Origin of the sequence: Streptococcus infantis (assembly GCF_047464155.1) — a bacterium.
In the GTDB taxonomy this organism is placed as follows: Bacteria; Bacillota; Bacilli; order Lactobacillales; family Streptococcaceae; genus Streptococcus; species Streptococcus infantis_U.
Window position 1 is genome coordinate 285,183 of sequence record NZ_JASHCL010000003.1, and the last position, 55,940, is coordinate 341,122.

Below are 55,940 nucleotides of genomic sequence, written 5' to 3' on the forward strand. Positions count from 1 at the left end.
TGGATATGCCCATTTCCATTGATCCAAATGAGGATGGAATTCAAGAAACAGAAACACATGGTTACTTAGAATTTGATAATGTGACCTTTGCCTATCCGGGAGAAACAGAGAGCCCTGTTTTGCATAATATTTCCTTTACTGCTAAACCGGGAGAAACCATTGCTTTTATCGGTTCGACTGGGTCAGGTAAATCTACTCTGGTTCAGTTAATTCCTCGTTTTTATGATGTTACACTGGGGAAAATTAAGGTAGATGGTGTTGATGTCCGGGATTACCGTCTCAAATCACTCCGCCAGAAAATTGGATTTATTCCACAAAAAGCCTTGCTCTTTACAGGGACTATCGCAGATAATCTCCGTTACGGAAAAGAGGACGCCAGTCATGAGGACTTGCACCAAGCAGCTGATGTAGCCCAAGCCAAAGACTTTATCGAGAGTCGAGAAGAAGGTTTTGCAACTCATCTGGCTGAAGGGGGAAGCAATCTATCAGGTGGACAAAAGCAACGCTTGTCCATTGCCCGCGCAGTCATCAAGGGTCCAGATATCTATATCTTTGATGATTCCTTCTCAGCCTTGGACTACCGTACAGATGCTATCTTGCGCCGTCGTCTCAAGGAAGTGACTCAAGATGCAACAGTATTGATTGTTGCGCAACGTGTTGGAACCATTATGGATGCTGACCAGATTATCGTCCTTGATAAGGGTGAAATTGTTGGTCATGGCCGTCATGAAGAATTGATGGAAACCAATGACATTTATCGAGAAATTGCTGAGTCGCGGTTGAAAAATGCGTCTCTGACAGAAGAATAGGGGGTAAAGGATGAAACAACAATCTAGTCTAGCTCGTCTATGGAGCTATTTGAAAGCCTACCGTTTTTCCGTTTTCTTTGCAGTTTTCTTGAAAATAGTCAGCGTCATTATGAGTGTTATCGAGCCATTCGTATTGGGGCTTGCTATCACTGAGTTAACCAGTAACCTCCTTGCCATGGCAAATGGTGTTGCAGGAGCAGGCATTAATACTAGCTATATTGCAGTAATTCTAGTGATTTATCTCTTGCGTGGTCTTCTCTATGAGTTGGGGTCATATTATTCAAACTACTTTATGACCAATGCGGTTCAGTCCATGATACAGGATTTGCGAAATGAAATGAGCGAAAAAATCAACCGCATCCCTGTGTCCTACTTTGATAAGCACCAGTTTGGAGATTTGTTAGGCCGTTTTACCAGTGACGTTGAAACTGTTTCAAATGCCCTTCAACAATCTTTCTTACAGATAGTCAATGCAGTCTTTACCATTCTTTTTGTTATGGGAATGGTCCTCTATCTAAATATTCAGTTGGCTATCATTGTTATCTTGTCAATTCCGATAACTTATTTTGGGGCTAAAACAATTCTGAATCGTTCACAACCATACTTTAAACAGCAGGCAGCCATTCTAGGAAGTATGAATGGATTTGTACAGGAAAACTTGACAGGTTTCAATGTTCTTAAACTTTTCGGACGCGAAGAAAACTCTCAAGAGAGATTTGAAAAGATTACGGATGAATTGCAACAAGTCGGATTTAAGGCGAGCTTTATTTCAGGATTGATGATGCCTGCCCTTCACATCGTATCTGATTTAACCTACCTGATTGTTGCAGTATTGGGTGGATTGCAGGTTATTGCAGGGCGCTTGACGATTGGTAATATGCAAGCTTTCGTTCAGTATGTGTGGCAAGTTAGCCAGCCGATCCAAAACATTACTCAATTAGCAGGGCAAATGCAAAGTGCTAAGTCTTCGCTTGACCGTGTCTTTGAAGTTTTAGATGAACAGGAAGAAGTCCAAGTTGCGGAAGTGAAAGAGTTGGCGCCGTTGACAGGTCAAGTTAGTTTCAAAAACGTCGATTTCCAATATGTGGAAAACAAACCATTAATTCGCAATTTTAACCTAGATGTTGAACCTGGAGAGATGGTAGCTATCGTTGGCCCTACTGGGGCAGGGAAAACAACCTTGATCAACCTTCTCATGCGTTTTTACGATGTAACAGCTAGTGCCATTTTAGTGGATGGACAAGATATTCGAGACTTGTCTCGTCAGGACTACCGTCGTCAGTTTGGGATGGTCCTACAGGATGCCTGGCTCTATGAAGGCAGTATCAAGGAAAATCTTCGCTTTGGAAATTTGGATGCAACAGATGAAGAAATCGTTGAGGCTGCTAAGGCGGCCAATGTTGACCACTTTATCCGCACCCTTCCTGGTGGCTATAACATGGAAATGAACCAAGAGTCAAGTAATATTTCTCTTGGTCAGAAACAGCTTTTAACCATTGCGCGTGCCCTCTTAGCCAATCCAAAAATTCTAATCCTTGATGAAGCGACATCATCAGTTGACACCCGTTTAGAACTCTTGATTCAAAAAGCTATGAAGCGTTTGATGAAGGGAAGAACAAGCTTTGTCATTGCTCACCGTCTTTCGACAATTCAGGAAGCAGATAAGATTTTGGTACTTAAAGATGGACAGATAATCGAACAGGGAAATCATGAAAGTCTTTTGGCTGCAAAAGGATTCTATTATGACCTTTATCAAAGCCAATTCTCTCGGAAAGATACTGAAAATAACTAAAAAGATATCTGCTCATTTTCTTAAATTATCAGTCTATTGCAACTTTTTTAATATGGGTTAATTTTCTTGCTTTTGTCTACTAGGTGTAGTATACTGAGATAGTAATCAATAAATATGGTTGCAAAAATAATATTATGAGGTGAGAAAAATGGTAGAATTGAAAAAAGATGCATTAAAAGACGTAACAACATTATCTAAGACAGCTCCTGAAACGCTAGTAAAAACGAAAGAAGTCTTGAATCAAGCCGTAGCAGACTTGTATGTAGCGCATATCGCTCTTCATCAAGTACACTGGTACATGCGTGGACGTGGTTTTATGGTATGGCATCCTAAGATGGATGAATATATGGATAGTCTAGATGCTTACCTTGATGAAATCAGCGAACGTTTGATTACACTTGGTGGCAAACCATACTCTACTTTGACAGAATTCCTTCAACACAGTGAAATCGAAGAAGGAGTTGGAGAATTCCGTAACGTAGAAGAAAGTTTGGAACGTGTCCTTGACATTTATCGTTACCTTATCACTCTTTTCCAAAAAGCATTGGATGTAACAGATGAAGAAGGCGATGATGTAACCAATGATATCTTCGTTGGTGCTAAGGCTGACCTTGAAAAAACAGTCTGGATGCTTGCGGCAGAATTAGGACAAGCACCTGGTTTGTAAGATAGTCTATTTTTCTAAAAATCCGTAGAAGTTTTCTACGGATTTTTTCTATTCAGGAGGGCATTCCAAAACAGTCTTTTTTGAAGATTTTTGATAAAATAGAACTATCAATGAAAAGGATGAAAGCATGACAAAGAAAATCGTAGCCATTTGGGCACAAGATGAAAAGGGTGTAATCGGAAAAGATGACCGTCTTCCTTGGCATTTGCCAGCAGAGTTAAAACATTTTAAAGAAACAACCTTGAATCATGCCATCTTAATGGGACGTGTTACCTTTGATGGAATGGGACGACGTTTACTTCCAGGACGTGAAACCCTGATTTTGACGCGTAATCCCGAAGAAACAATCGATGGAGCTCAGGTTTTCCAAAATGTTGAGGATGTTTTAGACTGGTATCATCATCAGGATAAAAATCTATACATCATTGGTGGCAAGCAAATTTTTCAGCTTTTTGAATCCTATCTGGATGAGATCATTGTGACACAAATTCATGCTCAAGTTGAAGGAGATACCTATTTCCCAGAAGAATTTGACTTGACTGTTTTTGAGACCGTTGCAAGCAAATCTTATAGCAAAGATGAGAAAAATGCATTTGATTTTACCATCGAATATAGAAAGAGAAAGGAAGTCTAATGGAGCGTAGTATTTTTGGATTTTTTACAGCTCTTTTGTGTGCTGTCTGTCTTGTAGCTGGAACACACGCTTTTCGTAAAAAGCGCTTTGGACTTGCTACTCTACTTTGGCTAAATGCCTTTACAAACTTGGTGAATAGCATTCATGCTTTTTATATGACCTTATTTTAGATAGAATGAATAATTAGAACGGAAGGGAATCATGCCTACAAATAGGAAAAATGATATGATGGTTTATTGCTCATTTTGTGGCAAAAGCCAAGAAGAAGTTAAAAAAATAATCGCTGGAAACAACGCCTTTATCTGTAATGAATGTGTGGAGTTGGCTCAGGAAATTATTCGTGAGGAGTTAGCAGAGGAAGTATTGGCAGACTTGTCTGAAGTACCAAAACCAATCGAGCTCTTAAACATCTTGAACCACTATGTGATCGGTCAAGATCGTGCTAAACGTGCCTTAGCAGTAGCTGTATATAACCACTACAAACGCATCAATTTCCATGACACTCGTGAAGAGTCAGAAGATGTGGATTTGCAAAAATCAAATATTTTGATGATTGGCCCAACTGGTTCAGGGAAGACTTTCCTTGCTCAAACACTTGCTAGAAGTTTGAATGTACCTTTTGCCATTGCAGATGCAACAGCTCTTACTGAGGCTGGTTATGTTGGTGAGGACGTGGAAAATATTCTCCTCAAACTCTTGCAGGCAGCTGACTTTAACATCGAACGTGCAGAACGTGGAATAATCTATGTAGATGAGATTGACAAAATTGCCAAGAAGAGCGAGAACGTGTCTATCACACGTGATGTTTCTGGTGAAGGGGTACAACAAGCCCTCCTCAAAATTATCGAAGGAACTGTAGCTAGTGTACCACCACAAGGTGGACGCAAACATCCACAACAAGAAATGATTCAAGTGGACACTAAGAATATCCTCTTTATCGTGGGTGGTGCCTTCGATGGCATCGAAGAGATTGTCAAACAGCGTCTTGGTGAAAAAGTTATCGGCTTTGGACAAAACAACAAGGCCATTGACGAAAACAGCTCTTACATGCAAGAAATCATCGCAGAAGATATTCAAAAATTCGGTATTATTCCTGAGTTGATTGGACGTTTGCCTGTCTTTGCAGCCTTGGAGCAGTTGACAGTAGATGACTTAGTTCGCATTTTGAAAGAACCAAGAAATGCCTTGGTCAAACAATACCAGACCTTGCTTTCATATGACGATGTTGAGCTTGAATTTGACGATGAGGCTCTCCAAGAAATTGCAAACAAAGCCATCGAACGTAAAACTGGTGCGCGTGGTCTTCGCTCAATCATTGAAGAAACCATGCTAGACGTTATGTTTGAGGTTCCAAGTCAAGAAAATGTGAAAACTGTTCGTATCACAAAAGAAGCGGTTGACGGAACGGCTAAGCCGATTCTAGAGACAGCCTAGAGGTGACTATGGAAATCAATACACACAATGCTGAGATTTTGCTGAGTGCAGCCAACAAGTCCCACTATCCGCAGGATGAACTTCCTGAGATTGCTCTTGCAGGGCGCTCAAATGTGGGGAAATCAAGCTTTATCAACACCATGCTCAATCGTAAGAATCTGGCTCGTACTTCTGGAAAACCAGGAAAAACACAACTACTCAATTTCTTTAACATTGATGACAAAATGCGTTTTGTGGATGTGCCTGGCTATGGTTATGCCCGTGTTTCCAAAAAGGAACGCGAAAAATGGGGACGTATGATTGAGGAGTACTTGACCACTCGAGAAAATCTTCGGGCAGTTGTTAGTCTCGTTGACCTTCGCCATGATCCGACGGCAGATGATGTGCAGATGTACGAATTTCTTAAATATTACGAAATTCCTGTCATCATTGTGGCGACTAAGGCAGACAAGATTCCGCGTGGTAAATGGAATAAGCACGAATCAGCTATTAAAAAGAAATTAAACTTTGATCCAAGTGATGATTTTATCCTCTTTTCATCCGTAACAAAAGCAGGAATGGACCAAGCTTGGGATGCTATTTTAGGTAAATTGTGAGGAATACATATGGCAAAAACAATTCATACAGACAAAGCTCCAAAGGCAATCGGACCTTACGTTCAAGGAAAAATCGTTGGCAACCTTTTGTTCGCTAGCGGTCAAGTTCCACTATCTCCTGAAACTGGAGAAATCGTAGGAGAAACAATCCAAGAACAGACTGAACAAGTCTTGAAAAATATTGGAGCTATTTTAGCAGAAGCAGGAACAGATTTTGACCATGTTGTTAAAACAACTTGTTTCTTGAGTGATATGAACGACTTTGTACCTTTTAATGAGGTATACCAAACAGCCTTTAACAAGGAATTTCCAGCTCGTTCAGCTGTGGAAGTAGCTCGTCTTCCTCGCGATGTAAAAGTCGAAATTGAAGTCATCGCAGAGATTGGATAAGCTAGTAGAAGTTTGGTTCTTCCAAACTTCTTTTGATATAAGGAGACTATGATGACAAAGAAACAACTTCACCTGGTGATTGTGACAGGGATGAGTGGTGCAGGGAAAACTGTAGCCATTCAGTCCTTTGAAGATTTAGGATATTTTACCATTGATAATATGCCGCCTGCTCTCTTGCCAAAGTTTTTGCAGTTGGTAGAGACCAAGGATGACGACCACAAGTTAGCCCTAGTGGTGGATATGCGAAGCCGCTCTTTCTTCTCAGAGATTCAAGCTGTCTTGGATGAATTGGAAAATCAAGATGATTTAGACTTTAAAATCCTCTTTTTGGATGCGGCTGATAAGGAATTAGTGGCACGTTATAAGGAAACTAGAAGAAGTCACCCTCTTGCAGCAGATGGTCGTATCTTGGATGGAATCAAGTTGGAACGCGAACTCTTGGCACCTTTGAAAAATATGAGTCAAAACGTGGTAGACACGACAGAGTTAACTCCACGTGAACTCCGCAAGACTATTGCAGAACAATTTTCAGACCAAGAACAAACGCAGTCTTTCCGAATCGAGGTGATGTCTTTCGGGTTTAAATACGGCATTCCAATTGATGCTGATTTGGTATTTGATGTTCGCTTTTTGCCAAACCCTTACTATTTGCCAGAACTTCGTAATCAGACAGGTCAAGACCAGGCAGTTTATGACTATGTTATGAACCATGAGGAATCTGAAGATTTCTACCGTCATTTGTTAGCCTTGGTTGAACCAATCCTACCAGGCTATAAAAAAGAAGGCAAATCAGTCTTAACGATTGCGATTGGTTGTACTGGTGGACAACATAGAAGTGTTGCTTTTGCCAAGCGTTTAGCAAATGACCTATCTAAAAGTTGGCCTGTAAATGAAAGTCATCGTGATAAAGACCGAAGAAAGGAAACGGTAAACCGTTCATGAGAAAACCCAAAATTACGGTGATCGGTGGAGGAACCGGAATCCCTGTTATTTTAAATAGTTTACGGGAAAAGGATGTGGAAATTGCAGCTATTGTAACCGTTGCGGATGATGGCGGTTCTTCAGGCGAATTGCGTAAAAATATTCAACAGTTGACACCTCCGGGGGATTTACGTAATGTCCTTGTGGCCTTGTCAGATATGCCAAAATTCTATGAAAAGGTCTTTCAATACCGTTTTTCAGAGGATGCAGGTGCTTTTGCTGGTCATCCATTAGGAAACATTATCATAGCTGGATTATCTGAAATGCAGGGTTCGACCTATAATGCCATGCAATTGCTTAGTAAATTCTTCCATACTACAGGAAAGATTTATCCCTCTAGTGACCATCCTTTGACGCTCCATGCTGTCTTTAAAGATGGATCAGAAGTTGCTGGGGAAAGTCACATTGCAGATCATACAGGTATGATTGACCATGTCTATGTGACAAACACTCTAGATGATGAAAAACCGCAGGCTAGCCGTCGAGTTGTCAATACCATTCTTGAGAGTGATATGATTGTCTTGGGACCAGGCTCCCTCTTTACTTCGATTTTGCCTAATATCGTCATTGAGGAGATTGGCCAGGCTCTTCTGGAAACCAAGGCTGAAATTGCCTATGTCTGCAACATCATGACTCAACGTGGAGAGACAGAACATTTCTCAGATAGTGATCACGTAGCAGTCTTGCATCGTCATTTGGGCCGTCCATTTATCGATACTGTCCTTGTTAATATCGAAAAGGTTCCGAGGGACTATATGGATACCAACCGTTTTGATGAATATTTGGTGCAGGTTGAGCATGATTTTGAAGGTTTGCGCCAGCAAGTCCCACGTGTCATTTCATCCAACTTTCTACGCTTGGAAAATGGGGGTGCCTTCCACGATGGTGATTTAATCGTAGATGAGCTCATGCGGATCATACAGGTGAGAAAATGAGTTTTACAGTAGCAGTAAAAGAAGAAATTTTAAGTCAGCATCACTTGAGTCGTCATGAATTATCAGCTATTATCAAGATGTCTGGTAGTATTGGCTTATCTAGTTCTGGTTTGACCTTGTCCGTCATTACGGAAAATGCTAAGTTGGCTCGTCATCTCTATGAATCTTTCTTGCACTTTTATGGCATCAAGTCTGAGATTCGTCACCACCAGAGAAGTAATCTTCGAAAAAATCGTGTTTATACCGTGTTTACTGATGAGCGGGTTCAAGAACTTTTAGCAGATTTGCGTTTGGCCGATTCTTTCTTTGGTTTGGAGACTGGGATTGATCCAGATATTTTAGGAGATGAGGAAGCTGGACGTGCTTATCTTTGTGGAGCCTTTTTGGCAAATGGGAGTATTCGGGATCCTGAGTCAGGCAAGTATCAGTTAGAAATAAGTTCCGTCTATGTGGACCATGCCCAAGGGATTGCTTCGCTCTTGCAGCAGTTCTTGTTAGATGCCAAGGTTATCGAACGAAAAAAGGGGGCAGTGACCTATCTTCAGCGAGCAGAGGATATTATGGATTTCCTAATTTTAGTGGGAGCCATGGAGGCACGAGATACTTTTGAAGGTGTCAAGATTCTTCGAGAAACTCGGAATGATCTCAATCGTGCTAATAATGCGGAGACAGCAAATATCGCTCGTACGGTTTCAGCGAGTATGAAAATCATCAATAATATCAGTAAAATCATGGATACTGTTGGTCTAGATAGCTTGCCAGTAGATTTGCAGGAAGTAGCGCATTTACGTATCCAACATCCGGACTACTCTATCCAGCAATTGGCAGACAGTTTGACAAATCCACTCACCAAAAGCGGTGTCAATCATAGATTGCGAAAGATAAATAAAATTGCTGATGAATTATAATAATATAAAACAACCCCCTTGAATTGTCAATATTTTCAAGGGGTTTGTTTTTGTTTTAATTTTAAAAGGGGCAACCGAGGGGCAGAATTAAAAAATACTATCTAATTTATCGACCAACTTATCCTCCATGTCTTGGGTTGTGTGAGAATAAATTTCTAAGGTCATCTTAGCGTTTGAGTGGCCAACTCGGTCCATGATCGATTTAATGGGAAGTCCTGATTCTGCTAAAAATGAAATATGGGAGTGTCTGAAAATATGGCTGGTTAGATTTTTGTCTATTCCAGCTTCTTTGCCATATTTTTTTAATATCTGTATAAAGCAAGATATTGTTGTAGGTTGATTCCATCTTTCAAAGCAGAAGATATAATCATCGTTTGACAAAGGCTGGAAACGTTCGCTAAGACGTGCTATTTGTCTCTGAATTGCTTCCATAACAGTCTTAGAAGCTTTGATTGTCCGTATTGAATTTGTAGTCTTTGGAAGTGTTTTGATTTTGTTTACTGAGTCAAAATTACCTGTGATTTCAATTTTGTTATTTTGAAAATCTATATTCTTCAACTGCAAGGCAGTTAACTCTCCATATCGCATGCCTGTCAAAGACAGAACAAGCACCATATCTGCATACTTCTGGTGGTATTCTCGACCATTTAGAACGTTCACTAAGGCTTTTATTTCATCCATGGTAAGGAAATTATTACGCTTTTTTTCTAGTTCTTCCAAAGTCTTTGGCCTTTGAGGAATTGTAGTATAATCCACTTCGTTATTCTCGATATAAGAATATTGAACAGCGTACTTGAAGATACCTCTGAGTCGGTGTCTGACTTTTTTAGCAGCGATATGTCCATTGGTTTCAATCACTTTTTCGATAGCTTCCTGGAGAAAACGTCTGTCTAAATTGGCCAATAAAGTGTCAGATGGTATGACTTCCTTCATCTTCTTATCAATTGACTTGCAATTGTGTTTCGTTGACTCTTTGACTGTTTGTGACCAGGATTTATAGAATAATTTATAAATCTCTTCAAAGGTAATACTCTCTACTTGTTTTTTATTTAGCTTTTGTTTTATCTTTTCTTGCAGAAGTAATGCTGCTTGATTTCGTGCCTGGGGAGTTTTCTTTTCCATCGTGACTGATACTTTTTTTAATTTCTCAGTATATGGATCCTTATACCGTTCAAAAAATTTATATTTGCCGGTTGGTAATTCTTCTATCCACATTTGCTTTTCACCTCATTTCTTGGTAAAATAGACATAGAAAAGAGGGCTTTTTAATGCCTATCTTTCTATACATCTTGCCTCGCGCTCAGAGTCGCCAAACTTTGTGAGCGTGGGGCTTTTTTGTTTACGAATTATGAACGATAACGTCCAAAGCTCCCATGATTCGTTGTGCGTTTTCGACTGCTTCCTTGTATTCTTTCGAAGTGTTTTTTACTGGCTTTCTAATCAAGTCGATAAATATGACCGGTTTATTGAAGTCGTTTGAGGTCACACGGACGGTCATGTTTAGAATTTTAGAGGTTGATTTTCGTTTGGACACGATACCACCTGCAACTGCTCCAATAGGTCCAAACATAGCGCCTGCAACCAAAGCTTGACCAACACCACCCGAAACAACAGTCTGATTATTTACAATCAATTCATACGATACTAAATCCTCGAATGAATACCAATCAGTGTCATTTTTATCTTTTTTAATTAAAGATGGTATCAAAGACAAACCGCCTGTTCCCATTGCAAGGCCGACTTTTACGGCTCCTGCGACCATTCCAGACGAACCTTTTGCTTTGCGAGCTCCATGAATACGATAGGTACGATTATATCTATCAATCTCAAGTGGCCCGACTTTGTCCGTTTTTCTACTTCGTGGGGCAAGAGATGGAGAAGCTGGCTTATCGACTGGCTGAGGTTGTTCAGTCGGGCCTTGGTTAGAGATGGAATAACCGCAATTCGGACAAAATTTATAACCCTCTACTGGGTTGCCACATTCAGGACAGAATTTCATATTTACCTCCAAATATTTTTTTAATGATGTTTTGGACTCTTTATCTAAACCTTATAAATGTCGACGACCTCTCCGATTGTTCGGATATCATCATTCTCTGACAAGTGGATTTCCTCATATCCACTATTTAAACTTTGCAAGTACCAGGATCCATCATAATCTCTTTTAAGTTTCTTGACAAAATTCTTGCCATTTATTTGAAAGATACCGATTGAGTTGATATCCACTTGACTGGTAACTTTTATGAACAATAGATCATTATCTTCGATGAGCGGTTCCATGCTATCGCCTGCCACTTTAGCGATTGTGTCATAGCTTTCTGGCACATCTTCAGCTCTGAGTCTAACTTCCATGTGAAGATTATCTTCCTGGAACGTTCCATGACCTGCTGCAACCAATCCCTCTACATAGTCTATAATGTAGTCATCGGTTCTATACTTTTCTAAGACAGTGATTGCTTTCATGCTGACTTGCTCGTTTAATAGAGCAGTAGCATAGTCGACTACATTTGCTTGTCTATCTTCGTCTAGTTGGTTGAAGATGGTTAGAATTTCAGGTTCAATGTTATTTACTTTTTGAATACCTAGCAAATATTCAGGTGTCATTCCTAAAGCCTTAGCGAAGTCGTCTGTCTTATTAAGAGGGAATTCCCTTGTCCGATTGAAATATCTAGACATTGTAGATTTAGCAATTCCTACCTGCCTAGCTAATTCGCTCATCGACATTCCTTTTTCATCTATTCTGTCCTGGATAAGATTAATTATTTCATTGTTACTCCTCATTTTTTTCGCCCCCCTTTTTCTATAGTTATATTATATCATCGTTCCCAAAAATAAACAACAGAAACACTATAAAAAATTTTTTCAATATTTTTTTAAAAAAAGGGTTGACACTTTGGAACGGAAGTAGTAAAATGAATTTGTTCCAATACGGGAACGATGAAAATAGAAAGGAGGTACGCTATGGAGATCAATTTAAAACGATTGAAAGCTGAGAGAATTGCCAGTGGCATGACTCAGGATGAAGTAGCAGATAAAATGGGATGGAATACACGCACCCCATATGCCAAACGTGAGAACGGGATTGTTTCTATTGGTGCAGATGAGTTAGCAAAACTAACCTTGATTTTTGGTCTGCCAATGGAAAAAATCACAATTTTTTTTGAAGATAACGTTCCCGAAGTGGAACAGAACAACAAAAAGGAGGGCGTATGAACGAATTAGAAAGAACAGCCCTCAATGAAATATTGAGGACTGTGACATATATTGCTGAGAAAGTGGATGAGATTGACTCTAAGGTTTCTTTGAACGATTCACAAGCTCTTGAGCATCAAGGAAATTGAGTTTCATTTCCATGTAGTGAATAACTCCGTGCAAGTAGTTCTTTAGGTCTTTAAAATCTTTATCAGGATTATTTCTATAGTAATGACCTTCATCATTACCGATATAAGCAGATGCTAGTGCAAATGTTTTAAGATCTTCATCCTTGATATATTTTTCAATAACTTGCTTTAATGACATTTTAGTGATTTTTTCTTCATCATCAGGATTCGTAACAATAGAGAAATCTTTAACAAAAAACTCAAGTGCCTTTCGATATCCGATGCCTGCAATGTGGTCTAGTTGTTCATGTTCAGCTTTCAGTGCTTGAACATAGATTTGCTTACCAATTGGAGAAACTATCTCTACATCGTCAGATATAGGTATATCGCTCGGAAGACTAGGAATTACTTTTATATGTTCGATTTCGAATTCTTCGGTGTAGTTATTGATTAAATATCTTGTAGCTATAAACTCCTCTGTCCAGAAGTGCTTACAACCTAAACATCTAAATGTTAATACTAAACTTGTTTTATCTTCTCCAAGATAAAAATAAGAAGAGTTCACAAGATCTGGATTGGTTGGCTTTTTACAATTCGGGCAGCTGTCTTCAACGTTTACAGGCCTAGAAACAGAAGAGTTTATTTTTGCTTGAAATATCATAAGTTTTCTCCAATCATTTTATTTTGATTATACCACATTTGAAAGGTAGTTAGAATTGGAAGATAAAATTATTGAACTTGCTGATTACTTCATCAGCGAAAACACAACATACAGAGAAGCTAAAATAGCGTGTGAGAAGCTATTAAAACAAGTTAGCCATGAGATAGAACTCAGGGCTATGGAAAGTAAGATTCCTAAATAAAAAAGTACCTGACGAGAAGTCGGGCACTTACTAAAATTTTCAATTTAATTATATCACGAAAGGAGCGAATATGGAAGCAATTGAAGTTGTGAGAATAAAAGATGTGATCATCGAAAAGGTTTCGGCCAACGATGAAGAATTAGAACACATCTTTGGATGCACAAAGCGACAAGCAGGAGACATGAGACGAGAGATGAAGAAACTACCTAGCCAACAGAATCATCTCAGAAACGATGGCCAACTTGTCACAATTAAAGGGTTTGACGCATACCTACAATACAGAGGTAGTCGAGAATGGAAAAAAGAAATGGAAACAAGTAAAAAAATGAGGTCAGTTGGATGAAATTACTAGATAAACTTACAAAATGGTTTTTCAACACAACCAAAATCGAAATCAATACTGATTGGCGATTGGTTGCGTTGGACTTAAACCGTGAATTGATTGAAGCACAAGAAGAAAACCAAATACTTTATCAGCGTATCGCTGACTTGGAAAAACTTTTAGAGGTATAGAGAATGACAGAACCGACTTTGGCAAGCCAATTTCTTGGACTTGCAACAACCATGACTTGCTTGTTTGTTACTTTATTATTGATCGCAAATAATGAACAGAAAGCGCGACGAAAAAAAGAACAACAAGAAGAACATGACAGAATGATTATTGAAGTCTACCAGGAAGGTAGAAATCAATTCAACAATATCGCACGTATGAACATTCGCAACTGCGACCGTCAATTCACATATGATACCCAACCGCCTGTTGGTTTATCGAAGAAACAAAAACAAGGAGCATAAAATGGTACGAAATAAATTAACGGATTTAACAAATACGCTCTTTGCTCAATTGGAAACATTGGACGATAGGGATCTTACGTCAGATGAATTGAAGATTGAGCTGCAGCGTTCTAAACAGATGGTCGCTATTTCAGGCCAAATCTTACAAGCAGGACAGCTCGCCCTGGATGCTGAGAAGTTCAAGGATAAGGTAGGTGAAGTCAATGCCCCAATCGCTTTGCTGGAAGGATGAATACACCGAATACATGCATGAGATTTGCCCTGGTCGATTAACTCCAGAAGTAACTAGGCTACTAAATGAGAAATTCGGAACGAACTACACAAAAGCTCAAATAGGCGGTGTTCGTGGACGTCTAGGATTGTTTGTTGGAAATACGGCATTTCGAAATAAATTACTGAATAAGAAGCAGCATGATTATTTTTTAAACAATCAACAAGGCAAGTCGGCCCAGGCAATGGCTGATGAAATGAACGAAAAATTTGGATTGTCGCTAACTAGTAGCCAGATAAGAAGCTATAGAAGAAATAATAATCTTTATAGCGGGTTGACGGGAAGATTTGAGAAAGGTCGAACCCCTCATAATAAGGGCAAGAAATACCCTAATATGCCAAGGAACAGTGGGCAATTTCAAAAAGGTAGCAAGCCGCCGAATTATGTCCCCGTCGGAACAATCAACTATACAACAGATAGCTACCCAAAAGAAAAAATCGGGGAGCCTAATAAATGGGTAATGAAACATCGTAAAGTTTGGGAAGATAATTTTGGGCCAATCCCAGAAGGTCATTCGGTTTGTTTTCTGGACGGAGATAAAACCAACTATGATATCTCTAACCTCATTCTTCTATCGCGAGAGGAACTCATTCGAATGAATCACAACGATTATTTTAGCACGGATCCAGAATTGACCAAGCTAGGAGCAGGTATCACAAAATTAACTAGAAAAATAAAACAACAGGAGTAAAAAATGGTAACAATCAACAAACTGGAAATCGAAAACGTCAAGCGCGTTAAAGCGGTTAAATTAGAACCGTCAGCGACTGGTTTGACAATTGTCGGTGGAAATAACAACCAAGGGAAAACAAGCGTACTAGACGCGATTGCTTGGGCGCTAGGTGGCAATAAGTTTAAACCTAGCCAAGCACAGCGCGAAGGCAGTACAATTCCGCCTAGCTTGAAAATCACGCTATCAAATGGCTTGATTGTGGAGCGCAGCGGTAAGAATAGCACCCTCAAGGTCATCGACCCAAGTGGCAACAAGGCCGGTCAAAACTTGCTGGATAGCTTCGTAGAAGAGTTAGCTATCAATTTACCAAAATTCATGGAGCAGACCAACAAAGAAAAAGCAAAAACTTTACTACAAATCATCGGAGTTGGTCCGCAGTTGGTTGAATTGGAAATGCAGGAAAAGGACAAGTATGACGAACGCCATGCAATTGGTGTGATTGCTGACCAAAAAGAAAAGTTTGCCAAAGAGCAACCATATTACCCCGACGCACCGAAAGAGCTAGTCTCTATCTCTGAACTTATCCAGCAACAACAAGCTATCCTTGCCAAGAATGGCGAGAATGCTCGTAAGCGCCAGAACTTGGTATCTATCCAAAATCAACACGCTTCAGCAACTGCAGAGGTTGAACGATTGGAGCAACTGCTGGCCGATGCCAAAGAAAAAGAAAGTCAGTTGGCTCAAGACTTGGCTATCGCGAATACAGATGCCATGGACCTTATCGATGAATCTACTGAAGAAATCGAAAACAACATCGCAGAGATTGACGAAATCAATCGTAAAGTTCGTGCTAATCTTGACAAAGATAAAGCCGAAGAAGATGCCAAAGGCTATCGCGAGCAATACAAGGAACTTGATAATGTGATTGCAGACATCCGCAAGCAAAAGACGGACTTGCTCACAAATGCAGACTTGCCGTTACCTGGCTTGTCAGTGGATGACGGCGAACTGCTCTACCTCGGCCAACGATGGGATAACATGTCTGGTAGCCAGCAATTACAAGTAGCGACTGCAATCGTGCGTAAATTGAAGCCAGAATGCGGTTTTGTCTTAATTGATAAGCTGGAGCAAATGGATCAGCAGACCTTGCAAGAATTTGGCGCATGGCTTGAACAAGAAGGCTTGCAAGCAATTGCGACTAGAGTATCAACAGGAGATGAATGTAGCATCCTGATTGAAGACGGGTATAGCGTGAAGCCTGTGAAGTTTGAAAGTTCCGCTCAGCAAGGACATCAGCAAGGACACGCTGAAACAGTCGCCCCAACATGGCAAGGTGGATTTTAAAAACTAAAGGAGAACAATCATGAAAAAAACAGAAACTTTTATCGTATTACGTAACAAAAAAACAGGTAACTTTTTATTGAAATACAAAAGCAAAGAACAAACTCTTGCTTATTCAGCAGAATATACAAAAGAATTGAATCATGCTGCTAAAAATGAAGTTGAAGCGACAAAAATACAAATTGAAGATTTTACAAAACTAGCGAATGCATTAAATTGTGAATTGCTCGAAGTGACTGCAACGTATGAACTCAAAACACTTGACGGTGAAGAACCAGAAGAATTGATTGAAGGAACTGAAGCATCGAATGAAGAAGAATTTAAAAGATTCTTAAAAATGTTAGAAACTGGGATGGAGGACTGAACATGCAAATCACTAGAGGAAAACGGGCTCGAGCTCAAAAGGTAGTTATCTACGGGCCAGAAGGAATTGGAAAATCTAGCTTTGCGAGTCAGTTCCCAGATCCCGTCTTTATCGACACGGAAGGCTCAACAGATAACATGGATGTGGCACGACTTGACAAGCCGACAAGCTGGACCATGTTAGTCAATGAGATTGCTTTTATCAAGGCAAACCCAACAGAATGCAAAACACTCGTTGTTGATACGGTTGACTGGGCAGAACAATTGGCAGTAGCTCACGTATGCTCGCAACATGGAAAACAAGGGATTGAAGATTTCGGATGGGGCAAGGGGTATACCTATGTCCAGGAAGAAATAGGGCGTTTCTTAAATGCCTTATCTGATCTAGTTGATATGGGTATCAATGTAGTATTGACTGCACACGCTCAAATCAAGAAGTTTGAACAGCCAGACGAGATGGGTTCTTATGACCGATACGAATTGAAACTTGGCCAAAAGACAGGTTCTAAAACGGCACCACTTGTCAAAGAATGGGCAGACATGGTTCTGTTTGCAAACTACAAAACTTTAGTCATGACGACTGACAACGGTAAAAAGAAAGCCCAGGGCGGTGAACGTGTGATGTATACCAATCATCGACCGGCTTGGGATGCCAAAAATCGTCACGGATTACCAGATGAAATGCCGTTCAACTATGCTGGAATCGCTCATATCTTTGCCGGCCAACAAGTACAAGCGCCACAACCACAAGTTGAGCAACTTCAGACAGTTGCTCCGGAACCTCAGCAAACTACACCACAAGCCCCAGAGCCAATCCAAGAGGAATTGCCTCTCGATATGTCTACGGTTGGTGAAGTGCCTCAAAATGAAGCTCCTGTTGAACAACAAGTGGTTACTGCGCAATATCATGCAAGCTTACCAAAGAGTTTGACTGACCTCATGTCTCAAAATAATGTGACAGAAGAAGAGCTTCAAAAAGTCGCATACATCCGTGGACATTTCCCGCTAGGAACTCCGATTGAAAACTTCCCGCCTGATTATTGGGATATGATTGTAGCACACTGGCAAGCTACTATTGAAGTTATTCAAAATCAGGTTCGAGCAGATCCCGAATTACCCTTTACCATGTAAGTTTTGGGAATTAGAAATTATAGCAAAATACAATAAAAATTTTAGAAATTAGAGGAAAAACAACATGACACAACAACAATTTAACAACTTTGACCGCGAATACGACTGGAACGACACTATCCAAAAAGACGCCGAATTCACATTGCTGCCTGAAGGTCTATACACTTTCACAGTTAAGAGCTACGAGCGTGGACGTCACACACCAAATCCACAGAACCCTGGTAAATTGCCAGCATGTAATAAAGCAACCGTCCACATCCAAATCGTAGCAAATGAAGGCGAAACAGAACTCAAGCATAACTTATTCTTGCATAGCTCAACAGAAGGTATGTTGTCAGCGTTCTTTGGTGCTATTGGCCAAAAACGTAAAGGTGAACCATTGCGTATGGATTGGAATGCAATTGTAGGAAGAACCGGCGTATGTAAAGTAGGAGTTCGTGAGTACAACGGCAACAAGTACAACGAAGTCAAGGGTATGATCTATGCTGAAGATGTGGACTATACAAAAGTGCTAAATCAACAGCCAGGACAAACTACACAAGCAAGCTACCAACAACCGCAGCAGAATTTTGGGCAACCACAGGGACAAGCTGGATATCAAGCTGGTCAATTTTAGGAGGTAAGGGATGCAATTAAGACCTTATCAACAGGAAGCACGGGAAGCTGTTCAAGCTGAATGGGCTAAAGGTCGCAAGCGCACGCTCTTAGTATTACCAACAGGATGTGGAAAGACAATCGTTTTTTCCAAAATCATTGAAGACCAAGTGAAAGAGGGCAAGCGTGTGCTTGTCCTTGCTCATAGGTCAGAACTTTTGGAACAAGCTAGCGACAAGCTCAAGACTGCGACAGGGCTTGGAACAGCCTTAGAAAAAGCCGAGAGCACCTCTATCGGTTCATGGTATCGAGTAGTCGTCGGATCAGTCCAGACCATGCAGAGAGAGAAACGACTTAGTCAATTCCCTCCCGATTGGTTCGATACGATTGTAGTCGACGAAGCCCATCACGCTATTTCAGATGGATATCAGCGTGTTCTTGGATATTTCGAACAATCGAACGTCTTGGGAGTGACTGCAACGCCTGACCGTGGAGATATGAAGAATCTTGGCTCTTACTTCGATAGCTTAGCTTATGAGTATTCACTAGTCCAGGCTATCCAAGAAGGGTACCTATCAAAAATCAAAGCTTTGACAATTCCGCTCAGCTTGGACTTATCAAATGTCAGCATGTCAGCGGGTGATTTCAAGGCGAGTGATGTCGGGACGGCATTGGATCCATACCTGGAACAGATAGCAGACGAAATGGTCAAACAATGTTCAGACCGCAAGACAGTCGTGTTCTTACCTTTGGTAAAGACCTCGCAGAAGTTTCGCGACATCCTAAATGCAAAAGGTTTTCGTGCTGCTGAAGTCAACGGAGAGTCCAAGGATCGTGCAGAGATTCTGGAAGATTTTGAGAAAGACCGCTACAACGTGCTTTGCAATTCGATGTTATTGACGGAAGGTTGGGACTGCCCGTCAGTAGATTGCGTGGTCGTGTTAAGGCCTACTAAGGTACGTGCCTTGTATAGCCAGATGGTAGGGCGTGGTACTCGATTGCATCCAGGGAAAGAAGAACTGCTTTTGCTAGACTTCCTCTGGCACACTGAACGCCACGAACTATGCCGGCCGGCTCACTTGATTTGTGAAACTCCAGAAGTCGCTCAGAAAATGGTTGAGAACATGGGAGAGCAAACTGGTGTCATGCTTGACCTTGAAGATATGGAAGTCAAGGCAACCGAGGACGTCGTCGCACAGCGTGAAGAGGCTTTGGCAAAACAGCTGGAAGAAATGCGCAAGCGTAAACGCAAGCTAGTAGATCCATTGCAATTTGAAATGTCTATCCATGCTGAAGACTTATCGAACTATGTGCCTAACTTTGGATGGGAGATGGCGCCTGCTAGTGATAAGCAAATTAAAGCGCTTGAGAAGTACGGCATACTTCCTGATGAAATCGGCAACGCTGGAAAGGCTGCTTTATATTTAGACAGATTGCACAAGCGACAAGCAGAAGGTTTGACCACACCAAAGCAGATTCGATTCTTGGAAGGTCGTGGCTTCAAAGATGTGGGCATGTGGCAATTTGACCACGCTAGAAACATGATTGATCGTATCGCTGCTAATGGATGGAGATTGCCTACAGGCGTGCGACCGTCTGAATATGTGCCAAATTAAAGAAGGAGAAAACAGTGGCAGAGAATGATTTTAACTTATTGCCGTTGCTGGATTACATCAATCCTGCCACGGTAGACTACCAGACATGGGTAAATGTGGGCATGGCCCTTAAACACGAAGGATACACGGCATCCGATTGGGACAACTGGTCGCAAAATGATAGCCGGTATAAAAAATTTGAATGCTTCAAGAAATGGGATACTTTCAATGAAGAAGCTGGAACTATCGTGACCGGTGCAACAATAACCCAACTCGCAAAAGAAAATGGTTGGGTATCTCAATCTGGCTATGACAGCGAGAATGCTCATGAATTAGGTTGGACAGATACAATCGACCGTGACTATCGCGTCATCGACAAGGACTGGATTGAAGGAAAGGAAATCCACGAGCCGACTATTTGGAATCCGGTTCAGGAAATTATCAAATACCTTGAAACACTTTTTGAAGCTAGCGAAAATGTTGGATACGTTACTGAATGTTATCCAAAGACTGACGACGAAACAGGTGAGATTGTCAAATGGCTGCCAACTAAGGGAGCTTACGACCGTACTGCTGGACAATTGATTGAAGCTCTTAGTAAATGTAATGGAGATATCGGTGCAGTCCTGGGCGATTACCATGAAGAAGCTGGCGCATGGGTTCGATTCAATCCTATGGATGGCAAGGGTGCCAAGAACGAAAACGTGACAGATTTCAGATATGCCCTGGTTGAATCCGACAGCATGCCGATTGACAAGCAAAACGCAATCTATAAAGAACTTGAATTGCCGATTGTAGCCCTGGTCCACAGTGGAAATAAATCACTGCACGCTATCGTCAAAGTAGATGCTAAGAACTACGAAGAATATCGTAATCGTGTTGATTATCTTTATAAAATCTGTCAGAAAAACGGAATCGTCGTCGACACACAAAACAGAAATCCAAGCAGACTATCACGCATGCCAGGTTTTATCCGAAATGGCCAAAAGCAATTCTTAGTAGATACGAACATCGGTAAAGCTGATTGGGATGAGTGGTATCAGTACATCGAAGATTTGAACGATGATTTACCTGATCCAGAATCACTTTCGGATAGCTGGGATAATTTACCAGAATTGGCTCCTGAATTGATTAAAGGAGTTCTTCGTCAAGGCCATAAAATGCTGATTGCCGGACCTTCAAAAGCTGGTAAGTCATTCGCACTGATAGAGATGTCGATTGCGATTGCTGAAGGGAAGAAGTGGCTTGGTTGGGATTGTACCCAAGGACGTGTCCTCTACGTCAACCTGGAGCTAGACCGACCATCCGCCTTACATCGCTTCCGAGATGTCTATCAAGCTATGGGATTGGCTCCGCAAAATATCAACAACATCGATATCTGGAACCTTCGTGGGAAGACCGTACCGATGGACAAGCTGACGCCTAAGCTCATCCGTCGAGCTTTGAAAAAGAACTATATCGCAGTCATCATCGACCCGATTTACAAGGTCTTAACCGGTGACGAGAACAGCGCAGACCAGATGGCGCACTTCACCAATCAATTTGATAAGGTGGCGACAGAGCTAGGCTCTAGTGTTATCTACTGCCACCATCATTCAAAAGGTTCTCAAGGTGGTAAGAAATCAATGGACCGCGCCAGTGGTTCGGGTGTATTCGCTCGAGATCCTGACGCACTTATCGACTTAGTAGAGTTGGAAGTGTCAGAAGAATTATTGACGCAGCGTTTGAACCAAGCGACATGCGAGGTTTACAAACAGGCTTTACAAGAACGAAATAACGCTTATTACCAACAGAATGTCGGACTAGATGACCTCTTGAGCCCTGTGCAGATGAGAACGCACTTTGAAAAAGGTATCGATGATGTCATGGTTCGGGCTCCATACGTGGACAAGCTCGAAGAAGTACGCAAGCAAATCCAAATAGCAACTGCATGGCGTGTAGAAGGTACGCTTCGCGAGTTCGCCAAATTCAAGCCGGTGAACATGTGGTTCAGTTATCCAGTACACGCGCTTGATAAAACGGGCGTGCTGGCGGATATTCAATTGGATGATGATAAACCAGGGTGGATGAAAGCCAAAGAAACTCGCAAAAAGAACGCAAAGGAAGACAAAAAGCAAAAATTGATAGAGTTTGACGAAGCAATCGAAAACGCGAATTTCGGCGAGCCACCATCAAAAGAAGATGTAGCTGAGTTTTTAGGAATTTCTGTAAAAACAGTTACTCGCAGATTGAATTCATCTAAAAAATATTGGTTCGACAAGAACTCAAATTCGATAAAAGAAAAAGGACAAGACCATAAAAACGTGGTTGTGTCCGAATAGGACAACACCATAAAATCATGGTTATGTCTTTGTCCTAAAAAGGACAGACAAGACCATAAAAACGTGGTTGTGTCCGAATAGGACAGACAACTATATATTATATATATAGATAATGTCCTGTCGTCCATCATGTCCATACCTGTATAGACAGGGTTGCTTAAAACGCACCCTGTCATATACAAGGTCCATGGACTTAACGCGAAATTTAAAAAAGAAAGGAGTACATTTTTAAAAATGTTAATTGAATTCTTTTTACCGATGCAAAAAATTCCGACTACAACACACCAACAAAAAAAGGTAAACGTACAATTTGAAAAGCCAATCTTTTATGAGCCGGCAGACTTGAAAAATGCCAGGGCGAAATTTGAGAGCTTGCTCGCGCAGCATGTCCCTCCAAATAAAATCAAAGGAGCGATTCGGCTGACTGTTAAGTGGTGCTTCCCTCGTATCAAAAAAAGTTACGATGGCCAGTACAAAACCACGAAGCCAGACACGGACAACTTGCAGAAGTTACTCAAGGATTGCATGACTAAGCTTGGCTATTGGCAAGATGATGCCCAGGTAGCCAGTGAGATTGTCGAAAAGTTCTGGGCAGACACAGTCGGAATCTATATCAAAGTTGAGGAATTGAAATGAAGATTGATTACATTGATTTCTTTAGCAGACAAATTCCAGAATGGATGGCACGCAGCAATCAGAAAAGCCAAGAGGTCGGTTTTGGAACCGATGCTTATTGGCAATGGGCGGTGTCGTCAATCGGAGAAATTTGCAAACAATACAATGATGATGAACTGGTGACAGAACAATTCGGTTTGCTCTTTAACTGGTTAGAAAAACAAGCAGGTTAAACTATGGAATATAGCAAACAAACAATAATTGAAGCTTTGGAGCACTCGATTGAGAAAACCAAAGAGGAAATCGAAAAATACTCGAAAGATTGCAACGGACGATTTGCGCAAGGAAGAACTGCACATCGTGAATTTCTGAAGAAAGAACTGAAGAGATTGGAGAAACAGTTGGAGGGATTGAAAAATGAATAAAAAAGAATTGATTGAGAGAATCAAAAACTTGCCATTTTCATATATACATAATGAGCCGTACTTGAACAAAGAAGTTGTTTTAGAGTTTGCCAAACATCTAGACGAACCCGAAACAGGGCACGCAGACGAAGCGCCTCGTTATGTCAAGAACATACTTGCACGATTGCGAGAATTGCCAGTGCACGATCGTGAAGTTTGGCTAAAGGCTATCATGGGTGAATTTGAGCAAGATTTCAGTCGTGCAAAATGGCGCGAAGGCTACGAGCAAGGTAAAGTTGAGGGCATGGTTGAACGTGATAAAGTCAAAATTCCGCAGTTTGTGGCGGATTATATCGAATGGACAAAAGAAGAAGATTATCATTTGTTAGGTGCAATGGGCACAATCATGACTAGTATAAGAAAAAATCTTTACGAATGGTTTTATGATGATGACAACATTGAACTTTTCGCCCGTGCATGGCTGGACGGCTACGAGGTCGAGAAAGAACCGAAGTATACGGTTAAGATTAAAGCAACAAAACACTACTTTGCAAAAGATGGTAATGGACGTATATATTTCTCTCTCAAGTATGAAAGTGCGTTTACAAAAATTGAGTTAGAGAAAGTAAATCTCGGCTGGGTGTTCGATTGCGAGGGTATTGAAGTCGAGGAGGTTGAAGAATGAAAAAATTTACAGTTACTTTAACCGATGATCTGTTCGCACATCTCGAAGCACTAAAACTATACTATGGATATTCAACTAGATCTGAAATTGTCGAGAAAGCACTAGATGAATTGATTAAGAAGCATAGTAGCAACGATATTTTTCGGTATTATCTAAGCGAAGCAAGAAATAGATTGAAAGCCAAGGAGGTCACAGAATGATACCAAAATTTAGAGCGTGGTTAAAAAACGACAAAGAAATGATTGATGTAGATGAAATACATTGGTTTCATGAGGGGATTGATTTTATTGGTGATGGTATAACTTTCAGTCGTGGCGCTGACGAAATCGAACTTATGCAATCAACAGGCCTTTTTGACAGAAATGGCAAGGAAATCTTTGAGGGGGATATTATTACAAATGGTCCAGATGTTATGTGTATGAAGAGACATAACACGCTAGGTTTTTATGTGGAGGAAAAAGGCAAGGTTGAATTTATTGCAGACAGTGCAGTTTTAGAGGATTTTGAAGAGGATGCTAAAGAGATTGCTGATAGACTTGAAATCATCGGCAATATCTACGAAAATACAGAGCTTTTGGAGGGCGACAAATGAGACCTTGTAAATATCCATATTCAGGAAGAAAAAAGCAAGAAACACCGTCGCCATTATTTTCTGCACGACCAATTTTTAACACAGCTCCAATTATAGAAGAAGTTAAGATTGAGTTCGAGGTTGAAGCTGATATCGGGCGTTCATATCCAGGAATGTTAATACATTTAGATATTTCTGGATATGGTAATAGAACACATTCTGTACATAGATTCCCTTATATTTTTCTGACTGTCAGCGAGTCAATCCAACTGAAGATGCTTTTCTATAAAAGGCTTAGAGAATTTACTACTGATCGTCTCTTGACGTTTAGAGAATCTGATTGGAAGTTCTTTATCCAAGATTTGATCAACGAATTTGTGAATTAGAAAGTTAGTGAGGAGAGACAATGAAACCTGAAAGAAATGACAACGTAAACAAACCGAATCACTACCAAGGCTCAAAAGGTCTCGAAAGTATTGAAGTAATTGACAACTTTATTGGCGACTTGCCAGGTAAGGCTGCATGGTGTTGGGGGAATGCTATCAAGTATTTACTCCGATTCCAGAAGAAGAACGGTCTTGAAGATTTGAAGAAGGCTAGAAAGAACCTTGATTGGTTGATTGAGGAAATGGAGAATGACCAATAATAAAATAACATTTGCAGAACAATTCAAATCATGGAGATTATCTAATAATTTTAACCAAACTGAAGCAGCCAGACACCTTGGAGTATCGCCTGAAGTAGTTCATTACTGGGAAAAAGGAATCGTACAACCAACGGATAGTAAGCTTTTAACTATATGTGAAGAGTTAGACTTTGATCCGCATTTGTTTTTGAAAAAGAAAACAAACCCATTCGCAGAAGAATTAAAGAAAAGACGTAGTGAGTTGGGAATGACACAAACAGAATTGAGTCATGAACTGGGATATAGTAGAGATTCTATCGTAAGCTGGGAGTTAGGAAAGATTCCATCCAGATGCGCATTGGAAGATATCTGCTCGTACTTTGGAATGGAGGTGGAAGTTTGGGAAAAACTATTGAGAAGGAACTTAAGAAGTTAAAGTTTAAAAATATTAAAATCCAATCCTTGCATTATGAAATTATCAATCTAAGAGCTGGCATTGTTAAAGGGCAAAGTTTCGATGGTATGCCAAAAAGTCCAAGTAATGATAATCGAACAGAAGAAATGAATATCAAGGCTATTGATCGTATCGCAGAACTTTATCATGAAATCGAGCTATTATATAAAGAACAAGAGGAATTGATTAAAGCCATCGAAGACCTTGATGACCCAGTAGAGAATATTGTGATGCGCTTACTTTATATCGATGGCTTATCTTGGAATCAAGTGGAAAGAAAACTAAATTGCAGTCTAGCTACTATCCAACGAGCCAGAGACAAATCTCTAGTCAAACTTTCTAAAATGTTTGATAGTAATGATAGTAAATGATAGTTTTAAAGTGTTATTATGATAGTATCGAATAGACGGTACGAGATAACGTTTCACGGAGATTTGCCTCCTTATTTTGTTTCATTTCAGTTACCGTCTATTTACTTTGGGAATAACAGGTCTCTCATAGGAGAGATAAGGTTCTAGACCTTGCATAAGCCGATTCGTCGACATCGGCATGGATGCCAGTGGGCGCAAATCACACTATTCTCATGAGAGGTCTTAATGAAGTCACACATACGTGTGGCTTTTTGATTTTTAAGAAGTGGAGGTGATGGAAAATTGAATGATTTAACGATAAAACAAAAGAAGTTTGCAGATGAGTACATCATCTCAGGTAATGCGACTGAATCTTATAAGAAAGCGGGTTATCGCGCTTCTAGTGATAGAGTGGCAGGTGTTGAAGGTCACAAATTACTAAAGAATCCTAAGATTAAAACCTATATAGATGAGCGACTGAAACAGCTTGATTCTGAAAAGATTGCAGATCAGCAAGAGGTCTTAGGTTATCTAACTTCAGTAATGCGAGGGGAGACTCAAGAACAGACCCTCTGTAGTATCGGCGAACTTGGACAACAAGTTATTGATATCGATGTCGGAGCTAAAGATAGAATTAAAGCTGCTGAACTTTTAGGAAAACGTCACAGACTTTGGACTGATAAAGTAGAGGCAGACGTTTCTGGAACGGTGGTGTTTGCGAATGAGTCAGACATACCAGATTAAACAGAACGATATTGTTGTAGACCTACCGAAGATGGTAGGAGCTGGATATGGGCAGTTCTGGCGATCGAGAAATCTTTATCGTGTCGTCAAAGGGTCCCGTGGTTCGAAGAAGTCGAAGACGACTGCTTTGAATTATGTTACCCGTATTTTGAAATATCCCTGGGCTAACTTGCTTGTTATTCGTAGATACTCAAACACGAACAAGCAATCGACCTACACGGATTTTAAGTGGGCAGCTAACCAACTAAAAGTCGCTCATAAGTTCAAATTCAATGAGTCGTTGCCTGAGATAACCGTCAAGGAGACAGGTCAGAAGATTCTCTTCCGCGGTTTGGATGATGAACTTAAAATCACATCTATCACGGTTGATGTAGGTATCTTATGTTGGGCATGGTTTGAAGAAGCGTATCAAATCGAAACTGAAGATAAGTTCAGTACGGTCGTTGAGTCTATTCGTGGTAGCTTAGATGTTCCTGATTTCTTTAAACAAATCACAGTCACGTTTAACCCGTGGAACGAGAGGCATTGGCTCAAACGCGTCTTTTTTGACGAAGAGACTAGACGAGCCGATACACTTTCGATGACGACTACCTATCGATGCAACGAGTGGCTTGATGAAGTCGATATCAAACGCTATGAGGATTTGTATCACACGAATCCAAGGCGTGCGAGAATCGTCTGCGACGGTGAGTGGGGTGTTGCTGAAGGTTTAATCTACAACAACGTGACCGTCAAGGAGTTTGACAAAGATGAGCTTCTTCAAAATCCCGACAACAAGTTGTGCATCGGCCTTGACTTTGGTTTCACTCACGATCCAACCGCTTTGTGTTGCTCGTTGATAAACGACAAAACAAAAGAAATACACATCTTTGACGAAGCGTACAGAGTCGGTCTGATAACCAAGGAAGTCGCTAAGATGATAAAGAACAAAGGGTATCATCGCTCTACAATCATCGCAGATAGTGCAGAGTCTCGGCTGATTGAAGAGCTTAGGTCAGAGCATGGCATATCTCGAATAAAAGAAAGCAGGAAAGGAAAGGATAGTATCATGGCAGGTGTATCCAAATTGCAAGGATACGCTATTTATGTGCATCCAAGTTGTGAACATATCATGGATGAATTTTATAGTTACTGCTATCAGCGGGATAAAGAAGGCAATTGGTTAAACAAGCCAGAAGATAAGAACAACCACTTGATGGACGCGCTACGATATAGTCTTCAATGTATTGAAGGTGTCAAAGCTACTGTCCGCAGACGGTCAGATTTTGGTTTATAGAAAGGAATTAAATGTATCAGATTTTAACTTATCCGAGAGAGGGATACGATGAAACAGCTTTGAGTAAAGAATTGATTTACAAGCTGATTCAGAAACACACACAAGAACGCCAACGCTTGAAGGAACTTAAAAGCTACTACCTTGGTGAACATGCTATTTTAAATCATGAGCGACGAAATAAGAACGCTCCGAACTTTAAAACAGTAGCAAATCATGCGAAGGACATTGCAGACACGGCCACAGGTTACTTTATGGGCAACGCTGTTAAGTATAACAACACTGCGGATGGCGATATCGAATCATTGTTGGTGGCATTTGATGGCGCCGAAATTGACCAGGTCGACACACAGAATGCATTGAACATGTCTATCTATGGTCGCGCTTATGAATACATCTACGCAAAAGAAGGACTGACTGAACTTGATTCGACTAGTGTAGATCCCGAGAATGTATTCCTGGTTTACGATGATAGTATCGAACGCAAGGTTCTCTTTGCAGTGTACTACTACGAAATCAAGGATGATACAAAGGATGCTACCAAGTATCAAGCGGAAGTCTTTACTCAAAATCTGCATTACCACATTGTGCTGCGTGATTCAAGCACAGGAACAACACAGAATGAACAAGTAGAACCTCATAATCTTGGTCAGGTTCCGATTATCGAATATCGAAACAACCACTTTGCAATTGGTGATTATGAACAACAGATTAGCTTGATTGATGCTTACAACTCGTTGATGGGTAATCGTGTAAATGACAAAGAACAAGCAGTCGAATCTATTCTCGTATTGTACGGTGCACAATTGGCTGATAACCCGGAAGATGCCAGAGAAGCAATGAGCATCCTTGCTGAAGAAGGACTTTTGGAGTTGCCAACAGATGCCAAAGCTGATTTCTTGAAGAATGCCCTGGACGAGAACGCTACTGAAATCTTGCGCAAGGCATTGAAGGAAGACATCTACACATTCAGCCATGTGCCGAATCTGACAGATGAAAACTTTGCAGGTAATAGCTCGGGCGTAGCTATGGAATTTAAGCTGCTAGGTCTTGAGATGATTACTAAGACCAAGGAAGCGAATTACAAACGTGGTATTCGTCAACGTATCAGCATTTTTGCTCATTATTTAGGTATGCAGCAGATTGCTTTTGAGGCACACTCAATCGTGCCACAATTTAGCCGTGGTTTGCCTAAGAACTTGCTTGAATTGTCACAGGTTATCAATAATCTGGAAGGTAAGGTGTCGCTTCGTCAGCTTATTTCTCTTTTGCCATTCGTTGAAGATCCTGACGCTGAATTGGAAGACCTCGAAGAAGAGAAAGAAAAAAACATGGAACGTGTGCCATTCTTTAATCAGGCAAACACGAAGCCGGACGAAGAGGTGACGGATGAAGAACCAGGACTATTGGACCAAGAGGAAGGCTAATCTCATCTATGAGCAGATGGACAAGGCAGAGAAGCAAGCAGACAAGTTTGATAAAGTCTACAAAGAGTCAAAAGCTTATTTAGATAAACAAATCAACAAGATCTTTGACAAGTTTCAACGTGATTACGGTTTGAGTGAGCGTGATGCTCGTCATGTTTTGAAAAACACGAAGGACCAAAAAGACCTGAATGAACTTCGCAAAGTTCTTGAAGCAAGACCGGACGACCCGAATATTCAAAGGTTACTGGCTGATTTGGACAGTCCGGCTTACGCTTATCGCATGAAACGACTTGAACGGTTAAGCGCTGACTTGGATTCGATGCGTGAGTCTATCTATCATTCTGAGAAGAAAGGCTCAGATGCCTTTTACAGCGACTTGATGAAGGATAGCTATTACAAGGCTACTTTTGACTTGCAGCAGCAAACAGGACTTGCTTATAGCTTCTCCGACTTACCTGAAACAGAAATCAAACGTCTACAAGGTCTAAAATGGACGGGAGAGGCCTATTCGGACAGAATATGGTCAAATACTGGGGAGCTCGCTTCAAGTGTGAAAGATGAGCTTTTGGTAAGCCTTATGACTGGCCGAAGTGTAAGAGATACATCTCAAGCAATCGCTGAACGTTTTGAGGTTGGCAAAAACAAAGCTAGGCGCTTGGTTCGAACAGAATCAGCGTTCTTTCATAATCAGATGGAACTGCTCAGCTATGAAGATGCTGAGATTACAAAGTATCGCTTCGTAGCGGTTTTAGACAAGCGCACGTCTCACATTTGCCAGGAGCACGACAACAAGGTTTACGATACGGACAAGGCTGTTCCTGGCGTGAACTATCCACCTTTACATCCTTGGTGTAGGTCTACGACTATCGCACACGATGATAATATCGACTACAGCAAGTTAGAACGTAGGGCTAGAAATCCTGAAACAGGAAAGGTCGAGTACGTACCTGCTGATATGAGTTATAAAGAATGGTATGATAAGTATGTAGCCGATAAGGACGTTGTTAAGATTGACTTTTCTAAACTTACCCCAGAAGAAATTAACAATCTTGATTTTGACGATCTTATGAAATATTATGAGTGGGTCGAAGAGCAAGAGAAGCTAAAAGCTAAACAAAAAGAATTACAGGCAGAAGCAGAGAGAAAACTTTTAGAAGAACGAGAAAACAAAGTTCCTAAAACTCGTCGTGATTTAGTTTCACGTATAGAAGAGAGACTTAGAACGACGAATTTTGTTGATGTTTTCGGAGAAGAAAATGCACAAGTTCTTTTAAGAGAATTGCGCTTCTTCCCGAATGATGATTTTGTAAATTCTGTCTACGGTTCAGTAGATAAATTATCTTTTGCTAAAGTAAAAGAAATGTCTTCTCATGTATCTGGTACACAAATTAATTTGGCAAAAGGCGATTTTATTTACAACAAGGAATTTAATCAAAAGGCACATTCAATCGTTCTTCATGAATTGACTCATGGTATCGATAATGTTGCAAGTTATTTTGGCACCCCAGAATTAGGAGCCAAAGCGTTTAGCAGTCAGTATGACTTGTACAATGTCATAAAAAAAGATATGGATAATTATATTTTCGGGGATATGAAGCTCAAAAGAGGAGCGTCTATAGATGAGAAACGAAACTTCTTTGAACTTCGCCAAGCCAAAGTAAGAGATTTTAAATCGGAATTACTTGAACTAGCAAAGAAATTAAACCCGGAAATTCGTCCCGAAGCGAATGCGGAGGTTGGTGCATTCGCTTCGGATATGATGAGTTCTTTTCGAAGTGCGGAATATGGTTCCCAGAATTTCAATCATTCGGATTCGTATTGGAAAAATAAAGCACATCGAGGGATGGAATTTATTGCGGAATATACTCAAGCACAAATGACCCCTGAAATAAAAACGTTTTATGACAAAGTTTTCCCAAATTCTGTTAAAATATACAACAAGATATTTGAAGATATTTCAAAATTGAAATTAGAAAACAAAAAGCCGATTGTTTGGTAAGGAGGTCAGGATGTTTTTTTGGAAGAATGAAAAAATTTATAATCAATTCAAAGAAATCAGTGAGAGATACAATAGTCATTTTGGTGAAGATTTTCCTGTGTATTTGATAATCCCTTTCGAGGTAGACGAGGAAGCTATTTCGAAATATAATTCAGTCGTGGATTCGTGCATTAAGAAAAATGAAGCGTTTGAAAAACCGATTGATTACGACGACAGAATTTATTAAGCACCTAGAGAAATCTAAGTGCTTTTTTCGTGCTCAGAAAGGAGGGGCGCATGTTTATTTGGGAATGGGTGCTAATTGCTTTAGGGTGGTTGATATTTATACCACTGGTATCTTTTATCTTTTTGTTTATCAAAAATTTAAACAAAGAGCTTAAGAAAAGAAAGTAGGTGATCCGACATCTTGACTCGCAGGAATAGACTGCTATCTATATCGCATTTCTAACCGTATATAACCTATACGGTTTTCTTATTGTCCGAGCATTGAAGACATAAAAAGCCATGGAATTATACAGTCGGGGACGACTTTAAAAATAGGAGGTTCGTAATGAACGAAGAAACACAAACAGTCGAAACGGTTGAAGTACCAGAGGTACCTGCAGAACCTACTATCGAGAAACAACCGCAAGACGAGAAGAAGTACACAGACGCAGAAGTTGATGAAATCATCAACAAGAAGTTTGCTAAGTGGAAATCAGAGCAAGAAGCTAAGGAAAACGAAGCTAAGAAGCTTGCTAAAATGAACGCTGACGAGAAACAAAAATATCAGTTAGATCAGCGTGAGCAAGAACTAGCCAATCGTGAACAAGCTATTGCTCGTAAGGAATTGACCGCAGAAGCTAAGGCAATGTTAAGTGAACGTGGCTTACCAGTTGAATTAGTAAACGTGGTTGATTTGTCAAACGCTGAAGCTGTGACTGAATCAGTCGCAAGCATTCAGAAAACTTGGGAGGATGCAGTCCAGAAAGGTGTATCTGACCGAATGAAGGGTAGCGCACCTATCAAGACTGCGCCAACAAATCAGCAAGAAGTTGTAGAAAAATGGAAAAAAGACTTTTTGCACTAAAAAAATAAAAAAATGAGGTAAATATAAATGGCATTTGAATCAATTAACACAGCAGAATCACGCAAGCGCCATCTTGGAATTATTGAAGATGTTCTTGCGGTGAATTCATACGCAACACCACTCTTGACACCAAGCGAAGCAGTAACTCTTGACGGTCGCTCATTCACTGTTGCAACAGGAAACACAACTGGTCTTAAAGACTACAAACGTAACCAAGAAAACGAATTTGATTACGTTGAAACTGAAGAAAAGGTCTACACTCTTGATGAAGAAAAATACTGGGGCCGTTTCGTTGACAAGTTGGACGAACGTGACTCAAACGGTCAAGTAAATATCGAATATGTAATCGCTCGTCAAGCTGCTGAAGTTGTAGCTCCATACCTTGACAAACTTCGTTTTGATGCAGCACTTGGTAATGTAAGCGAAAATGTTGTTATGGGTAACACAGCAGGCGCAAACAACGCTTACAATGCAGTTCTTGACGTTTCTGAAAAATTGGATGAGCTTGGAATCACTAAAGAACGTTTGCTCTTTGTTACTCCAAGCTTCTACAAGGCTATCAAATCTGAAATCGTACGCTTGCCACAAGGTGATGCTGATAAAAAAGTCCTTGGTAAAGGATACGTTGGTGAGTTGGATGACTACACAGTCTACAAAGTACCTTCTAAATTCTTGCCAAATGTACACGCCCTTGCAGCAGCACCTGGTGTTGTGACATCTCCAATTCAGATTGACAACACTAAGTACAACGACAACGTGCCTGGTCGATTTGGTGAATTGGTAGAGCAATTGCTTTACACTGGAGCTTATGTTCTTGAACATTTCCAAAAATACATCATCACAATTGCAAATGCTAAACCTGCTGCTAAAGAGTCAGCTCAAGGTAAGACAGTGAATCGTGCGAAAGCATGGAAGTCTGGTTCAGATTACAAAAAAGGCGACACAGTGACTCATGAAGATAAAGTCTATGTTGCTATCAAAGACATCACTGGATCAACCAACAAACCAGATTCTGACTCAGCTAACTGGAAGGTTAAATAACGAGGCTTGACCCATGAAAGTCAGAGTCAAGCAAGCGTTCAATGATTGGCAAGCTAATGTAGTTCGACAAGAGAACGAAATCTTTGAGATGACAGAAGGACGCTTTGACGAACTGTCGCACAATCTCAAGGAAGGGTTCTCGGTCGATATCGCAGATGTAGTTGAAGTCATTGACGAAGAAGAAACCGAAGCACAAGGAGACGAGACGACTCCTTTAGATTAGGAGGTCTTATGGAACTTGGAAAACTTAAAATATTGACAGGCGAGAGCGACGAAGCAGTCCTCTCGTCTTTGATTTTACGGGCAGAAAATATCATTTTATCAGAAACTAATCGAGACAATCTAATACCTGCGCTTGAAAGACTTATTCCGGAGCTTGTAATCGAGCTCTATAATCGTTCAGGAAGCGAGGGAGAGCAGTCAAGAAGCGAGGGCGGTATATCTGTTACCTACGGAGAAAACGGATTGTCTACGGGCATTTTACAACGTATTCGGATGCATCGTTTAGCGAGGGTGGCAGGCCATGTTTTTGAAAAAGAATAGACTGAAACCTTATAACCTCAAACGGTTCAAGAAAATCGTGACAGATGAGGGAATCGCTAAGGAAGGGTACACTGAAGCGGTTGAAGAAGTTCGGCTTGAATTATGGCCAGCGAGTAGCAAACTACAATCTGAGATTTACGGTGAACGCTTGAATGATATCCTTAATGCGAACGCGAGCAAGGATGCGAATATCAACGTCAAAGATGGCGTTTGTATCGAAAGCAAGACAGAAGTCACGCATCGGGTTATTTCAAAGAAAGTATACAGTCAACATCAAGTTTTGGAGGTAGAACGTGTCAGAGCTTCTAGGGGCAGATAGCCTCATAGCTAAATGTCGTAAATTGTACGGTGCAAAAGCGACCGATATTACTAGTCAAGCAGTCTTGCATGCATCTAAGACCATTGTCCAGGCAGATGCTAAACTAAGAGCGCCATCGAATGAAGGCGAACTAAGAAACAGTATCAAAGCAAGGGTTAAAGTTGAGGGGGACCGAGTTTTTGGTGAGGTTTACACAAATCTACACTATGCTCCATATGTTGAGCTCGGAACTGGTCCAAAAGGACTAGCTAGCCACGCTGGGATTTCTCCTGACGTGAACGTGTCTTATCGCTCCACGCCTTGGTTCGTGCATGAAGACCAGATTGACGTAGGAAAGTATCACTTCCAAAAAATGGGAGAGTTCTACAAGATGTACGGTCAGCCAGCGCAACCGTACTTGTATCCTGCCTTGAAAGACAATCACGACCGTATATCAAACAACATTTCAAAATACGTTAGTAGAAAGATTAGAGAACAGATAAGATGATTAATATTAAGCCAGTTATTTTTAAAGAATTGCAGAAGGTCGCAGATAATGTGACCGACACTTATCCGAGCGATTGGGAGCACTTCCCAGTCGTTATTTTTTTGGAAGAACAAAACAAGCCAGGCGACTGGTTCGACGATAAGGAACAAAAAACATCAATTCGCTATAAGGTTGATATCTTCGATAATGATAGCACTAGCAACCTTGCAGTTAAAATCAATGAGATTTTCGCTTCATTAGGCCTGCGTAGGATTGAAAGTCAAGATATCCCTGACCCCTCTCATTTGAGGCATAAATTGATGAGATTTGAAGGTATTGTCGACCTTGACTCTGAGCTTGTTTATCAATACAGAATGGAGAATTAATACATGTTAGCAAATGGAATTACGCTGTCTTATGGAACAGCTAAAGGAACTTATACCAAACTTGCAGGACTAAAAGAAGTACCTGAATTCGGTATTGAACCTGAAAAGGTTGAAAATACCACCCTTGAAGACAAGGTTAAAAAATATGAGTTCGGTATTGGCGATGCTGGGGAGCTTGAATACAAATTCGCTTATAAAAACGACGGGGCAGATGCTCCTTACCGTGTTTTGCGTAACGCAGCAGACAACAAAACTAAGCTCTTCTTTGAACAAACCTACCCAGACAACACCAAGGTCAAATTTGAAGGACAGGTATCTGTCAAACTTGGCGGTGGTGGTGTGAACTCTGTTATTGAGTTTACTCTTAAAATTGCACTACAATCTGAACTTGAATTCACAGACGGAATTGGAGGTTAATTAGATGGCTCTACCATATACGACATGGAAGGTCAGCGAGGACAAGGAGTTGAAACTCCGCCTTACTTCCTTGCAAGGGACTAAAGTTGAAGAAAAAATTGGAGCAAACTTGCTCAAGGTATTTATGCCTGAAGAAGGTGAAACTTTCACATTACCTCCTTTAAAGGTGATGTTGCTCTTAACTCATGGAGCGCTTCAAAAATACGAGCACGGTATTTCATTTGAAGATACATCTGACCTTTACGACGAGTATGTCGATAATGGTGGAGACCAGGCAGCGTTCATGGCGGATGTTATCTTGCCATTGCTCCAAGTTTCGGGTTTTATGCCACGGGAGAAACCAAGCAAGAAGAAAGCTCCCAAGAAAACCAAACTGGAAGTAGTCGAGTAGAACAGACTACAGTTACATCTATAACTGAAATGGTTGAGAGGCTTTACCCTATGTTTCTAGACATTGGGGGGGAGCCTCTCGTTTTTTGGGATTTAACGGTTCTTGAAATCAGAGACCTGATTGAAAGTTACAACCGTGTTAGGATCCAAAAACAAAAAGACAAAATTATTGAGTCGTACAGGCTTTCGCAAATGATTGCTAATAATGTTTCTTTGTTACTCTCGAAAGATGCTAAACCGCTTGAGGTTTGGGACTATGCGCCTGAATTATTCCAGGAAGAGAGAGAACAAGTCGAGAAGGCAAGGCAACAAGAAGAAATGCAATTGCATAAAGAATGCATGCGCATGTTTGCTGAAAGTCACAACAGGAAATTTAAGACGAAAGGAGAATAAATGGGAGTTACTCTTGATGAGCTCAAGGTTATGATCGATGCTGAAATTGCGCCTTTCAAAAATAAAATGAAAGAAGTAGAGAACAGGGTCAAAGATGCATCTGGTAAGGTGCAAGAGTCAACTAACAAAATCAAAACTCAGTCAGGATCCATGCTAGGCGTTTTTGGTAAATTAGCTAAATTCGCTGGTTTTGCTTATCTTGGTAAGAAATTGTTAGATGTCGGCATGTACTCTACGCAGATGGCTCTTGAAGTCACGGCATCAGTCAACCAAATCAAGCGCCAAATGGGTGAGAGCTCGCAGACATTCTTAAAATGGGTAAATGACAACGCAAATGCTATGAATATGGGCGTTGGTGAAGCGACAAAATACGGGGCGGTATATTCAAATCTATTTTCTGGTTTTATCAAAGACTCAAACAAGCTGAGCGCCTACACTGCTAAGATGCTTCAGACATCTGCAGTTGTAGCTGAAGGTTCAGGTCGTAGCATTACAGATGTCATGGAGCGTATTCGCTCTGGTTTGCTAGGGAACACCGAAGCAATTGAGGACCTAGGAATCAACGTTGGAGTAGCTATGATTGAGTCCACTGAGGCTTTCAAGCGTTTTGCAAATGGTCAAAGCTGGGACCAACTCGATTACCAAACGCAACAACAGATTCGACTTATGGCTATCCTGGAACAAGCGACCGCCAAATATGGTACAACCTTGTCCCAATCGGTCAACGGACGAATCAGCTTGTTTAAATCATTGCTGAAAGATGCCGCACTTAACGTAGGGAACGCATTCTTACCAATCGTGAACGCAGTCATGCCAGTCTTGAACTCGTTCGCTATGGTGCTGAAGAATGTTACTGCTAAATTGGCCGAATTTATCGCTTTGATGTTTAACAAAAAAGCGACTGTAAAAGACGGTGGTGTAGCTGGAGCAGTCAATGACATGAATGGTTCATTGCAAGATGCAGCAGGCGGTGCAGGCGACCTAGCAGATGCCATGGGTGACGCAGATGATGCTTCAGGTGGTATGGCCGATAACCTCGACGATACAGCCAAGTCAGCTAAAAAAGCCGTTAAGGAATTACTTGGTCTAATGGGATTTGACGAGATTAACCTTTTAAACAAAAAAGACGACCCTGACGACGGAGACGGAGCTGGAAAAGGTAAAGGTGGCGGTGGTGGAGGCAAAGGTAAGAAAGGAAAGGGAGGCGGTGGCGGACCTTTCAAAGATATCTTGCCAGAAGTTGCTCTAACCGACATGGACAATCAATTCAAGAGCATTTTTGACGGTTTAGGAAACAAGCTGAAAGGACTATCTGACCTCTTTAGCAAAGGTTTCACTGCTGCATTCAGAGCTGAAGGTTTAGAACGTATCAAGATTGGTCTTGGTCAAATCAAGACGACACTTGAAGAAATCGCTACTGATCCACGGGTCGTTAATGCCTTCAATGGCATGACTAAGAAAATCGCTTATGCACTAGGGCAGATTGTGGGTTCTATCGGTACGGTCGGAGTTGGTATCGGTGTTTTCCTTGCTGAAAGCATCGCAAATGGTCTAGGGCGCCAAAAAGAGCGCATCATCCGCGCTCTGGTGGCGGAATTTGAGAACACGGGTAATATGTTTGCCTCGGCCGGAAACATCGCTCAAGCGTTCGCAGACGGCTTCTACGATGTCATTACATCGACTGGTGCTATTCGTATTGGAAGTTCGGTTGTGTCGTCTATTTTAGCGATTCGTTCAAGTATTGTAGAGATTAGCTACAAGTTTGGTGGCGACCTTATGAAAGGTATCGAGCGAATTGTTACAGATAACATGCCTGGCATTGCTGAGATTTTCTCAAATACTTTGTCTGACATCGCTCCGATTTTCGAGAGTGCAGAACAAGCAATTAATGATATGGTCGACTCAATCAGTCGTGTGTATGATAATTATATTAGACCGTCGATTGAATCATCAACTAAGGCTATATCTGGTTTTGTTAGCGTATTTGTAAAAGGATGGAACAATCATATCCAACCGGTCATCAAGAAAATCGGCCAAGGTTTCGCTGATACAATCGGTAAGCACATTTCACCATTGATTCAAAAGATTTTGGACATGGTCGCTAGCTTCCAAGAAATGTCACAAGTCATCAATGCTTATTTAGCACCAGTTATCAGCTTTATTGTTGAACAATTAACGAAAGTTCTAGCTCCAACTCTTGAATATATCGGAGAAGTCTTCCGTGTATTATTTAATACTGCTGCAGATATTTTGGGAGGAATAGCTGACTTTGTTAAGGGTGTGTTTGATATCATCACAGGTATTCTTACGAGTGATATGAGTAAGATTTTTGATGGTTTCACCGAAACGGGCGATGCTATCATGAGCATCTTGTCTACAATCTTAACTGGATTGTTAGATTTAACAGTAGCAGTTTTGAAAGTTATCTGGGATACGATTGTAGCAATCTTCCAAGGAATTTGGGATGGTATTGTGGCTATCTTCACACCTCTCGGAGAATGGTTCGCTGGCGTGTTTCAAGCTGCATGGGATGGAATTGTTGCCATTTTCACGGATTTGGCAACATGGTTCGGTGACCGCTGGGCGGAAGTGAAAACTGCACTTTCAAACATCGGCACCTGGTTCACAGATATGTTCCAGAAAGCTTGGAATGGGCTTACTGGTATATTTGCTAATATCGGCACTTGGTTCGGCGAAAGATGGAACGACGTCACGAATGCACTTGCTAACGTAGCTACTTGGTTTGGAAGTATCTTCTCAAGCGCTTATAATGCAGTGGTTAACGCATTTAGTAGCATTGGAGGCTTCTTTAGTGGCGTTTGGTCAACTGTCAAGAGTATCTTTGTTAACGCAGGTCAAGCAGTCGGTAGCGCAGTAGGTGGAGCCTTTAGAAGCGCAGTTAACGCAGTGCTTGGAACGATTGAGAATGTAGTCAACGGCTTCATCAGCATGATCAATGGCGTTATTGGTATGATTAACAAAATCCCTGGCGTATCTCTAGGAAGCATTGGTTATGTCAGCCTTCCTCGTTTGGCCCGTGGTGGTATCGTTGATAGTCCTACCGTAGCCATGATTGGTGAAGCTGGTAAAGAGGTTGTTATGCCACTTGAAAACACTGGCTTCTTGCAGACCATGGGTCGTATCGTAGGCGGTGCCGTAGTCAACGCTCTAGGTGGTAACTTGACACAGTCAAGCGGCTTCAGTGGCAGTGGTGACATCGTTATTCAAATCGGTGGCCATGAGTTTGGTCGTGTGGCCATTCAAGAAATCAATAGAGAACAGGAACGTGCAGGACAAGTCTTGCTTAACATTTAAAGGGAGGTAAAATGGCACGCTTAATTATCAATGGGGTGGCTGTTAAGCCTCCCAAATCTTTTCAGGTCGGTATCCAGGATATCGACGGAGAAACAGGGCGTAACGCAAACGGAGACATGGTGCGTGACCGTATCACGACCAAACGCAAATTGGACTGTGAATGGGGCATGCTGACTCAAGGTGAAATGAGCCAGATTTTAAATGCCGTAGCTCCTGAATTCTTTGCGGTGTCTTATCCGGATCCAATACATGGTCAAACAACAAAAACGTTCTACGTTGGTGATAGAACGGCTCCGAGTTATTCGTTTACAAACGAACTCAAACCTTGGTCTGGTGCTAAGTTCAATCTGATAGAAAGGTAGGTAGAACATGGATATATTCAGACGACATAAATTCAATGAAGCGATGTTCGCTAAAAACCGTACTCTTGCTATCAGAGTAGGACGGTATCAATCAAGTGATATCAAAGAAGCTAATTTTGAGTACGGCTACATCAAAGGCGATACTTATAAGCCCGGCGGAACATGCGCAGGCAGTGCTAAAATCGTCTTTACGAGCATCATTACCACTTTCAATAAGTTAGATAAGATTTACCCTGAAATTGGCCTTTTGGTCGATGGAACCTATGAATGGGTTAAAATGGGAGAGTATTTTATCAACGACATTGAAATTGACCGAAACCGTAACACGACTACGCTTGATCTAATGGACGGAATGTTTAAGTTGAACCGTGAATATGTCACAGACTTAACCTACCCAGCAGATATTAAAAATGTGATCAAAGAAATCTGTTTAAAAACAGGTGTCGAACTTGCCAATGAAAACATAGGTATTGCATCTATGAATTATCAAATTGACAAGGTGCCTGAAAATAAAAAAATGACATTTCGAGATGTTTTGAGCTTATCGACTCAAATGCTTGGGATGTCTTGTTTTTTCAACCGGGAAGGGAAACTTGAAATCAAAGGGTTGACTGATTCGGGTATCACGATTACAGCAGATAATTACTTCTTACACGGCTTAACTAGAAGTGAAGTTGAGTATCAAATCGCAGGGATAACCTGTAAAAAGGATAAAGAAACACTCACGGTTGGATTGCGTACAGGTCGTTCTCTTGAAATTGAGAATGTGTTGATGTACCAGTCTGCCTTAGACAACCTCTATTACAATATCAAGGATATCAGGTACTATCCGTTTAGCCTGAATTATCAAGGGTATCTATTACTTGATGTTGGCCAATGGGTGACCATCAAAACCAACACAGGGGAGAAGTTCAAATCTCCAATTTTGAGTCAATCTTTCAACTTCAAAGGCGGGCTTCGTGGTCGTATTAGTGCCGACAGCAAAGCTGGCAACGATGCGCAATATTCGTACGCTGGAACCATAACAAAAAAGATTTTACAATTTGATAACTTTGAAGCTCAACTTCAAAATAAAATTGAAGAAGCAGATAGAGAGTTCGACGCTAAGGTTGACCAAATCAAGCAAGATTTTAGTGATCAAATCAAGCTTGTTGAAGCTAAAACCGAAGAAGATAAACGTGCGTTATCTGAAGAAATCAACAGAAGGTTTCAAGATTTCAGTCCAGCTGGATTTGACGAAGCCAAAGCAAAAGCAGAAGAAGCCTTAAAAAAGGCTGGCACAAGCTCTGATTTAGCGGAGCAAGTGAAAGGGTTAGTAGATACAACAAGACAAAATCTTGATACTTTCAAAAGCCAAGTATACAACAATTTCGTAACTGATAATCAATTAAGAAGCGACTTATCGACTGCTAAAACCGAATTGAAGAAGTATGTCAAAGAAGAAACAGACGAGAAGACAAGCGCTATTCGTGAAACAATCGCAAATGGATTCGTCGCAAAAAGCACTTACCTTGAAAATGTCGAAGGCGTTAACCAACGTTTTGAAACCCTCAAACGAGATAACGAAATCAAACTAGCCGATTACAAGCAAGGTATTGACGGACGATTTGCTAATTTCGCAAGTCAAATGGCTGGCAAGGTCAATCAAATAGACTTTCAACGTGTGAGAGAAACGGCCCAACTCTATGAGCGAATTTTAGGGAATACTGATAACGGTATTGCTGATAATGTGTCGCGAATGGCTCTTACGAGTCAGTTATTTCAAGTTGAAGTTGCAAAAAATGTCGGAGATAGTCGAAATTTCGTCAGAAATGCTGATTTTCGAGAGGGTTCAAAGAATTGGACGTTGAAAACTTCAAATGGTTTAAATATCAATTTCGACCACTCAATCACACAACGAAAGCAAACTGGAGCGCATATTTACGGACAAGTTACAAATAGCACTTCTGGATTTGAACAGAAAATCAAAATCACTTCAAAAAGTGGTAGTAAAATTACGCTTTCTCTTTTGCTTTCAAAAGACGGTGAAGCAAGATTTAGCGGTTTAAGAATTGGATTGCAGTTACGCAATAATAATTCGGATATTTCACAACTTTGGAAAGATATTCCAAATAGGGATATTCCGTGGGAGAAATACAAGCGACTTGATTTCACGTTTGACATTGGCTCGGATATTGATGAAGTTGTTTTGAAACTTTACGGAGAGCAAGGAAAGACAATCAACCTTTATATCTCGGAAATCAAGCTAGAAACTGGAAGTCAAGCGACATCATTCACGCTTGCTCCAGAGGATACTGAAGAAGCTATTGCAGGCACAAATTCAAAACTTGAAGCAACACGGACACAAGTCACTCAACTCGCTGGCTCATACGCAATCAGGAATCTGAATAGCGCTGGTGACTTAATCAACGGTATCAATTTCGCTGCTAACGGGAACAACCGTATCATTGGTCGAGCTACTCACATCTCAGGAGAAACGCTGATCGATAATGCTGTTATCAAGTCAGCCATGATTGACAAGCTGAAGACTGCCAATTTTGAAGCTGGCTCAGTGACTACCAATATTTTGGGAGCTGAGGCAGTAACCGCTGAGAAGGTTAAATTTGATACTGCATTCATCCAGCGGTTGGTATCACAACAAGCATTTATCAATGAGTTGTTTGCGAAACAAGCGACTATTACTAAAATACAGTCTATTGATTTCACAGGAAATCACATCAAAGGTGGTCGAATTTCCTCGCTAAACGGGAAAGCCACATTTGACTTACAAAGCGGTTGGATCGATATGAACCAACCTGGAGTTGGTATCAGAAATCAATTCGCTGGGCGACCTATCCAATATCTCGTTTTCGGACAAGGTTCGCTTCATGGTAAAGATGGCTCATATACCACTTTAATGTCGAACTCTAACAACAAAGTAGCAATGGACGACGGTGCAGCGGGTATTCAAATTTGGAATACAAACGATAATACGAGCGCAGTCAATATTTATGGCGACATGATTGACTTCATGTATAATGCGAGCGATCCACGGTCAATTCATTTTGACACGATAAAAAACGAAATTTCAAACCTTGAAACCATTTGGATAAAAGGAAAATCACTTGAAATTATTTTGAATGATATTTTTTGGAATTTCCGAGTATTATTTGACGGTGGAGCAAATCTTCCTTACGGCGTTTATAAATACTGGAATGGCAACAAATAGAAAGGTAAATAATGAACCAAGCAGACGAAGTTATTAACGACCTAGCTATTCAACTCGCAAACAAAGCGATTGAATGCGCAAATTACAAAGCGCTATACAAAGAAGCTCAAGTTAAACTTAAAGAAACACAAGAGCAACTTTTGAAAGTCAACAAAGTCTTACAATCAGATGAAAAACTAAAAGAATTGTTTGACGAAATCGCAGAAGAATTAGAAAAGGAATAATATATGCCATTTAAAATTATCAACAAATATTTGCAAGAAAACAACCGTACATTCGTTGCAATTCGTCAAGATGCACCATACACGGCATTTGACCGTGTTTTAATTGGTAATCACATGAATGAGTCAGATGAAGATTTGATTAAGGCAGTTATTGCTCAAGTAACGACTGAATTTAATCCAGCGGAAGGTGTTAAAAAGCTTCAGGAAGACTTGCAAACACAAGCACAAGAATATGAAGCCAAGCTCGCTGAGAAAGATGCAAAAATCGCAGAAGTTAAGGCAGTAGCAGATTGGGCGGTATTGGTTCGTGTGACCGATGTTGACCATCCGCTGGATCCTACATTGTTTAAACGTGGCCTTGAATTGGTTGACTTAGGTCAGACTGGGAAAACTTATCAACCACAAGAAATTTTTGCGCTTGAGAACCCTGGGCATGTCGAGAAGTTCCAGGAAGGTAAGCGTGTGATGGTTCAAGTTAATGAAGCCTTCATTTATCAAGGGCAAACACTTGAAGAGCTCGCAGACCTTGAACGAAACGGCAAGCTAGGTATCTGGAAGTGGGAACCACCTAAGGCACCAAAGGAAAGTAACGAGCTTGAAACCGAGCCAGTACCACGTTAGAAAGGAAATATATGCAAATCGAATTTTTCAATTTTTTACGTAGCGTTGTCCAGACCGAAGATGGACTGGTCTTGTACGCTCTAGCTTTAATTGTCTCAATGGAAATCATTGATTTTTTAACAGGAACGATTGCTGCTATCGCCAATCCCGATATCGAGTATAAGAGCAAAATCGGCATCAACGGGCTCCTTCGTAAGATTTTAGGGGTTCTCTTGCTAATGATTCTTATCCCAATGTCCGTCTTATTGCCTGAAAAGACAGGATTCGCATTCTTGTACTCGATTTATCTCGGGTATATCGCATTTACTTTTCAATCGCTTGTTGAAAATTACCGCAAATTAAAAGGAAATATCACTCTTTTTCAGCCAATTTTAAAAGCGTTTCAGCGCTTGCTTGAGAAAGGTGAAGATAAGAACAAAGGAGAATAACACATGTCACAATTTAACGAAATTATTATTGCTTTTGTTACAGGATTTTTAGCAGTAGCGACAGGCAGCATCATCAAAGCAGTAAAAGATTACCTTATCAAAAAAGGTGGCGAACAGACGGTCAAGATTATCGAAATCTTGGCCAAAAATGCTGTCAATGCCGTGGAGCAGGTCGCATCCGAAACTGGCTTTAAAGGCGAGGAAAAGTTGGAGCAAGCACGAACTAAAATCCGTTCAGAACTCAACAAGTACAGTATCAGCATGACTGATCGTGACCTTGATACATTCGTTGAATCCGCAGTCAAGCAGATGAATGATGCTTGGAAAGGAGACAATGCGAATGTCTAAAAAACAAGATATGATTAACGACCTCATGGCTCATGCGGATGCAGGGACTGGGGTAGACTACGATGGGATGTATGGCTACCAATGCGCAGATGTAACTTGCTACGGTATCTATGAATACTTCGGTATTCGTCTATGGGGCAATGCTATTGACTTGCTACGTTCAGCAGAAGCAGCAGGCTTGCAAGTGGTCTATGGGGCACAGTATCCAAAAGCTGGTTGGTTCTTCGTCAAGAACTTCGTGGCAGGCGACGGTGTGAACTATGGACACACTGGTCTTGTCTATGAGGACTCTGACGGCTCTACTATCAAGACGATTGAGCAGAACATTGACGGTAACTGGGACTATCTAGAAGTCGGTGGACCTTGTCGATACAATGAACGCTCAGTCAATTCAATCGTAGGATATATCGTACCACCTCAAGAGGACCAATCAGGCTGGAAGTATGACGACACTGGCTGGTGGTGGGCCCGCAAAGATGGCTCTTACCCTACATCAAAATTTGAAGCAGTCGATGGTAACTGGTTCTACTTCGATGAAAGCGGATATATGTACGCTGACCAATGGCTACATCACACAGATGGAAACTGGTACTGGTTTGACAAGGACGGGTACATGGCCAACAGTGGATGGAAGAAGATCAATGGGAAATGGTACTACTTCAATGCAGACGGTGCCATGCATACTGGCTGGGTGAAATACTACGAGAAATGGTATTACCTGGATGGTCAAAATGGCGATATGAAATCAGACTGCTTCGTGCCATATAATGGTGGATATTATCTCATGCTTGCAGATGGCCGATTGGCTGAACAGGCAGAATTCACAATCGAGCCGGACGGCTTGATTACCACAAAATAAAATAGAAAGAAATCAAAATTTAATTACACTTGACCGCTGGCTTATGCTGGCGGTTTTTTTGTTTTTTTGACATAAAATATGGTATAATATAGGTAGATAATCGAATATCTACCACTTTCAAAAAAAGCACTAGCGCCCACTAGTGCTTTTTGTTTTAAAAGGGGCAAAAAAGGGGCAAAAATGCCGTAAACCTCTGTAAAAAGATGTAAAAACAATTATTTTAAAGTTGTAAATGTAGCGATTTTATAAGATATAGGAATTTGACGTAAATATATGTAATGGCATTTTTAAAAGCTGATGAACTATAGATAGGTACAATAGAAAATGACTAATCTTTATAATAAGTTGAATGAGCGTATATATGAGAATTGCAAGATGTATTATGATGAATACGCTAAGAAGATTGAACTGACTGAGAAACAATCCGGAATTATGGGCGGGTTATATCAATCATTAAATATTGTCGCAAACGAATATCTTGTCAATAATGAAAGTGACAACCCAAAATATAGAGATTTGCTCAATAAAATTGAAAAGTTGTTAGGAATAGCGTAAAAATACCCTCTTTTTACCATATACAATGAAATCATAAGTATAAAATGCTTGTGATTTTTTTGTTTGAAAGGAGGGTGAAAATTATCTAGAGATGGGATTAAAAATTTAAAACCAGTTACAGAACGAAGCAAAGATTAAATAAGAGCTATTAGCTCAAAAGGAGGCAAAGCGTCTAGCATAGCTAGAAGAGAAAAAGCTGATCTAAAAAAGCATTTGAAACCCTCTTATCTTCGGATGTGACGGATAGTAAAATCAAGAAACAACTTGAAGAAATAGGTATGGCTGGCAACAATGAGGCGTTACTGGACTTTGCAATCTTTCAGCAAGCTGTAGAAGGCAATCAGAAAGCAACTGAGAACATAATCAAGCTGACCATTACTAAAGATAAATACGATATATAAGAGCAGAAAGATTGCATTAAAGCGCTCAAAAACTATAAAACCACGAATCGTATGATTCGTGGTTTTTTTCTTATAAACTTGTAGAGTGTTTTGGTTGCACTTTTTGTTCTGGGTAAATGTAGTTAATGGCGTTGTTGACAGCAGTTGGTGCTTCACCAAGACCTGTGGCAATCAAGTCAATCTTACCTTCATAGTAGCAGCAGTCACCGATTGCGTAAATTCCAGGCTGGCTAGATTCTTGCTTACTATTGACGATAATTTTATGACGATTCAGTTCTAATCCCCAATTTTTAAGGTTACCGACAGAAGATTTAAATCCATAGTTAACAAAGAGATGGTCGAGTTCAATAGTTTCGGTCTCATCGGATTTGACTTTTGTGATTTCAAGCTTGTCAAGAGTTTTTCCATCTCCAAGAAGTTGACTTGGCACAAATGGTGTTTTGACGCTAACAGATGATTCTTGTAAAGCTTGTACACTATGCTCGAGGGCACGGAAGTTATCTCGACGGTGAACAAGTGTGGTTGGAGCAATCTTTTCAAAAGCTAGAGCCCAGTCCACAGCTGAGTCTCCTCCACCCAGGATGGTTACTCTCTGTCCAGCATATTGTTGAATGTTAGAAACGTGGTAATGGATGTTTTCATAACCTTCGACACCTTCTAGTTCAAGTGGACGCGGTTTAAAGGCACCTCCACCCATAGCGATGATGACAGCCTTGCTAGTATGACTTCCTTTAGTGGTTGTAATCTTAAAAACACCATCTTCTTTGTCAATTTCAAGAACAGTTTCATTGAGATGGGCTGGTGTATCAAACCCTTGTAATTGTTCTAACAAGCGATTAGTTAATTCTTCACCAGTGAGATTTGGGAAACCTGGGACATCAAGAATTTGTTTTTCAGGATAAAGAATGGCAGGTTGGCCACCTAATTGAGGAAGAGAGTCAATGATTTGTACTTTAGCTTGACGTAAATTTGCATAAAAGGCTGCGAAAAGACCAACTGGGCCACCCCCTACGATGGTGATATCATATAGTTCAGACATGGTTTCTCCTTGTTTCATTTTTATCATTTTATTCTATCATATTTTCTGCCAATTTAAAATGAGGTAGGGGGGAGAAAATTTCCATTAAAAATGGTATAATGAAGAGAAGCATTTTTGGAGAGGGGACACAGGATGAATTTTCAGCAATTATCTAATCTTCAATACTGGTCTAGTTTGTTTTCCAGTCCTTGGAGTATTGCGATAAATGTGATTGATATTCTAATCGTTGCTTATATCTTATATCAATTTACAAAATCAATTGCAGGAACCAAGATTATGATTCTGGTTCGAGGCGTTTTAGTTTTTATCTTGGCTCAGATTGCGGCTAATTTTTTGGGCTTGACGACTATTTCCTGGTTGATTAACCAATTGATTACCTATGGAGTTATCGCAGCGGTTGTTATCTTTTCTCCAGAAATTCGGACAGGCTTGGAACGATTAGGTCGAGCTACGGACTTCTTTTCAAATACTCCTATGAGTTCAGAAGAGCAGATGGTCCAGGCTTTTGTAAAATCGGTTGAGTATATGAGCCCGCGGAAGATTGGAGCTTTGGTAGCTGTTCAACGTGTGAGAACCTTGCAGGAGTACATCGTTACAGGAATTCCTTTGGATGCTAAGATTTCTGCTGAGTTATTAATTAACATCTTTATCCCTAATACGCCTCTCCATGACGGTGCAGTTATTATCAGTGGAGATCGGATTGCAGTAACTTCTGCCTATTTACCACTAACAGAAAACACAGGTATTTCCAAAGAGTTCGGAACTCGTCACCGTGCAGCCATTGGTTTATCAGAAGTTTCAGATGCCCTTACTTTTGTTGTATCAGAAGAAACTGGAGGTATATCCATCACCTACAATGGTGTCTTCAAACATGATCTAAGTTTGGAAGAATTCGAGGAAGAACTACGTCGTATTCTGATCCCTAAGGATTCACAAGAACCAAGCTTAAAAGAACGTCTATTAGGAGGCTGGAATAATGAGAAGAAATAGTCTTTATATCATCTCCTCGCTTCTGTTCGCGTGTGTCCTGTTTATCTATGCAACATCAATCAATTATCAAAACAATACCAACGCAAGACAAACTAAAACTGAAACCTATACCAATACAGTAGTCAATGTACCGATTGATATTCAGTATGATAGTGAGCAGTATTTTATCAGTGGTTTTAGCTCAGAAGTGACAGTGTTTCTAACGGGTTCAAATCGGGTGGCCTTGGCCAGTGAGATGCAAGAAAGCACTCGTAAATTCAAAGTGACTGCTGATTTGACGCAGGCTACAGAAGGAACGATTGAAGTTCCCTTAACCATTGAAAATCTTCCAAGTGGTTTGACAGCTGTAGCAACACCACAAAAAATCACAGTCAAGATTGGTAAGAAAGTTACTCGAGATAATGTACCTGTTGTACCTCAAATTGATTCTAGTCAAATTGATGAGAAGATTATAATCGAACGTGTTACTGTTTCTGATGAAAAAGTTTCAGTAACTAGTGATGCGGATACACTATCTAAGATTGATCGGATTGTTGCAGTTTTACCAACGAGTGAACAGATTACAGGGAACTATTCTGGATCAGTTCCTTTGCAAGCTGTTGATAAAAATGGAGCTGTCTTACCAACAGTGATTACACCTTTTGAAACTACTATGAAAGTAACGACCAAAGCTGTCAGAACAACAAGTAGTACAACCTCAACAAGTAATGGTTCGTCTACCGAAAACTCTTCAACGACAGCAGCAGAGACGAAGTCAGAATCTTAAAATAAACATTATACTAGAAAAGGAATCTTAAAATGGGTAAATATTTTGGAACGGACGGAGTCCGTGGAGAAGCAAACGTAGAATTAACGCCAGAATTGGCCTTTAAATTGGGTCGCTTTGGAGGATATGTCCTCAGTCAACATGCGACAGAAGCACCTAAGGTTTTTGTTGGACGCGATACACGTATTTCAGGGGAAATGTTAGAAGCAGCCTTGATTGCTGGTCTTCTTTCTGTGGGAATTCACGTTTATAAACTTGGTGTACTTGCTACGCCTGCAGTAGCATATTTGGTAAAAACTGAAGGAGCGAGCGCAGGTGTCATGATTTCAGCTAGCCACAACCCAGCCCTTGATAACGGGATTAAATTCTTTGGTGGCGATGGCTTTAAGCTAGACGATGAAAAAGAAGCAGAAATCGAAGCCTTGCTTGATGCCAGTGAAGATACTCTCCCACGCCCAAGTGCTGAAGGATTAGGTACTGTTGTTGATTTCCCAGAGGGATTACGCAAGTATGAAGCCTACCTGGTTTCAACTGGAACTCCTCTTGAAGGGATGAAAGTTGCCTTGGATACTGCAAATGGAGCAGCTTCTACAAGTGCTCGTCAAATTTTTGCAGATTTGGGTGCTCAAATCACTGTCATTGGAGAAACTCCAGATGGTTTGAACATTAACTTGAATGTTGGTTCGACTCACCCAGAAGCCTTGCAAGAACTTGTAAAAGAAAGTCAATCTGCCATTGGTTTAGCCTTTGATGGGGACAGCGACCGTTTGATTGCAGTCGATGAAAATGGTGAAATTGTCGACGGTGATAAGATTATGTATATCATCGGTAAATACCTTTCTGAAAAAGGTCAATTGGCACAAAACACAATTGTAACGACAGTTATGTCCAACCTTGGTTTCCATAAAGCCTTGGACCGTGAAGGCATTAATAAAGCTGTCACTGCTGTTGGAGACCGCTATGTAGTTGAAGAAATGAGAAAATCAGGCTATAATCTTGGAGGAGAGCAGTCAGGTCACGTTATCTTGATGGACTACAATACAACTGGTGATGGTCAACTTTCAGCAGTTCAATTGACTAAGATCATGCAAGAAACAGGGATGAGCTTATCTCAATTGGCTTCAGAAGTAACAATTTACCCACAAAAATTGGTTAACATCCGTGTGGAAAACACCATGAAAGATAAAGCCATGGAAGTACCAGCTATCAAGGCTATTATCGATAAGATGGAAGAAGAGATGGCAGGTAACGGACGTATTCTCGTTCGCCCAAGTGGAACTGAGCCACTCTTGCGTGTCATGGCTGAAGCACCAACAACTGAAGAAGTGGATTACTATGTGGATACCATTGCTGAAGTTGTGAAAGCAGAAATCGGAATTTAGGAAAGTTAGCAGAAAATAAGAAAATATGTTACAATGTCAAAGTAAATTGTAACCATGGAGAATATGATGAATTTAAAACGTGAACAAGAATTTGTTAGTCAGTATCACTTTGATGCTCGTAACTTTGAATGGGAAAATGAGAACGGAATTCCTGAAACAAAGGTTGATGTGAACTTCCAACTACTTCAACATGACCAAGAAAATCAGGTGACTTCTCTCGTAGTTGTTTTGAGCTTTATGATTGTCTTTGATAAATTTGTTATCAGTGGTACTATTTCTCAAGTCAACCACGTTGAAGGTCGTATCGTAGATCAACCAAGTGACTTTAGTCAAGAAGAAGTTGAGACACTTGCTCGTCCTTCTTTGGATATGCTAAACCGTTTGACTTATGAAGTGACGGAAATTGCACTAGATTTACCAGGAATTAATTTGGAGTTTTAAAAAGATGAAATTAGCGGTCATAACAGACTCATCTGCTTTTCTACAAGCGGAAACCTTGCGGAAAGAAGATTTATTTGTGCTTGACATTCCTGTGAATATCGACGGGCAGGAGTATGTTGAAGGTGTAAATCTAACCGCTCAAGAATTTTATGAAAAAATGGCTCGTTCATCTGAACTACCTAAAACAAGTCAACCAAGTATCGCAAAGTTGGATGAAATTTTATCATCATTGAAAGAAAAAGGTTATACTCATGTTCTGGGTCTCTTCCTTTCTTCTGGAATCTCAGGATTTCATCAGAATATCCAATATATGACGGATGAGTTCGAAGGTCTGACCATTGCTTTTCCTGATACTCGAATTACAAGTGCACCACTAGGATTCATGGTGGAAAGTGTGTTTCAATGGTCTGAGCAGGGAAATGATTTCCAGTCTATACTAGACAAGTTAACAGAACAGATTGAAAATACTTCTGCCTTTATCATGGTAGATGATCTTGATCATTTGGTTAAAGGTGGTCGTTTATCAAACGGCGCAGCCATTTTAGGAAATCTTCTTAGCATTAAACCAATTCTATATTTTAATGACCAAGGTGTTATCGAAGTTTATGAGAAGGTTCGTACAGAGAAGAAAGCAACAAAACGTTTGGTTGAAATTGTCAAAGAAGTAACAAGTAATGGAAATTATCAGATTACTGTAATTCATGGGAATGCTCCTAAAAAAGCAACCGATTTACGTCAGCTTTTGCTAGATAGTGGAGTAGCTACAGATGTTGAGATTGCAACCTTTGGTAGTGTCATTGGAACTCACCTGGGAGAAGGAAGCATCGCTTTGGCATACACACCAATCGTCTAGATTGTTCTTACAGGCTTTGTATCTTAAAATTGAACACGGACTATCTGCCTCTTGAAAAAAGATGCCTGTCTTGCCTTTCGTGGAAAGTCAGCGCCATCCCCTATTTTTCATGGGCAGCTAACGTCCTTTGTATCTTAGATAGGAGTAAAGATGAGTATTCGAGTGATTATTGCAGGTTTTAAGGGAAGAATGGGACAAGCTGCTTGTCAGATGGTTTTGTCTGATTCTGAACTTGAACTAGTAGCCGTTTTGGATCCTTTTGAGTCTGCATCTGAGTGGAAAGGAATTCCAGTATTCAATGATAAGAATGACTTGGCAGGTTTTGAGGCAGATGTTTGGGTAGACTTTACTACACCAGCTGTCGCCTATGAGAATACACGCTTTGCTCTTGAAAATGGCTATGCTCCAGTAGTAGGAACGACAGGTTTCACCAGTCAAGAAATCGAAGAATTAAAAGAATTTTCACGTTCCAAAGGATTGGGTGGCCTAATTGCTCCCAATTTTGCCTTGGGTGCTGTCTTGCTCATGCAATTTGCGGCACAGGCAGCTAAATACTTCCCAAACGTGGAGATTATTGAACTTCACCATGACAAGAAAAAGGATGCGCCGAGCGGGACAGCTATCAAAACAGCTGAGTTGATGGCTCAAGTCCGAGAGCCTCTCCAACAAGGTGCTAGCGATGAGGAAGAACTCGTTGCAGGTGCACGTGGAGCTAATTTTGATGGTATGCGAATCCATTCGGTACGTTTACCAGGTTTGGTAGCTCATCAGGAAGTCATTTTTGGAAATCAGGGAGAAGGATTGACTCTGCGTCATGACTCCTATGATCGTAGCTCCTTCATGACAGGGGTGAATTTGGGAATCAAAGAAGTTGTCAAGCGTCATGAGCTTGTCTATGGATTAGAACACTTATTATGAGATTAACACAAATGCCTTCTGAATTTCAGAAGGCTTTACCAGTATTAGAAAAAATTAAAGAAGCAGGTTTTGAGGCTTATTTTGTTGGTGGATCTGTTAGGGATGCTCTACTCAATCGTCCTATCCATGATGTGGATATCGCGACATCATCCTATCCAGAAGAAACTAAGCAGATTTTCCCTCGTACAGCTGATATCGGGATTGAGCACGGAACTGTCTTGGTTTTAGACGGAGATGAAGAGTACGAAGTAACCACTTTTCGGACGGAAGATGTCTATGTAGACTACCGTAGACCAAGTTCAGTTTCTTTTGTTCGTTCGTTAGAAGAGGACCTCAAACGACGTGATTTCACAGTCAATGCCTTTGCCTTGGATGAGACAGGGGAAATCGTCGATTTATTTGATGGTCTCAAAGATTTAGAAAATCAGGTCCTGCGTGCTGTTGGTGTAGCTAGTGAACGTTTCAACGAAGACGCTCTACGAATCATGCGTGGATTTCGTTTCCAAGCTAGTCTTGGTTTTGAACTCGAGCAAGAAACGTTTGAAGCGATGAAGGTCTTAACGCCACTCCTGGAGAAGATTTCTGTGGAACGCACCTTTGTCGAGTTTGATAAGCTTTTACTGGCTCCCTACTGGCGAGTAGGCTTATCTTCTATGATTGCAAGTAAAGCTTATGATTATCTTCCAGATATGGCTGGTAGTCAGGATAAACTCCAGTCATTATTTGATTTAGAAGATCATTTCACTTTTGAATCTTCTGAACAAGTCTGGGCAGCACTTTTATGGGTTTTAAAAGTAGAAGATGCTCAAAAATTTTTAAAACATTGGAAGACATCACGACAATTTGCCAAGCAGGTACAGGATTTGCTCGCTATTTTGGCTCTCCGAGAAGAAGGGGAACTCGGCAAGCGTGATTGCTACCGCTTTGATTTGGACTTGCTTTTACAGGCTGAAAATCTTCGCCGAGCTCAAGGGAAAGAAGTCAATCCGCAAGCTATCACAGAAACCCATGAGAGTTTGACCATTCATGATAAGAAAGAAATGCAAATCAATGGTGGCATTCTCATCAAAGAATACGGCTATCAGCCAGGTCCTGAATTAGGGGATGTTTTAGAAGAAATTGAGTATGCTATTGTTGATGGAGAATTAAAAAATGACCGTCAAGCCATCCATGACTACCTAAGGGAGAGAAAATGAGTGACTTTATCGTTGAAAAACTAAGTAAATCCGTTGGAGATAAGACAGTCTTTAAGGATATTTCCTTTATCATTCATGGCTTGGACAGAATCGGTCTTATCGGTGTCAATGGAACCGGTAAAACAACCCTTTTAGATGTGCTTTCTGGCGTTTCAGGTTTTGATGGTGACGTAAGCCCATTTTCAGCAAAGAATGATTACAAGATTGGCTACTTGACCCAGGATCCGGATTTTGATGACAGCAAGACTGTCTTGGATACTGTCCTATCAAGTGACCTCAAGGAAATCCAGCTAATCCGTGAGTATGAATTGCTCATGCTTAACTATAGTGAGGACAAGCAGGCCCGTTTGGAACGTGTCATGGCTGAGATGGATTCCCTCCATGCTTGGGAAATTGAGAGTCAGGTCAAGACAGTTCTTAGTAAACTAGGTATTCAGGACTTATCTACTCCTGTTGGAGAATTATCAGGTGGTCTGCGAAGACGGGTTCAGTTGGCGCAAGTCCTTCTGGGCAACCATGATCTCTTGCTTCTTGATGAGCCTACCAACCACTTGGATATTGCGACCATTGAGTGGCTAACCCTCTTCTTGAAAAATTCCAAGAAAACAGTATTATTTATCACCCACGATCGCTATTTCCTAGATGCTCTTTCTACGCGAATCTTTGAGTTGGACCGAGCTGGTTTGACAGAATATCAGGGGAATTACCAGGACTATGTTCGCCTCAAGGCAGAACAGGATGAACGCGATGCAGCTCTTCTTCACAAAAAGGAACAACTTTACAAACAAGAATTAGCTTGGATGAGACGGCAACCTCAAGCTCGTGCAACCAAGCAACAAGCTCGTATCAATCGATTTCATGACTTGAAAAAGGAAGTTTCAGATACTAGTGTTGAAACAGACTTGAGCATGAATTTTGAAACTAGCCGTATCGGTAAAAAGGTCATCGAGTTTAAGGATGTTTCATTTGCCTATGACGACAAACAGATTCTGCAACATTTTAACCTTTTGGTTCAAGCCAAAGACCGTATCGGAATCGTCGGGGACAACGGTGTTGGCAAGTCAACGCTACTCAACCTCATTGCAGGAAGTCTCAAGCCAACGGAAGGACAAGTTATCATCGGTGAAACGGTTCGCATTGCTTATTTTTCTCAACAAATCGAAGGTTTAGATGAAAGTAAGCGGGTTATCAATTACCTGCAGGAAGTGGCAGAAGAGGTTAAGACTAGCGGTGGTACTACTACATCCATTGCAGAATTACTAGAACAATTTCTTTTCCCTCGTTCAACTCATGGCACCTTAATTGAGAAGCTATCAGGCGGTGAGAAGAAACGTCTTTACCTCCTTAAACTTCTCTTGGAAAAACCCAATGTGCTACTTTTAGACGAGCCAACCAATGATCTGGATATTGCAACCTTGACAGTTCTAGAAAATTTCTTACAAGGTTTTGC

At 40.7% G+C, this 55,940-nt stretch carries 71 protein-coding genes and 1 pseudogene (2 of these 72 cut by a window edge); 67 read left to right on the plus strand and 5 right to left on the minus strand.

Going from position 1 to position 55,940, the window contains the following annotated elements:
* The 11 genes from QM810_RS07645 to whiA all read left to right on the plus strand — a co-directional run.
* On the plus strand, nt 1-809 hold the final stretch of the coding sequence (locus QM810_RS07645; protein WP_414254424.1) for an ABC transporter ATP-binding protein. The gene continues 928 nt to the left of window position 1, outside the view; the window shows 809 of its 1,737 coding nt (coding positions 929-1,737); its start codon lies beyond the left edge, outside the window; it ends in the stop codon at nt 807-809.
* Between the two features lie 10 nt (nt 810-819).
* Nucleotides 820-2,601 (plus strand): ABC transporter ATP-binding protein, encoded by a 1,782-nt coding sequence (locus QM810_RS07650; protein WP_414254425.1) that lies wholly within the window; start codon nt 820-822, stop codon nt 2,599-2,601.
* 148 nt (nt 2,602-2,749) lie between these two features.
* On the plus strand, nt 2,750-3,268 hold the full coding sequence (locus tag QM810_RS07655; protein WP_414254426.1) for a Dps family protein: 519 nt from the start codon (nt 2,750-2,752) through the stop codon (nt 3,266-3,268).
* A 127-nt stretch (nt 3,269-3,395) separates the two neighbouring features.
* Nucleotides 3,396-3,902 carry a dihydrofolate reductase gene (locus tag QM810_RS07660; protein ID WP_414254427.1) on the plus strand — a complete coding sequence of 169 codons (507 nt, stop codon included), beginning with the start codon at nt 3,396-3,398 and terminating at the stop codon, nt 3,900-3,902.
* Complete coding sequence (locus tag QM810_RS07665) at nt 3,902-4,072, plus strand: hypothetical protein (protein WP_000442255.1); 171 nt, start codon at nt 3,902-3,904, stop codon at nt 4,070-4,072. The genes QM810_RS07660 and QM810_RS07665 overlap by 1 nt, the downstream gene beginning before the upstream one ends.
* Before the next feature lie 31 nt (nt 4,073-4,103).
* Entirely contained in the window at nt 4,104-5,336 is a 1,233-nt protein-coding gene (gene clpX, locus QM810_RS07670) for an ATP-dependent Clp protease ATP-binding subunit ClpX (RefSeq protein ID WP_006145154.1), read from the plus strand.
* Nucleotides 5,337-5,344: 8 nt separating this feature from the next.
* Nucleotides 5,345-5,932, plus strand: a complete 588-nt coding sequence (yihA, locus tag QM810_RS07675) for a ribosome biogenesis GTP-binding protein YihA/YsxC (RefSeq protein WP_178895325.1) — start codon at nt 5,345-5,347, stop codon at nt 5,930-5,932.
* Between the two features lie 9 nt (nt 5,933-5,941).
* Nucleotides 5,942-6,322 carry a RidA family protein gene (locus tag QM810_RS07680; RefSeq protein WP_001140424.1) on the plus strand — a complete coding sequence of 127 codons (381 nt, stop codon included), beginning with the start codon at nt 5,942-5,944 and terminating at the stop codon, nt 6,320-6,322.
* A 51-nt stretch (nt 6,323-6,373) separates the two neighbouring features.
* Nucleotides 6,374-7,264 (plus strand): RNase adapter RapZ, encoded by an 891-nt coding sequence (gene rapZ, locus QM810_RS07685; RefSeq protein ID WP_414254428.1) that lies wholly within the window; start codon nt 6,374-6,376, stop codon nt 7,262-7,264.
* Nucleotides 7,261-8,238, plus strand: a complete 978-nt coding sequence (locus tag QM810_RS07690; protein WP_414254429.1) for a YvcK family protein — start codon at nt 7,261-7,263, stop codon at nt 8,236-8,238. The genes rapZ and QM810_RS07690 overlap by 4 nt, the downstream gene beginning before the upstream one ends.
* Nucleotides 8,235-9,146: a DNA-binding protein WhiA gene (gene whiA, locus QM810_RS07695; RefSeq protein WP_414254430.1), complete on the plus strand. Its 912-nt coding sequence runs from the start codon at nt 8,235-8,237 to the stop codon at nt 9,144-9,146. Before QM810_RS07690 ends, whiA begins: the two co-directional genes overlap by 4 nt.
* A gap of 87 nt (nt 9,147-9,233) precedes the next feature.
* Here the strand turns inward: whiA and QM810_RS07700 are convergent, their stop codons facing one another.
* The 3 genes from QM810_RS07700 to QM810_RS07710 form a co-directional block, all read right to left on the minus strand.
* Nucleotides 9,234-10,361 (minus strand): tyrosine-type recombinase/integrase, encoded by a 1,128-nt coding sequence (locus QM810_RS07700; protein WP_414254431.1) that lies wholly within the window; start codon nt 10,359-10,361, stop codon nt 9,234-9,236.
* Between the two features lie 124 nt (nt 10,362-10,485).
* Nucleotides 10,486-11,145 (minus strand): zinc ribbon domain-containing protein, encoded by a 660-nt coding sequence (locus QM810_RS07705; protein ID WP_414254432.1) that lies wholly within the window; start codon nt 11,143-11,145, stop codon nt 10,486-10,488.
* 44 nt (nt 11,146-11,189) lie between these two features.
* A complete protein-coding gene (locus tag QM810_RS07710; RefSeq protein ID WP_414254433.1) occupies nt 11,190-11,927 on the minus strand; it encodes a S24 family peptidase in 738 nt (245 codons plus the stop codon).
* Between the two features lie 180 nt (nt 11,928-12,107).
* On the opposite strand from QM810_RS07710, the gene QM810_RS07715 reads away from it, so the two are divergent.
* Nucleotides 12,108-12,359: a helix-turn-helix domain-containing protein gene (locus QM810_RS07715; protein WP_414254434.1), complete on the plus strand. Its 252-nt coding sequence runs from the start codon at nt 12,108-12,110 to the stop codon at nt 12,357-12,359.
* 78 nt (nt 12,360-12,437) lie between these two features.
* On the opposite strand, the gene QM810_RS07720 is transcribed toward QM810_RS07715, so the two are convergent.
* On the minus strand, nt 12,438-13,127 hold the full coding sequence (locus QM810_RS07720; RefSeq protein WP_414254435.1) for a hypothetical protein: 690 nt from the start codon (nt 13,125-13,127) through the stop codon (nt 12,438-12,440).
* Nucleotides 13,128-13,182: 55 nt separating this feature from the next.
* Here QM810_RS07720 and QM810_RS07725 point away from each other — a divergent pair, with 55 nt between their 5' ends.
* The 47 genes and pseudogenes from QM810_RS07725 to QM810_RS07955 all read left to right on the plus strand — a co-directional run.
* Nucleotides 13,183-13,329 (plus strand): hypothetical protein, encoded by a 147-nt coding sequence (locus QM810_RS07725; RefSeq protein WP_414254436.1) that lies wholly within the window; start codon nt 13,183-13,185, stop codon nt 13,327-13,329.
* A 70-nt stretch (nt 13,330-13,399) separates the two neighbouring features.
* Nucleotides 13,400-13,672, plus strand: a complete 273-nt coding sequence (locus QM810_RS07730; RefSeq protein WP_414254437.1) for a hypothetical protein — start codon at nt 13,400-13,402, stop codon at nt 13,670-13,672.
* Nucleotides 13,669-13,842, plus strand: a complete 174-nt coding sequence (locus tag QM810_RS07735) for a hypothetical protein (RefSeq protein WP_414254438.1) — start codon at nt 13,669-13,671, stop codon at nt 13,840-13,842. Before QM810_RS07730 ends, QM810_RS07735 begins: the two co-directional genes overlap by 4 nt.
* A gap of 3 nt (nt 13,843-13,845) precedes the next feature.
* Nucleotides 13,846-14,124, plus strand: coding sequence for a hypothetical protein (locus QM810_RS07740; RefSeq protein ID WP_414254439.1), 279 nt, complete (start codon nt 13,846-13,848; stop codon nt 14,122-14,124).
* Between the two features lies 1 nt (nt 14,125).
* Nucleotides 14,126-14,356, plus strand: a complete 231-nt coding sequence (locus QM810_RS07745) for a hypothetical protein (protein ID WP_414254440.1) — start codon at nt 14,126-14,128, stop codon at nt 14,354-14,356.
* Entirely contained in the window at nt 14,328-15,086 is a 759-nt protein-coding gene (locus tag QM810_RS07750; RefSeq protein WP_414254441.1) for an HNH endonuclease signature motif containing protein, read from the plus strand. Before QM810_RS07745 ends, QM810_RS07750 begins: the two co-directional genes overlap by 29 nt.
* 3 nt (nt 15,087-15,089) lie before the next feature.
* On the plus strand, nt 15,090-16,412 hold the full coding sequence (locus tag QM810_RS07755) for an AAA family ATPase (protein WP_414254442.1): 1,323 nt from the start codon (nt 15,090-15,092) through the stop codon (nt 16,410-16,412).
* 19 nt (nt 16,413-16,431) lie between these two features.
* Complete coding sequence (locus QM810_RS07760) at nt 16,432-16,773, plus strand: hypothetical protein (RefSeq protein ID WP_414254443.1); 342 nt, start codon at nt 16,432-16,434, stop codon at nt 16,771-16,773.
* A gap of 2 nt (nt 16,774-16,775) precedes the next feature.
* Nucleotides 16,776-17,903, plus strand: coding sequence for an ATP-binding protein (locus tag QM810_RS07765; RefSeq protein ID WP_414254444.1), 1,128 nt, complete (start codon nt 16,776-16,778; stop codon nt 17,901-17,903).
* A gap of 64 nt (nt 17,904-17,967) precedes the next feature.
* The gene (locus QM810_RS07770; RefSeq protein ID WP_414254445.1) at nt 17,968-18,519 is read left to right on the plus strand and encodes a hypothetical protein; all 552 of its coding nucleotides are present in this window, start codon (nt 17,968-17,970) and stop codon (nt 18,517-18,519) included.
* Nucleotides 18,520-18,529: 10 nt separating this feature from the next.
* Nucleotides 18,530-20,113, plus strand: a complete 1,584-nt coding sequence (locus QM810_RS07775; RefSeq protein WP_414254446.1) for a DEAD/DEAH box helicase — start codon at nt 18,530-18,532, stop codon at nt 20,111-20,113.
* Between the two features lie 14 nt (nt 20,114-20,127).
* A complete protein-coding gene (locus tag QM810_RS07780) occupies nt 20,128-22,413 on the plus strand; it encodes an AAA family ATPase (RefSeq protein ID WP_414254447.1) in 2,286 nt (761 codons plus the stop codon).
* Nucleotides 22,414-22,647: 234 nt separating this feature from the next.
* On the plus strand, nt 22,648-23,049 hold the full coding sequence (locus tag QM810_RS07785; protein ID WP_414254448.1) for a RusA family crossover junction endodeoxyribonuclease: 402 nt from the start codon (nt 22,648-22,650) through the stop codon (nt 23,047-23,049).
* Entirely contained in the window at nt 23,046-23,261 is a 216-nt protein-coding gene (locus QM810_RS07790; RefSeq protein WP_414254449.1) for a hypothetical protein, read from the plus strand. The genes QM810_RS07785 and QM810_RS07790 overlap by 4 nt, the downstream gene beginning before the upstream one ends.
* Nucleotides 23,262-23,264: 3 nt before the next feature.
* Entirely contained in the window at nt 23,265-23,453 is a 189-nt protein-coding gene (locus tag QM810_RS07795) for a hypothetical protein (protein ID WP_414254450.1), read from the plus strand.
* Entirely contained in the window at nt 23,446-24,117 is a 672-nt protein-coding gene (locus QM810_RS07800) for a DUF1642 domain-containing protein (protein ID WP_414254451.1), read from the plus strand. Before QM810_RS07795 ends, QM810_RS07800 begins: the two co-directional genes overlap by 8 nt.
* Entirely contained in the window at nt 24,114-24,317 is a 204-nt protein-coding gene (locus QM810_RS07805; protein WP_414254452.1) for a type II toxin-antitoxin system VapB family antitoxin, read from the plus strand. Before QM810_RS07800 ends, QM810_RS07805 begins: the two co-directional genes overlap by 4 nt.
* A complete protein-coding gene (locus QM810_RS07810; protein WP_414254453.1) occupies nt 24,314-24,709 on the plus strand; it encodes a YopX family protein in 396 nt (131 codons plus the stop codon). The genes QM810_RS07805 and QM810_RS07810 overlap by 4 nt, the downstream gene beginning before the upstream one ends.
* Nucleotides 24,706-25,074, plus strand: coding sequence for a hypothetical protein (locus QM810_RS07815; RefSeq protein WP_414254454.1), 369 nt, complete (start codon nt 24,706-24,708; stop codon nt 25,072-25,074). Before QM810_RS07810 ends, QM810_RS07815 begins: the two co-directional genes overlap by 4 nt.
* Before the next feature lie 20 nt (nt 25,075-25,094).
* Nucleotides 25,095-25,334: a DUF3310 domain-containing protein gene (locus QM810_RS07820; RefSeq protein WP_414254455.1), complete on the plus strand. Its 240-nt coding sequence runs from the start codon at nt 25,095-25,097 to the stop codon at nt 25,332-25,334.
* Nucleotides 25,324-25,749 carry a helix-turn-helix domain-containing protein gene (locus tag QM810_RS07825; RefSeq protein WP_414254456.1) on the plus strand — a complete coding sequence of 142 codons (426 nt, stop codon included), beginning with the start codon at nt 25,324-25,326 and terminating at the stop codon, nt 25,747-25,749. The genes QM810_RS07820 and QM810_RS07825 overlap by 11 nt, the downstream gene beginning before the upstream one ends.
* An 86-nt stretch (nt 25,750-25,835) precedes the next feature.
* Complete coding sequence (locus QM810_RS07830) at nt 25,836-26,138, plus strand: DUF1492 domain-containing protein (protein WP_414254457.1); 303 nt, start codon at nt 25,836-25,838, stop codon at nt 26,136-26,138.
* A 282-nt stretch (nt 26,139-26,420) separates the two neighbouring features.
* Entirely contained in the window at nt 26,421-26,861 is a 441-nt protein-coding gene (locus tag QM810_RS07835) for a terminase small subunit (protein ID WP_414254458.1), read from the plus strand.
* Nucleotides 26,839-28,137 carry a PBSX family phage terminase large subunit gene (locus QM810_RS07840; protein WP_414254459.1) on the plus strand — a complete coding sequence of 433 codons (1,299 nt, stop codon included), beginning with the start codon at nt 26,839-26,841 and terminating at the stop codon, nt 28,135-28,137. Before QM810_RS07835 ends, QM810_RS07840 begins: the two co-directional genes overlap by 23 nt.
* Nucleotides 28,138-28,148: 11 nt before the next feature.
* The gene (locus QM810_RS07845; RefSeq protein WP_414254460.1) at nt 28,149-29,561 is read left to right on the plus strand and encodes a phage portal protein; all 1,413 of its coding nucleotides are present in this window, start codon (nt 28,149-28,151) and stop codon (nt 29,559-29,561) included.
* Complete coding sequence (locus QM810_RS07850) at nt 29,524-31,560, plus strand: minor capsid protein (protein WP_414254461.1); 2,037 nt, start codon at nt 29,524-29,526, stop codon at nt 31,558-31,560. The genes QM810_RS07845 and QM810_RS07850 overlap by 38 nt, the downstream gene beginning before the upstream one ends.
* Nucleotides 31,561-31,570: 10 nt before the next feature.
* Nucleotides 31,571-31,786 carry a hypothetical protein gene (locus QM810_RS07855; RefSeq protein ID WP_414254462.1) on the plus strand — a complete coding sequence of 72 codons (216 nt, stop codon included), beginning with the start codon at nt 31,571-31,573 and terminating at the stop codon, nt 31,784-31,786.
* Nucleotides 31,787-32,110: 324 nt separating this feature from the next.
* Entirely contained in the window at nt 32,111-32,629 is a 519-nt protein-coding gene (locus tag QM810_RS07860) for a DUF4355 domain-containing protein (RefSeq protein ID WP_414254463.1), read from the plus strand.
* Between the two features lie 27 nt (nt 32,630-32,656).
* Complete coding sequence (locus QM810_RS07865) at nt 32,657-33,670, plus strand: carbohydrate-binding protein (RefSeq protein ID WP_414254464.1); 1,014 nt, start codon at nt 32,657-32,659, stop codon at nt 33,668-33,670.
* 13 nt (nt 33,671-33,683) lie between these two features.
* Nucleotides 33,684-33,893: a hypothetical protein gene (locus QM810_RS07870; protein ID WP_414254465.1), complete on the plus strand. Its 210-nt coding sequence runs from the start codon at nt 33,684-33,686 to the stop codon at nt 33,891-33,893.
* A gap of 8 nt (nt 33,894-33,901) precedes the next feature.
* Nucleotides 33,902-34,213: a phage head-tail connector protein gene (locus tag QM810_RS07875; protein ID WP_414254466.1), complete on the plus strand. Its 312-nt coding sequence runs from the start codon at nt 33,902-33,904 to the stop codon at nt 34,211-34,213.
* A complete protein-coding gene (locus QM810_RS07880; RefSeq protein WP_414254467.1) occupies nt 34,194-34,532 on the plus strand; it encodes a hypothetical protein in 339 nt (112 codons plus the stop codon). Before QM810_RS07875 ends, QM810_RS07880 begins: the two co-directional genes overlap by 20 nt.
* Nucleotides 34,507-35,019 (plus strand): HK97-gp10 family putative phage morphogenesis protein, encoded by a 513-nt coding sequence (locus tag QM810_RS07885; RefSeq protein WP_414254468.1) that lies wholly within the window; start codon nt 34,507-34,509, stop codon nt 35,017-35,019. The genes QM810_RS07880 and QM810_RS07885 overlap by 26 nt, the downstream gene beginning before the upstream one ends.
* A complete protein-coding gene (locus QM810_RS07890; protein WP_414254469.1) occupies nt 35,016-35,384 on the plus strand; it encodes a hypothetical protein in 369 nt (122 codons plus the stop codon). The genes QM810_RS07885 and QM810_RS07890 overlap by 4 nt, the downstream gene beginning before the upstream one ends.
* Before the next feature lie 3 nt (nt 35,385-35,387).
* Entirely contained in the window at nt 35,388-35,801 is a 414-nt protein-coding gene (locus QM810_RS07895; protein WP_414254470.1) for a phage tail tube protein, read from the plus strand.
* A 4-nt stretch (nt 35,802-35,805) separates the two neighbouring features.
* On the plus strand, nt 35,806-36,192 hold the full coding sequence (locus QM810_RS07900) for a DUF6096 family protein (RefSeq protein WP_414254471.1): 387 nt from the start codon (nt 35,806-35,808) through the stop codon (nt 36,190-36,192).
* Between the two features lie 50 nt (nt 36,193-36,242).
* Nucleotides 36,243-36,584 (plus strand): hypothetical protein, encoded by a 342-nt coding sequence (locus tag QM810_RS07905; protein ID WP_414254472.1) that lies wholly within the window; start codon nt 36,243-36,245, stop codon nt 36,582-36,584.
* Entirely contained in the window at nt 36,585-39,899 is a 3,315-nt protein-coding gene (locus QM810_RS07910) for a hypothetical protein (protein WP_414254473.1), read from the plus strand.
* A gap of 11 nt (nt 39,900-39,910) precedes the next feature.
* Nucleotides 39,911-40,261: a DUF6711 family protein gene (locus tag QM810_RS07915; RefSeq protein WP_414254474.1), complete on the plus strand. Its 351-nt coding sequence runs from the start codon at nt 39,911-39,913 to the stop codon at nt 40,259-40,261.
* A gap of 7 nt (nt 40,262-40,268) precedes the next feature.
* Nucleotides 40,269-43,469, plus strand: coding sequence for a tail fiber domain-containing protein (locus QM810_RS07920; RefSeq protein WP_414254475.1), 3,201 nt, complete (start codon nt 40,269-40,271; stop codon nt 43,467-43,469).
* A gap of 11 nt (nt 43,470-43,480) precedes the next feature.
* Complete coding sequence (locus tag QM810_RS07925) at nt 43,481-43,693, plus strand: hypothetical protein (RefSeq protein ID WP_414254476.1); 213 nt, start codon at nt 43,481-43,483, stop codon at nt 43,691-43,693.
* 3 nt (nt 43,694-43,696) lie between these two features.
* Nucleotides 43,697-44,314 (plus strand): hypothetical protein, encoded by a 618-nt coding sequence (locus QM810_RS07930; RefSeq protein WP_414254477.1) that lies wholly within the window; start codon nt 43,697-43,699, stop codon nt 44,312-44,314.
* 11 nt (nt 44,315-44,325) lie between these two features.
* Nucleotides 44,326-44,742, plus strand: a complete 417-nt coding sequence (locus QM810_RS07935; RefSeq protein WP_414254478.1) for a phage holin family protein — start codon at nt 44,326-44,328, stop codon at nt 44,740-44,742.
* A gap of 3 nt (nt 44,743-44,745) precedes the next feature.
* Nucleotides 44,746-45,090: a phage holin gene (locus QM810_RS07940; RefSeq protein WP_414254479.1), complete on the plus strand. Its 345-nt coding sequence runs from the start codon at nt 44,746-44,748 to the stop codon at nt 45,088-45,090.
* Nucleotides 45,083-45,949, plus strand: a complete 867-nt coding sequence (locus QM810_RS07945) for a CHAP domain-containing protein (RefSeq protein WP_414254480.1) — start codon at nt 45,083-45,085, stop codon at nt 45,947-45,949. Before QM810_RS07940 ends, QM810_RS07945 begins: the two co-directional genes overlap by 8 nt.
* Nucleotides 45,950-46,324: 375 nt before the next feature.
* A complete protein-coding gene (locus QM810_RS07950; protein WP_414254481.1) occupies nt 46,325-46,504 on the plus strand; it encodes a hypothetical protein in 180 nt (59 codons plus the stop codon).
* Nucleotides 46,505-46,642: 138 nt separating this feature from the next.
* A pseudogene (locus QM810_RS07955) lies at nt 46,643-46,902 on the plus strand (stress-induced protein); the annotation flags it as partial.
* Between the two features lie 73 nt (nt 46,903-46,975).
* On the opposite strand, the gene QM810_RS07960 reads toward QM810_RS07955, so the two are convergent.
* On the minus strand, nt 46,976-47,944 hold the full coding sequence (locus QM810_RS07960; RefSeq protein WP_414254482.1) for an NAD(P)/FAD-dependent oxidoreductase: 969 nt from the start codon (nt 47,942-47,944) through the stop codon (nt 46,976-46,978).
* Nucleotides 47,945-48,076: 132 nt separating this feature from the next.
* Between QM810_RS07960 and cdaA the strand changes: the two genes are divergently transcribed.
* The 8 genes from cdaA to QM810_RS08000 form a co-directional block, all read left to right on the plus strand.
* Nucleotides 48,077-48,934, plus strand: a complete 858-nt coding sequence (cdaA, locus tag QM810_RS07965; protein ID WP_178895320.1) for a diadenylate cyclase CdaA — start codon at nt 48,077-48,079, stop codon at nt 48,932-48,934.
* A complete protein-coding gene (locus QM810_RS07970; protein WP_178895319.1) occupies nt 48,921-49,700 on the plus strand; it encodes a YbbR-like domain-containing protein in 780 nt (259 codons plus the stop codon). The genes cdaA and QM810_RS07970 overlap by 14 nt, the downstream gene beginning before the upstream one ends.
* A 32-nt stretch (nt 49,701-49,732) precedes the next feature.
* Nucleotides 49,733-51,082: a phosphoglucosamine mutase gene (gene glmM / locus QM810_RS07975; protein WP_414254483.1), complete on the plus strand. Its 1,350-nt coding sequence runs from the start codon at nt 49,733-49,735 to the stop codon at nt 51,080-51,082.
* 66 nt (nt 51,083-51,148) lie between these two features.
* Nucleotides 51,149-51,523 carry a DUF1149 family protein gene (locus tag QM810_RS07980; protein ID WP_004252208.1) on the plus strand — a complete coding sequence of 125 codons (375 nt, stop codon included), beginning with the start codon at nt 51,149-51,151 and terminating at the stop codon, nt 51,521-51,523.
* Between the two features lie 4 nt (nt 51,524-51,527).
* Nucleotides 51,528-52,376, plus strand: a complete 849-nt coding sequence (locus tag QM810_RS07985) for a DegV family protein (protein ID WP_414254484.1) — start codon at nt 51,528-51,530, stop codon at nt 52,374-52,376.
* 150 nt (nt 52,377-52,526) lie between these two features.
* Complete coding sequence (dapB, locus tag QM810_RS07990) at nt 52,527-53,294, plus strand: 4-hydroxy-tetrahydrodipicolinate reductase (protein WP_414254485.1); 768 nt, start codon at nt 52,527-52,529, stop codon at nt 53,292-53,294.
* Complete coding sequence (locus QM810_RS07995) at nt 53,291-54,490, plus strand: CCA tRNA nucleotidyltransferase (RefSeq protein ID WP_414254486.1); 1,200 nt, start codon at nt 53,291-53,293, stop codon at nt 54,488-54,490. The genes dapB and QM810_RS07995 overlap by 4 nt, the downstream gene beginning before the upstream one ends.
* Nucleotides 54,487-55,940 carry the 5' portion of an ABC-F family ATP-binding cassette domain-containing protein gene (locus QM810_RS08000; protein ID WP_414254487.1) on the plus strand. 415 nt of this gene lie beyond the right edge of the window, so 1,454 of the gene's 1,869 nt are visible here — the first part of the coding sequence; its start codon is at nt 54,487-54,489; the stop codon falls past the right edge of the window. Before QM810_RS07995 ends, QM810_RS08000 begins: the two co-directional genes overlap by 4 nt.

Bases quoted from the DNA above. Each gene is read 5' to 3' on its own strand.
- QM810_RS07935 (WP_414254478.1), top strand. From the start codon at position 44,326: ATGCAAATCGAATTTTTCAATTTTTTACGTAGCGTTGTCCAGACCGAA.
- QM810_RS07730 (WP_414254437.1), top strand. From the start codon at position 13,400: ATGGAAGCAATTGAAGTTGTGAGAATAAAAGATGTGATCATCGAAAAG.
- QM810_RS07665 (WP_000442255.1), top strand. From the start codon at position 3,902: ATGGAGCGTAGTATTTTTGGATTTTTTACAGCTCTTTTGTGTGCTGTC.
- yihA (WP_178895325.1), top strand. From the start codon at position 5,345: ATGGAAATCAATACACACAATGCTGAGATTTTGCTGAGTGCAGCCAAC.
- QM810_RS07715 (WP_414254434.1), top strand. From the start codon at position 12,108: ATGGAGATCAATTTAAAACGATTGAAAGCTGAGAGAATTGCCAGTGGC.
- QM810_RS07850 (WP_414254461.1), top strand. From the start codon at position 29,524: ATGAAGAACCAGGACTATTGGACCAAGAGGAAGGCTAATCTCATCTAT.
- QM810_RS07650 (WP_414254425.1), top strand. From the start codon at position 820: ATGAAACAACAATCTAGTCTAGCTCGTCTATGGAGCTATTTGAAAGCC.
- QM810_RS07930 (WP_414254477.1), top strand. From the start codon at position 43,697: ATGCCATTTAAAATTATCAACAAATATTTGCAAGAAAACAACCGTACA.
- QM810_RS07745 (WP_414254440.1), top strand. From the start codon at position 14,126: ATGGTACGAAATAAATTAACGGATTTAACAAATACGCTCTTTGCTCAA.
- glmM (WP_414254483.1), top strand. From the start codon at position 49,733: ATGGGTAAATATTTTGGAACGGACGGAGTCCGTGGAGAAGCAAACGTA.
- QM810_RS07700 (WP_414254431.1), bottom strand. From the start codon at position 10,361: ATGTGGATAGAAGAATTACCAACCGGCAAATATAAATTTTTTGAACGG.
- QM810_RS07925 (WP_414254476.1), top strand. From the start codon at position 43,481: ATGAACCAAGCAGACGAAGTTATTAACGACCTAGCTATTCAACTCGCA.
- QM810_RS07915 (WP_414254474.1), top strand. From the start codon at position 39,911: ATGGCACGCTTAATTATCAATGGGGTGGCTGTTAAGCCTCCCAAATCT.
- QM810_RS07680 (WP_001140424.1), top strand. From the start codon at position 5,942: ATGGCAAAAACAATTCATACAGACAAAGCTCCAAAGGCAATCGGACCT.
- QM810_RS07830 (WP_414254457.1), top strand. From the start codon at position 25,836: ATGCCAAAAAGTCCAAGTAATGATAATCGAACAGAAGAAATGAATATC.
- QM810_RS07960 (WP_414254482.1), bottom strand. From the start codon at position 47,944: ATGTCTGAACTATATGATATCACCATCGTAGGGGGTGGCCCAGTTGGT.
- QM810_RS07690 (WP_414254429.1), top strand. From the start codon at position 7,261: ATGAGAAAACCCAAAATTACGGTGATCGGTGGAGGAACCGGAATCCCT.
- QM810_RS07740 (WP_414254439.1), top strand. From the start codon at position 13,846: ATGACAGAACCGACTTTGGCAAGCCAATTTCTTGGACTTGCAACAACC.
- QM810_RS07805 (WP_414254452.1), top strand. From the start codon at position 24,114: ATGAAAAAATTTACAGTTACTTTAACCGATGATCTGTTCGCACATCTC.
- QM810_RS07815 (WP_414254454.1), top strand. From the start codon at position 24,706: ATGAGACCTTGTAAATATCCATATTCAGGAAGAAAAAAGCAAGAAACA.
- QM810_RS07825 (WP_414254456.1), top strand. From the start codon at position 25,324: ATGACCAATAATAAAATAACATTTGCAGAACAATTCAAATCATGGAGA.
- QM810_RS07950 (WP_414254481.1), top strand. From the start codon at position 46,325: ATGTATTATGATGAATACGCTAAGAAGATTGAACTGACTGAGAAACAA.
- QM810_RS07775 (WP_414254446.1), top strand. From the start codon at position 18,530: ATGCAATTAAGACCTTATCAACAGGAAGCACGGGAAGCTGTTCAAGCT.
- QM810_RS07980 (WP_004252208.1), top strand. From the start codon at position 51,149: ATGAATTTAAAACGTGAACAAGAATTTGTTAGTCAGTATCACTTTGAT.
- clpX (WP_006145154.1), top strand. From the start codon at position 4,104: ATGCCTACAAATAGGAAAAATGATATGATGGTTTATTGCTCATTTTGT.
- QM810_RS07945 (WP_414254480.1), top strand. From the start codon at position 45,083: ATGTCTAAAAAACAAGATATGATTAACGACCTCATGGCTCATGCGGAT.
- QM810_RS07970 (WP_178895319.1), top strand. From the start codon at position 48,921: ATGAGAAGAAATAGTCTTTATATCATCTCCTCGCTTCTGTTCGCGTGT.
- QM810_RS07865 (WP_414254464.1), top strand. From the start codon at position 32,657: ATGGCATTTGAATCAATTAACACAGCAGAATCACGCAAGCGCCATCTT.
- QM810_RS07910 (WP_414254473.1), top strand. From the start codon at position 36,585: ATGGGAGTTACTCTTGATGAGCTCAAGGTTATGATCGATGCTGAAATT.
- QM810_RS07770 (WP_414254445.1), top strand. From the start codon at position 17,968: ATGACACAACAACAATTTAACAACTTTGACCGCGAATACGACTGGAAC.
- whiA (WP_414254430.1), top strand. From the start codon at position 8,235: ATGAGTTTTACAGTAGCAGTAAAAGAAGAAATTTTAAGTCAGCATCAC.
- QM810_RS07790 (WP_414254449.1), top strand. From the start codon at position 23,046: ATGAAGATTGATTACATTGATTTCTTTAGCAGACAAATTCCAGAATGG.
- QM810_RS07995 (WP_414254486.1), top strand. From the start codon at position 53,291: ATGAGATTAACACAAATGCCTTCTGAATTTCAGAAGGCTTTACCAGTA.
- QM810_RS07820 (WP_414254455.1), top strand. From the start codon at position 25,095: ATGAAACCTGAAAGAAATGACAACGTAAACAAACCGAATCACTACCAA.
- dapB (WP_414254485.1), top strand. From the start codon at position 52,527: ATGAGTATTCGAGTGATTATTGCAGGTTTTAAGGGAAGAATGGGACAA.
- QM810_RS07845 (WP_414254460.1), top strand. From the start codon at position 28,149: ATGTATCAGATTTTAACTTATCCGAGAGAGGGATACGATGAAACAGCT.
- QM810_RS07655 (WP_414254426.1), top strand. From the start codon at position 2,750: ATGGTAGAATTGAAAAAAGATGCATTAAAAGACGTAACAACATTATCT.
- QM810_RS07905 (WP_414254472.1), top strand. From the start codon at position 36,243: ATGTTTCTAGACATTGGGGGGGAGCCTCTCGTTTTTTGGGATTTAACG.
- QM810_RS07750 (WP_414254441.1), top strand. From the start codon at position 14,328: ATGCCCCAATCGCTTTGCTGGAAGGATGAATACACCGAATACATGCAT.
- QM810_RS07860 (WP_414254463.1), top strand. From the start codon at position 32,111: ATGAACGAAGAAACACAAACAGTCGAAACGGTTGAAGTACCAGAGGTA.
- QM810_RS07875 (WP_414254466.1), top strand. From the start codon at position 33,902: ATGGAACTTGGAAAACTTAAAATATTGACAGGCGAGAGCGACGAAGCA.
- QM810_RS07890 (WP_414254469.1), top strand. From the start codon at position 35,016: ATGATTAATATTAAGCCAGTTATTTTTAAAGAATTGCAGAAGGTCGCA.
- QM810_RS07765 (WP_414254444.1), top strand. From the start codon at position 16,776: ATGCAAATCACTAGAGGAAAACGGGCTCGAGCTCAAAAGGTAGTTATC.
- cdaA (WP_178895320.1), top strand. From the start codon at position 48,077: ATGAATTTTCAGCAATTATCTAATCTTCAATACTGGTCTAGTTTGTTT.
- QM810_RS07720 (WP_414254435.1), bottom strand. From the start codon at position 13,127: ATGATATTTCAAGCAAAAATAAACTCTTCTGTTTCTAGGCCTGTAAAC.
- QM810_RS07920 (WP_414254475.1), top strand. From the start codon at position 40,269: ATGGATATATTCAGACGACATAAATTCAATGAAGCGATGTTCGCTAAA.
- QM810_RS07755 (WP_414254442.1), top strand. From the start codon at position 15,090: ATGGTAACAATCAACAAACTGGAAATCGAAAACGTCAAGCGCGTTAAA.
- QM810_RS07710 (WP_414254433.1), bottom strand. From the start codon at position 11,927: ATGAGGAGTAACAATGAAATAATTAATCTTATCCAGGACAGAATAGAT.
- QM810_RS07800 (WP_414254451.1), top strand. From the start codon at position 23,446: ATGAATAAAAAAGAATTGATTGAGAGAATCAAAAACTTGCCATTTTCA.
- QM810_RS07985 (WP_414254484.1), top strand. From the start codon at position 51,528: ATGAAATTAGCGGTCATAACAGACTCATCTGCTTTTCTACAAGCGGAA.
- rapZ (WP_414254428.1), top strand. From the start codon at position 6,374: ATGACAAAGAAACAACTTCACCTGGTGATTGTGACAGGGATGAGTGGT.
- QM810_RS07880 (WP_414254467.1), top strand. From the start codon at position 34,194: ATGTTTTTGAAAAAGAATAGACTGAAACCTTATAACCTCAAACGGTTC.
- QM810_RS07785 (WP_414254448.1), top strand. From the start codon at position 22,648: ATGTTAATTGAATTCTTTTTACCGATGCAAAAAATTCCGACTACAACA.
- QM810_RS07855 (WP_414254462.1), top strand. From the start codon at position 31,571: ATGTTTTTTTGGAAGAATGAAAAAATTTATAATCAATTCAAAGAAATC.
- QM810_RS07760 (WP_414254443.1), top strand. From the start codon at position 16,432: ATGAAAAAAACAGAAACTTTTATCGTATTACGTAACAAAAAAACAGGT.
- QM810_RS07735 (WP_414254438.1), top strand. From the start codon at position 13,669: ATGAAATTACTAGATAAACTTACAAAATGGTTTTTCAACACAACCAAA.
- QM810_RS07895 (WP_414254470.1), top strand. From the start codon at position 35,388: ATGTTAGCAAATGGAATTACGCTGTCTTATGGAACAGCTAAAGGAACT.
- QM810_RS07810 (WP_414254453.1), top strand. From the start codon at position 24,314: ATGATACCAAAATTTAGAGCGTGGTTAAAAAACGACAAAGAAATGATT.
- QM810_RS07840 (WP_414254459.1), top strand. From the start codon at position 26,839: ATGAGTCAGACATACCAGATTAAACAGAACGATATTGTTGTAGACCTA.
- QM810_RS07795 (WP_414254450.1), top strand. From the start codon at position 23,265: ATGGAATATAGCAAACAAACAATAATTGAAGCTTTGGAGCACTCGATT.
- QM810_RS07940 (WP_414254479.1), top strand. From the start codon at position 44,746: ATGTCACAATTTAACGAAATTATTATTGCTTTTGTTACAGGATTTTTA.
- QM810_RS07870 (WP_414254465.1), top strand. From the start codon at position 33,684: ATGAAAGTCAGAGTCAAGCAAGCGTTCAATGATTGGCAAGCTAATGTA.
- QM810_RS07660 (WP_414254427.1), top strand. From the start codon at position 3,396: ATGACAAAGAAAATCGTAGCCATTTGGGCACAAGATGAAAAGGGTGTA.
- QM810_RS07705 (WP_414254432.1), bottom strand. From the start codon at position 11,145: ATGAAATTCTGTCCTGAATGTGGCAACCCAGTAGAGGGTTATAAATTT.
- QM810_RS07900 (WP_414254471.1), top strand. From the start codon at position 35,806: ATGGCTCTACCATATACGACATGGAAGGTCAGCGAGGACAAGGAGTTG.